This window comes from Pseudoalteromonas sp. NH0006-46, from assembly GCF_057547735.1.
Map to the genome: position 1 here is coordinate 1 of NZ_BAAJML010000007.1, position 57,671 is coordinate 57,671.

At 39.7% G+C, this 57,671-nt stretch carries 50 protein-coding genes (1 of these 50 running past the window's edge); 25 read left to right on the forward strand and 25 right to left on the reverse strand.

Translation table 11 applies throughout. The features are described 5' to 3' along the window. Positions 1-13 precede the first annotated feature (13 nt). Positions 14-286 (reverse strand): hypothetical protein, encoded by a 273-nt coding sequence (locus tag AC27I2_RS13540; protein ID WP_487204576.1) that lies wholly within the window; start codon positions 284-286, stop codon positions 14-16. 321 nt (positions 287-607) lie between these two features. On the opposite strand from AC27I2_RS13540, the gene AC27I2_RS13545 reads away from it, so the two are divergent. The 3 genes from AC27I2_RS13545 to AC27I2_RS13555 all read left to right on the forward strand — a co-directional run bounded on the left by AC27I2_RS13545 (position 608) and on the right by AC27I2_RS13555 (position 2,647). Next, positions 608-1,579 (forward strand): integron integrase, encoded by a 972-nt coding sequence (locus AC27I2_RS13545; RefSeq protein WP_219422419.1) that lies wholly within the window; start codon positions 608-610, stop codon positions 1,577-1,579. Between the two features lie 241 nt (positions 1,580-1,820). Then, positions 1,821-2,339, forward strand: a complete 519-nt coding sequence (gene dsbB / locus AC27I2_RS13550) for a disulfide bond formation protein DsbB (protein ID WP_487204577.1) — start codon at positions 1,821-1,823, stop codon at positions 2,337-2,339. 5 nt (positions 2,340-2,344) lie between these two features. Then, complete coding sequence (locus tag AC27I2_RS13555; RefSeq protein ID WP_058552266.1) at positions 2,345-2,647, forward strand: hypothetical protein; 303 nt, start codon at positions 2,345-2,347, stop codon at positions 2,645-2,647. 11 nt (positions 2,648-2,658) lie between these two features. Here AC27I2_RS13555 and AC27I2_RS13560 read toward each other — a convergent pair whose 3' ends face one another. After that, a complete protein-coding gene (locus AC27I2_RS13560; protein ID WP_487204578.1) occupies positions 2,659-2,955 on the reverse strand; it encodes a ComEA family DNA-binding protein in 297 nt (98 codons plus the stop codon). A 314-nt stretch (positions 2,956-3,269) separates the two neighbouring features. Here AC27I2_RS13560 and AC27I2_RS13565 point away from each other — a divergent pair, with 314 nt between their 5' ends. Further along, complete coding sequence (locus tag AC27I2_RS13565) at positions 3,270-3,587, forward strand: YebG family protein (protein WP_058405087.1); 318 nt, start codon at positions 3,270-3,272, stop codon at positions 3,585-3,587. Positions 3,588-3,658: 71 nt separating this feature from the next. Here the strand turns inward: AC27I2_RS13565 and putP are convergent, their stop codons facing one another. After that, entirely contained in the window at positions 3,659-5,137 is a 1,479-nt protein-coding gene (gene putP, locus AC27I2_RS13570; protein ID WP_487204579.1) for a sodium/proline symporter PutP, read from the reverse strand. A gap of 332 nt (positions 5,138-5,469) precedes the next feature. Between putP and AC27I2_RS13575 the strand changes: the two genes are divergently transcribed. Beyond that, positions 5,470-6,693, forward strand: a complete 1,224-nt coding sequence (locus tag AC27I2_RS13575) for an EAL and HDOD domain-containing protein (protein ID WP_487204580.1) — start codon at positions 5,470-5,472, stop codon at positions 6,691-6,693. 80 nt (positions 6,694-6,773) lie between these two features. Here the strand turns inward: AC27I2_RS13575 and AC27I2_RS13580 are convergent, their stop codons facing one another. From AC27I2_RS13580 to ccmA, 10 genes are read right to left on the reverse strand one after another with little or no spacing between them, the layout of a single operon-like run. Continuing rightward, positions 6,774-7,505: an MlaA family lipoprotein gene (locus AC27I2_RS13580; RefSeq protein ID WP_008127611.1), complete on the reverse strand. Its 732-nt coding sequence runs from the start codon at positions 7,503-7,505 to the stop codon at positions 6,774-6,776. Between the two features lie 9 nt (positions 7,506-7,514). Then, positions 7,515-8,765, reverse strand: coding sequence for a c-type cytochrome biogenesis protein CcmI (gene ccmI, locus AC27I2_RS13585; RefSeq protein ID WP_487204581.1), 1,251 nt, complete (start codon positions 8,763-8,765; stop codon positions 7,515-7,517). Then, positions 8,766-9,227: a cytochrome c-type biogenesis protein gene (locus AC27I2_RS13590; protein ID WP_058405083.1), complete on the reverse strand. Its 462-nt coding sequence runs from the start codon at positions 9,225-9,227 to the stop codon at positions 8,766-8,768. It abuts the gene before it with no gap. After that, entirely contained in the window at positions 9,227-9,796 is a 570-nt protein-coding gene (locus tag AC27I2_RS13595; protein ID WP_487204582.1) for a DsbE family thiol:disulfide interchange protein, read from the reverse strand. The genes AC27I2_RS13590 and AC27I2_RS13595 overlap by 1 nt, the downstream gene beginning before the upstream one ends. Then, positions 9,793-11,763, reverse strand: a complete 1,971-nt coding sequence (locus AC27I2_RS13600; protein ID WP_058405081.1) for a heme lyase CcmF/NrfE family subunit — start codon at positions 11,761-11,763, stop codon at positions 9,793-9,795. Before AC27I2_RS13600 ends, AC27I2_RS13595 begins: the two co-directional genes overlap by 4 nt. 2 nt (positions 11,764-11,765) lie before the next feature. Continuing rightward, positions 11,766-12,245 (reverse strand): cytochrome c maturation protein CcmE, encoded by a 480-nt coding sequence (gene ccmE / locus AC27I2_RS13605; protein WP_138527443.1) that lies wholly within the window; start codon positions 12,243-12,245, stop codon positions 11,766-11,768. Continuing rightward, on the reverse strand, positions 12,242-12,445 hold the full coding sequence (gene ccmD / locus AC27I2_RS13610; protein ID WP_138527444.1) for a heme exporter protein CcmD: 204 nt from the start codon (positions 12,443-12,445) through the stop codon (positions 12,242-12,244). Before ccmD ends, ccmE begins: the two co-directional genes overlap by 4 nt. A 2-nt stretch (positions 12,446-12,447) precedes the next feature. Continuing rightward, a complete protein-coding gene (locus AC27I2_RS13615) occupies positions 12,448-13,185 on the reverse strand; it encodes a heme ABC transporter permease (RefSeq protein ID WP_058405078.1) in 738 nt (245 codons plus the stop codon). Next, positions 13,185-13,871 carry a heme exporter protein CcmB gene (ccmB, locus tag AC27I2_RS13620; protein ID WP_058405077.1) on the reverse strand — a complete coding sequence of 229 codons (687 nt, stop codon included), beginning with the start codon at positions 13,869-13,871 and terminating at the stop codon, positions 13,185-13,187. Before ccmB ends, AC27I2_RS13615 begins: the two co-directional genes overlap by 1 nt. After that, positions 13,871-14,491 carry a cytochrome c biogenesis heme-transporting ATPase CcmA gene (gene ccmA / locus AC27I2_RS13625; RefSeq protein WP_138527445.1) on the reverse strand — a complete coding sequence of 207 codons (621 nt, stop codon included), beginning with the start codon at positions 14,489-14,491 and terminating at the stop codon, positions 13,871-13,873. Before ccmA ends, ccmB begins: the two co-directional genes overlap by 1 nt. Before the next feature lie 113 nt (positions 14,492-14,604). Between ccmA and fliK the strand changes: the two genes are divergently transcribed. After that, entirely contained in the window at positions 14,605-17,229 is a 2,625-nt protein-coding gene (fliK, locus tag AC27I2_RS13630; protein WP_487204583.1) for a flagellar hook-length control protein FliK, read from the forward strand. Positions 17,230-17,231: 2 nt separating this feature from the next. Then, on the forward strand, positions 17,232-17,540 hold the full coding sequence (locus AC27I2_RS13635) for an EscU/YscU/HrcU family type III secretion system export apparatus switch protein (protein ID WP_058405074.1): 309 nt from the start codon (positions 17,232-17,234) through the stop codon (positions 17,538-17,540). 31 nt (positions 17,541-17,571) lie between these two features. Here the strand turns inward: AC27I2_RS13635 and AC27I2_RS13640 are convergent, their stop codons facing one another. Continuing rightward, positions 17,572-18,108 carry a thioesterase family protein gene (locus AC27I2_RS13640; RefSeq protein WP_006791400.1) on the reverse strand — a complete coding sequence of 179 codons (537 nt, stop codon included), beginning with the start codon at positions 18,106-18,108 and terminating at the stop codon, positions 17,572-17,574. Positions 18,109-18,216: 108 nt separating this feature from the next. Between AC27I2_RS13640 and AC27I2_RS13645 the strand changes: the two genes are divergently transcribed. Then, entirely contained in the window at positions 18,217-18,711 is a 495-nt protein-coding gene (locus AC27I2_RS13645; protein ID WP_058405072.1) for a hypothetical protein, read from the forward strand. Positions 18,712-18,736: 25 nt separating this feature from the next. Here AC27I2_RS13645 and tyrR read toward each other — a convergent pair whose 3' ends face one another. From tyrR to bcsE, 4 genes are all read right to left on the reverse strand, one after another. Further along, a complete protein-coding gene (tyrR, locus tag AC27I2_RS13650; protein ID WP_006791402.1) occupies positions 18,737-20,293 on the reverse strand; it encodes a transcriptional regulator TyrR in 1,557 nt (518 codons plus the stop codon). Positions 20,294-20,465: 172 nt separating this feature from the next. After that, positions 20,466-22,046, reverse strand: coding sequence for a cellulose biosynthesis protein BcsG (gene bcsG, locus AC27I2_RS13655; RefSeq protein WP_487204584.1), 1,581 nt, complete (start codon positions 22,044-22,046; stop codon positions 20,466-20,468). Continuing rightward, the gene (locus tag AC27I2_RS13660) at positions 22,043-22,219 is read right to left on the reverse strand and encodes a hypothetical protein (RefSeq protein WP_201020874.1); all 177 of its coding nucleotides are present in this window, start codon (positions 22,217-22,219) and stop codon (positions 22,043-22,045) included. Before AC27I2_RS13660 ends, bcsG begins: the two co-directional genes overlap by 4 nt. 3 nt (positions 22,220-22,222) lie before the next feature. Beyond that, positions 22,223-23,839: a cellulose biosynthesis protein BcsE gene (gene bcsE / locus AC27I2_RS13665; protein ID WP_487204585.1), complete on the reverse strand. Its 1,617-nt coding sequence runs from the start codon at positions 23,837-23,839 to the stop codon at positions 22,223-22,225. 114 nt (positions 23,840-23,953) lie between these two features. On the opposite strand from bcsE, the gene bcsR reads away from it, so the two are divergent. The 12 genes from bcsR to AC27I2_RS13725 all read left to right on the forward strand — a co-directional run bounded on the left by bcsR (position 23,954) and on the right by AC27I2_RS13725 (position 43,962). Next, the gene (bcsR, locus tag AC27I2_RS13670) at positions 23,954-24,145 is read left to right on the forward strand and encodes a BcsR/BcsP family cellulose biosynthesis protein (protein ID WP_058405069.1); all 192 of its coding nucleotides are present in this window, start codon (positions 23,954-23,956) and stop codon (positions 24,143-24,145) included. An 18-nt stretch (positions 24,146-24,163) separates the two neighbouring features. Continuing rightward, positions 24,164-24,877: a cellulose biosynthesis protein BcsQ gene (gene bcsQ / locus AC27I2_RS13675; RefSeq protein WP_058405068.1), complete on the forward strand. Its 714-nt coding sequence runs from the start codon at positions 24,164-24,166 to the stop codon at positions 24,875-24,877. Between the two features lie 2 nt (positions 24,878-24,879). Continuing rightward, positions 24,880-27,555 (forward strand): UDP-forming cellulose synthase catalytic subunit, encoded by a 2,676-nt coding sequence (gene bcsA / locus AC27I2_RS13680; RefSeq protein ID WP_058405067.1) that lies wholly within the window; start codon positions 24,880-24,882, stop codon positions 27,553-27,555. Continuing rightward, on the forward strand, positions 27,548-29,794 hold the full coding sequence (gene bcsB / locus AC27I2_RS13685; RefSeq protein ID WP_487204586.1) for a cellulose biosynthesis cyclic di-GMP-binding regulatory protein BcsB: 2,247 nt from the start codon (positions 27,548-27,550) through the stop codon (positions 29,792-29,794). The genes bcsA and bcsB overlap by 8 nt, the downstream gene beginning before the upstream one ends. Then, the gene (gene bcsZ / locus AC27I2_RS13690) at positions 29,794-30,924 is read left to right on the forward strand and encodes a cellulose synthase complex periplasmic endoglucanase BcsZ (RefSeq protein ID WP_487204587.1); all 1,131 of its coding nucleotides are present in this window, start codon (positions 29,794-29,796) and stop codon (positions 30,922-30,924) included. Before bcsB ends, bcsZ begins: the two co-directional genes overlap by 1 nt. Beyond that, positions 30,915-34,733 (forward strand): cellulose synthase subunit BcsC-related outer membrane protein, encoded by a 3,819-nt coding sequence (locus AC27I2_RS13695; protein ID WP_487204588.1) that lies wholly within the window; start codon positions 30,915-30,917, stop codon positions 34,731-34,733. The genes bcsZ and AC27I2_RS13695 overlap by 10 nt, the downstream gene beginning before the upstream one ends. A 248-nt stretch (positions 34,734-34,981) precedes the next feature. Continuing rightward, a complete protein-coding gene (locus tag AC27I2_RS13700) occupies positions 34,982-36,466 on the forward strand; it encodes a peptide MFS transporter (RefSeq protein WP_138527455.1) in 1,485 nt (494 codons plus the stop codon). A 176-nt stretch (positions 36,467-36,642) separates the two neighbouring features. Beyond that, a complete protein-coding gene (locus AC27I2_RS13705) occupies positions 36,643-39,396 on the forward strand; it encodes a metallophosphoesterase (protein ID WP_487204589.1) in 2,754 nt (917 codons plus the stop codon). 305 nt (positions 39,397-39,701) lie between these two features. Continuing rightward, a complete protein-coding gene (gene hppD, locus AC27I2_RS13710) occupies positions 39,702-40,748 on the forward strand; it encodes a 4-hydroxyphenylpyruvate dioxygenase (RefSeq protein WP_138527457.1) in 1,047 nt (348 codons plus the stop codon). A 136-nt stretch (positions 40,749-40,884) separates the two neighbouring features. Next, complete coding sequence (fahA, locus tag AC27I2_RS13715) at positions 40,885-42,198, forward strand: fumarylacetoacetase (protein WP_138527458.1); 1,314 nt, start codon at positions 40,885-40,887, stop codon at positions 42,196-42,198. Positions 42,199-42,341: 143 nt separating this feature from the next. Next, entirely contained in the window at positions 42,342-43,502 is a 1,161-nt protein-coding gene (locus AC27I2_RS13720) for a M23 family metallopeptidase (RefSeq protein ID WP_138527460.1), read from the forward strand. Further along, entirely contained in the window at positions 43,492-43,962 is a 471-nt protein-coding gene (locus AC27I2_RS13725) for a bactofilin family protein (protein ID WP_058552244.1), read from the forward strand. Before AC27I2_RS13720 ends, AC27I2_RS13725 begins: the two co-directional genes overlap by 11 nt. A gap of 18 nt (positions 43,963-43,980) precedes the next feature. Here AC27I2_RS13725 and AC27I2_RS13730 read toward each other — a convergent pair whose 3' ends face one another. Then, the gene (locus AC27I2_RS13730) at positions 43,981-44,454 is read right to left on the reverse strand and encodes a hotdog fold domain-containing protein (protein ID WP_058405057.1); all 474 of its coding nucleotides are present in this window, start codon (positions 44,452-44,454) and stop codon (positions 43,981-43,983) included. Positions 44,455-44,636: 182 nt separating this feature from the next. On the opposite strand from AC27I2_RS13730, the gene AC27I2_RS13735 reads away from it, so the two are divergent. From AC27I2_RS13735 to AC27I2_RS13750, 4 genes are all read left to right on the forward strand, one after another. Beyond that, the gene (locus AC27I2_RS13735) at positions 44,637-45,812 is read left to right on the forward strand and encodes a multidrug effflux MFS transporter (RefSeq protein WP_487204590.1); all 1,176 of its coding nucleotides are present in this window, start codon (positions 44,637-44,639) and stop codon (positions 45,810-45,812) included. Between the two features lie 514 nt (positions 45,813-46,326). Continuing rightward, a complete protein-coding gene (locus AC27I2_RS13740; protein WP_487204591.1) occupies positions 46,327-48,171 on the forward strand; it encodes a S8 family serine peptidase in 1,845 nt (614 codons plus the stop codon). Positions 48,172-48,265: 94 nt separating this feature from the next. Beyond that, complete coding sequence (locus tag AC27I2_RS13745) at positions 48,266-48,898, forward strand: LysE family translocator (RefSeq protein ID WP_487204686.1); 633 nt, start codon at positions 48,266-48,268, stop codon at positions 48,896-48,898. A 65-nt stretch (positions 48,899-48,963) separates the two neighbouring features. Then, the gene (locus AC27I2_RS13750; protein ID WP_058552241.1) at positions 48,964-49,428 is read left to right on the forward strand and encodes a methylglyoxal synthase; all 465 of its coding nucleotides are present in this window, start codon (positions 48,964-48,966) and stop codon (positions 49,426-49,428) included. 11 nt (positions 49,429-49,439) lie between these two features. On the opposite strand, the gene yegD is transcribed toward AC27I2_RS13750, so the two are convergent. The 6 genes from yegD to AC27I2_RS13780 form a co-directional block, all read right to left on the reverse strand. Beyond that, a complete protein-coding gene (yegD, locus tag AC27I2_RS13755; RefSeq protein WP_487204592.1) occupies positions 49,440-50,804 on the reverse strand; it encodes a molecular chaperone in 1,365 nt (454 codons plus the stop codon). A 63-nt stretch (positions 50,805-50,867) separates the two neighbouring features. Continuing rightward, positions 50,868-51,710 (reverse strand): DNA ligase, encoded by an 843-nt coding sequence (locus AC27I2_RS13760; RefSeq protein ID WP_487204593.1) that lies wholly within the window; start codon positions 51,708-51,710, stop codon positions 50,868-50,870. Between the two features lie 33 nt (positions 51,711-51,743). Then, positions 51,744-52,400 (reverse strand): HAD family hydrolase, encoded by a 657-nt coding sequence (locus AC27I2_RS13765; protein WP_058405053.1) that lies wholly within the window; start codon positions 52,398-52,400, stop codon positions 51,744-51,746. A 63-nt stretch (positions 52,401-52,463) separates the two neighbouring features. Next, entirely contained in the window at positions 52,464-52,763 is a 300-nt protein-coding gene (locus AC27I2_RS13770; protein ID WP_058405052.1) for a hypothetical protein, read from the reverse strand. 114 nt (positions 52,764-52,877) lie between these two features. Beyond that, a complete protein-coding gene (locus AC27I2_RS13775) occupies positions 52,878-55,163 on the reverse strand; it encodes a TonB-dependent receptor (protein ID WP_058405051.1) in 2,286 nt (761 codons plus the stop codon). Between the two features lie 416 nt (positions 55,164-55,579). Then, positions 55,580-56,440, reverse strand: coding sequence for a mechanosensitive ion channel family protein (locus tag AC27I2_RS13780; protein WP_058405050.1), 861 nt, complete (start codon positions 56,438-56,440; stop codon positions 55,580-55,582). 320 nt (positions 56,441-56,760) lie between these two features. On the opposite strand from AC27I2_RS13780, the gene AC27I2_RS13785 reads away from it, so the two are divergent. Then, positions 56,761-57,671, forward strand: partial view of a M3 family metallopeptidase gene (locus AC27I2_RS13785; protein ID WP_058405049.1) — the beginning only. 1,231 nt of this gene lie beyond the right edge of the window; the window shows 911 of its 2,142 coding nt (coding positions 1-911); it begins with the start codon at positions 56,761-56,763; its stop codon lies off the right edge, out of view.

The window sequence follows — 57,671 nt, forward strand, 5'->3', positions numbered from 1 at the left end:
TACACCAAAACCACTAAAGCCATATGTTGCGAAGTGGAATCCCTTTTTTACAGAAAACCTTCAAAACAGAACTCTCGCTACTTAATTTCAAAGGTACATTAAATTGGTACCAACCACTGTTGTTTTCTAATTCAACTGAAAGTAATGTTTTCTCATTGGAAATTACTTTCGCAATCACTTTATTAGGAACACAGTTTTTAAATTTATTTAAGTTAATCCTATAACTAACCCCAGTATTGCTAGTTACATTTTCAACAATACCACCTTGTTCTGAAAAGTCAGCCAATGAAATCCCTACAGAATAGGTTGTTATAGAAGTCGCTTGACTGTTTAGACAAAAGACAATACTGATAAATGCTAGTAGATTCTTCATAGGTGTATAACATGTTTATAGCGAGCTAATCGCGCGTATTTCTACCAAAGCGTAGCTCGTTTTCTTATTGGTTTATTTTTAACAAACTTGTCAACTAATTGCCAGTGTTATTAAAATTCATCAGTGCTCGTTTTTCCTCTCAGTATAAAACGAGCGACTGGGTCGTTTTCTTGACTATGCGAGCGACTGAGCTATAACTGTACATAAATACAGTTAAAATTCGACGGATTGAAAATGAAAACTCGCTCTGCGTATTTAAATTACATTGCGGACTATATGCTCACTCGACAATATTCATTAAGAACTATTAATGCTTATTTGAGTTGGATCGCAAATTTTATTCACTTTCACAACAAACGCCACCCAAGCTCAATGGGAGATTCAGAAGTCGAAGCGTTTTTAGACCATATTGTATTAAAACGTAACATGTCAGCTAAAACACAATGTGCAGCTTTAAATGCGTTAGCTTTTTTATATAAACATATTGTCAAAAATGAACTTTCGTTAAACTTGAACTTTGCACGAAGTAAGCGACAGCCCAAATTGCCTGTTGTGATGACCCCTGATGAGGTCAAACAATTGATGGTTCATCTATCTAAGCGATATTACTTAATCGTGGGGTTAATGTATGGTAGTGGCTTGCGAGTGATGGAGGCTGTGCAACTGCGAGTAAAAGACATTGATTTTGATTATAAATGCATTCAAATTTGGAACGGGAAAGGCAATAAGCATCGTATCGTTACACTTGCAACTGAGTTGCTCCCGTTACTTAGAAATCAAATTATGCAAGTTGAAGAATATTTGCGATTAGATTTACAAAACGAACAATACGCAGGCGTATGGATGCCAAACGCTTTAGCTCGTAAATATCCGTCAGCTAACAAATCACTCGCGTGGCAGTACTTATTTCCTTCCTACAAATTAAGTAGTGATCTAGAAACCGGCGAGATACGGCGTCATCACTTTCATCCAACATGTGTTAGAAAAGCGGTTAAAAAGGCATTAAAGCAAACCAATATTACAAAGATTGTTACGCCTCATACCTTTCGCCATTCTTTTGCAACACACTTGTTACAAAGTGGAGCAGATATAAGAACGGTGCAAGCTCAGTTAGGTCATACAGATGTTAAAACCACGCAGATTTACACTCATGTTTTACAGCAAGGAGCAAACGGTGTTGTTAGCCCGTTAAGCAAAATTTTCTAGAATTAGGCCTACTATGAGGCAAACAAATGGGCAAAGCACATATTTTCCAGTAGTAAAAATGTAAATCCATCAATACCACAATATGCATAAAAACATATCACAGAGTATTTTAACATGGCCTTTTAGAGTACTGGAACATTTTTTGGAGGATAGCTATAAAACTTTTTTATCTCACTCTTTTTGTTGCCGCTTACTTTTTCGTGCGTCATAATCTAACGCCTTATTTATTAGCGGACTTTTTATGAACTGGCTTGCGCAATTACCAACTCAACGAACACCTTGGCTTTTATTTTCTGCGATTGTTTTTATGCTAGAAGTAACCGCATTGTTTTTTCAATACAATATGGGGTTAGCGCCTTGCATTATGTGCATTTATCAACGAACCGCGGTATTAGGATTACTTGGCGCGGGTATTGTTGGGTCAATTAATCCACAAAGCAAAATAATGCGTATTGTTGCTTATATTGCTTGGGGAGTATCGAGCATTTGGGGGTATTTAATTGCCCGTGAGCACATAGATATGCAAACAACCACCGATCCATTTGCGTTTAGCTGTGAATTTGAGCCTAATTTTCCATCGTTTATGCCGTTGCATGAATGGATACCAAGCTTTTTTGAAGCCACTGGCGATTGCGGTAACATAGATTGGGAGTTTTTATCGCTTAGCATGCCTGCTTGGATGGAAGTTATTTTTGCACTTTTTGCACTGGCATTTTTTATTGTATTGGGTAGTCGATTAATACTAAAAAGAACGGTTTAATAATTATGTTTACATTTTTTTCTAGCCAACTTAAACAGTTGCAGCATTTAAAAATACGCGAGAGGCAGCTTGTTATAGCACGGTCTTTATCAATGTTGTCGCCAACAGACCGTGTATTACTCCGTATTATCAAAATATTGCTATTAAGCCCATTATTTTTAATATTTACCCTTTTTGAAGGTTGGTTAATTATTCCCTTTTTACTATTGGGTGGACTTTTTTATCCGTTATTAACCGCCCCTGTTGATATTAATTTTGCACGAAGAAACCTAGACGAGGCACTCCTACAACATGAAAAGGGCGCTTAGCGCCCTTTTTTTTAAAGTTTGACTTTACCTTCTAACTTGCTCATTACTTTTTTACCTATCCCCTTCACCTTGGCTATATCCTCAAGGCTTGTAAATACACCATTTTCATCTCGGTAATTTACTATTGCTTGTGCTTTTTTCTTACCAATTCCAGGCAGTTTGGCTAACATTTTAGCATCTGCACTATTAATGCTTACCGCCTCGATTTGAGCCATAGAGTTGCTTACTTCAGGTAATTGCGCGTAAGAGATAGTAACGGGCAGGATACTTAATAGGCTTGCCATAAGTAAAATTTTAAACGTTTTCATTTTATCGTCCTTATTGTCCATTTTAGAACATATTTATTTTAATTATTAGGAACCCAAAAATGACAAACGCGAGGCTAGCCACTTTGGAAGTACCTAAATGCATTATCACTTTTCTCCGAAATCCTTAAAATGCAGCTGGTACAACCAAGTGATATATTAAATAAAGTTAAGTTACCGTTTTTTGTCAAATTTAAGACACTCAAAAATTACAACTCTGTGCTTGCATATTTACTAGCAAACCTTTACTGTATATAAAAACAGTAATCTTATGGTTTTTATAAACCACAGTGCCAAGCAAGTTTGCAGGAGAAATCATGGCTGTTGTTGTTAAATATGTTGTAGAACGAAACGGAGTCGAACGTATGACGTTTACTACTAAAAAAGAAGCTGATGCCTATGACAAAATGCTAGACATAGCAGAATCACTTGAGCTGATGCTAGAAAAAGTAGACGTGCCATTAAGTGAGCAACAAATAGAATCGCTTGCGTTAGAAATAGCAAAAAGCAAAGACGACTTTATGTCGGTACTTAAAGGTGCCAAAGAACCTGCTACTGCTAAAGCGGTAAGTAAAAATAAAAAGTCAGATAACGTTGCATCGATAGACGATAACAACGCCAAACAAGCAAGCTAAATATTTTGCAAAAAGAAAGGGAGCAACTTAGTTGCTCCCTTTTTTATCGCTTTTATAAAAACGAATATTATTTAAAGCTCTTTCTCTACTTCATCAAATAACGTTGTTATATCTGAATTAGGCTCATTGGTTGCTAAACTTACAACTACAATAGCAATACTCGCGAGTATAAAGCCCGGGACAATTTCGTACATTACGCTACTTAAACTTTCACCATTAATTGTGAACGGACCGTAAATCCATAGTAAAACGGTAACCGCACCCACAACCATCCCCGAAAGCGCGCCAGCAAAGTTCATACGTTTCCAGTAAAGGCTAAACAATACAAGCGGCCCAAATGCAGCACCAAAGCCTGCCCACGCATTACTTACTAAATCTAAAATAGAGCTGTCTCTATCGTACGCTAGGTAAATAGCGAGTATTGCAACAATAGACACGCTAATGCGCCCTACCAGTACAAGCTCTGCGTCACTGGCTTCTTTACGTAAAAATGTTTTGTAAAAATCTTCAGTTAGTGAGCTTGAACTTACTAATAGCTGAGATGAAATTGTGCTCATAATTGCAGCTAATATTGCAGCAAGTAAAAAGCCAGCAATAAGTGGGTGAAACAAGAGCTCAGAAAGGATCAGGAATATAGTTTCAGGATCATCCACTACTATATTATTTTCGTACGTATAAGCCGCACCAAAAATACCTGTACCTACAGCGCCTATTGCAGCAACAATCATCCAAGACATACCAATACGACGCGCTGTTGGCATATCTTTAACACTGCGCACCGACATAAAACGCACAATAATATGTGGTTGCCCAAAGTAACCCAGACCCCACGCCATTGCTGAAATAATACCTAGCGCAGACCCCGCACCTATCCAACTAAGCATGTCTGGGTTAACGCTGTTTAAGGTTGACTGCAATGGTTGCTCTAATAATGAATAAGCAACAGCGGGCACTAAAATAAGTGCAATAAACATAATACAGCCTTGCACGAAGTCAGTTAAGCTAACCGCTAAAAAGCCACCAAAGAGTGTATACAAAACAACAACACCCGTTGTGATATACAGTCCCATTTCGTAGCTTAAGCCAAATGAGCTTTCAAATAGTTTACCACCGGCAACAACACCTGAAGAGGTATACAGTGTAAAGAACACAATAATTACAACTGCCGATACAACACGTAGTAAATTTGATTTATCGTTAAATCGGTTAGAAAAGTAATCAGGGATGGTAATAGAGTCATTCGCTTTTTCAGTGTAAACCCTTAAACGCGGTGCAACTAAAAAGTAGTTTAACCATGCACCGGCAATTAAGCCAAATGCAATCCATGTGCTACTTAAGCCAGTAATAAACATGGCGCCAGGTAAACCCATTAAAATCCAGCCACTCATATCTGAAGCACCCGCTGAAAGTGCTGCAACACTTGGTGACAAGTTTCTACCACCCAGCATATAACCAGAAACATCACTTGTTGACTGCTTATAGGCATATAAACCAATACCTAGCATAACAACAAAATATAGTGACAATGAAATGATCATTCCTGTTTCCAAATTCGCCTCCATAAAACAATTAAAAGTAGCAGGCTTTTGATCCGAATATTGACTCTTAAAATTTTATAATAAAGTCACTATTAGGATAAAAGCATTCCTTCGGACTATATCATGCCTGTCATAAAAATCTCTATTTGTTGTATTTTCTTAGTTTAAAAATAATCATGTTGAAAACGATTGCTAAAAAAAGCGTTTTAGCATGTAAAAAATAGCTAAACGTATTTATTTAATAATGCTATTTCATTATTTAACAAAATATACAGCATGCTATTTTGTATGTTTTCTAATATATTATTACAATAGCGACTGACTTGACTGACACGGATTTTTTTATGTATTTTTATGCTGCGCGCCAACCTATTTTAAATCGTGATAAAGAGCTTATTGGCTACGAGCTTTTGTTTCGTGATGGCGTGGATAATGTATTTCCCAATATAGATGGTGACGAAGCAACTACGCGCTTAATTGAAGGCAGTCAGTTTAACTTTGGTTTAGAAGACTTAACCGATAACAAGCCTGCTTATATTAACTTTACACTAGAAACCTTACTTAAGGGTTACCCTACCCTATTGGGTAAAGACACCATTGTTGTAGAAATACTTGAAACAATTCAACCCGGTAAACGCTTACTTGCTATTGTTAAAGACCTAAAAGACAAGGGCTATACCATCGCGCTCGATGATTACATTCACCAGCCGGTATGGCGCCACTTTTATCCGTTTATCGATATTATTAAAATCGACTTTTTAACGTGTGATTTAGCAACAATAAAAACCATTATAAAAGAGCTAAAGGCACAACCGCATATAAAGCTTTTAGCAGAAAAAGTAGAAACATATGAAGCATACAGCTTAGCGTTAGAGCTTGGCTTTGATTACTTTCAAGGGTTTTTCTTTTCAAAACCAGAAATGGTTCAAAGCAAAGCGCTACCGCCATCAGAAATGGCCCTTGCAGAATTACTCTACCAAACGTCAAGTGTAGAGATGGATCTTAAAAAAATCACCGATGTATTTGAACGTGATGTAAACCTGTCTTACAAACTACTTAGATACTCAAACTCAGCAGCTTTTACACGACGAGCTGAAATAAGCACAATAAAACAAGCGCTTATTGTTTTAGGTGCTCAAGAAATTAAAAAACTGCTCTCTTTGTTATTTGCTGCACAAGTCTCGGCTGATAAACCGGTAGAGTTAATTAGGCTATCACTCACGCGCGCTCGCTTTTGTGAACTATTAGCTATTTCACATGGGCAAATGAAAGATACAGGCATGGCGTTTTTAACCGGTATGATGTCGCTAATGGATGCCATTTTAGATGAAAGTATGCAAAGTGTGATGCAAAAGCTTCCTTTATCTAACGACATTAAAGCGGCATTGTTAGATAACGAAGGGTTATTAGCGCAATACTTAAACCTTGTTAAGCATTACGAAAAAGCAGATTGGTCACAAGCAAACGACATTTCTAAGGCACTTAATATTGCCGACCAAGTTCCTGATGCTTATCATGAAGCATTAAGCTGGGTTAACGAGCAAATGAGTTTGATGGTTAATACCTAAATATAACGTAGGGCACTTAATAAACCTTATTTTATAACAAAAACGCCAGCATTTAGCTGGCGTTTTTACGTTTGATTCACTTATAAACTTTCTAGAAAGTCTTCATCAAAGTCGGCTGGCTCTTCTTTAATTGGCGGGTTGCCATCGTAAAGCTCAAATAATTGACGTTGAAAATAAATATCTTTTACAAATAAGTAGGGGTCAAGTGAGTCATTTAAAAGCCCTTCTTGCGCCATTAAAGACGCGCGTGCTTCTACTGCTTTTAAAGCAAAAACTAACACCGTTTGTGGCGTAGTTAGGGCTATTTCTGGTAATACAAAGTTATCTACTACGTCACCGGTTAGGTTTCTTGCTGTTGTTGGCCCCATTGCTGGTAGCATTAAGTATGCACCATCACCAATGCCCCACACGCCCATTGTTTGACCAAAATCTTCATCTACTCGATTTAAACCAAGAGAACTAGCGACATCAAAAATCCCAAAAATACCCACGGTAGAATTCACTAAAAAGCGCGCAAGGCTAACACTTGCATTACCCGGTTTACCCTGTAGGCCCGCGTTTACCATGTCGACAGGTGCCGTAAGGTTATCGGTAAAGTGAACAATACTTTGACGAACAGGCACAGGAGTCACAGCAACATAACCCACTGCTGCTGGGCGAAGTATGTAAGCGTCTAAAACATCCATATTAAAGTCATACAGCGGACGGTTAATACTTTGCAATGGATCTCTTTCATCGACTTTACTTTCTGGTACTTGCGCACAACCGGCAAGTATCAAAAAGCTTAAAAAAGCTAAACTTTGTCTTAACATGTGTCGTCCTTAAGGTATTAATGTATCTATTTTAAGTTGGTATTCACTTACGCTTTCACGCTTTAGTGAAGAAGAATGCCCTTCTAATTCACCTGAACTTGGCATAACAGAGTCATCTAACGAAACACGCGCCGATATAATAATATCTTCTGCGCTAGATAAGTTCATACCTTCAACCATGGCAGTGCTGTCGTTTAATTCAACTGTAATAGGGAATGAATACGAAGTGAGTTTTACAGCAGCAAGTGGCATTGGCGAACCGCTCGCGGCTTTTGCAAATACAAACAAAGTCCCTTCTTGCGGCAATTTACTAATAAGCTCACTGGCAACATTAACGGTAACAGCAATGCTATTGACTTTAGTTACTGGCATTACAGAACCTTCGCTTTGCATTTGCAGTTCAATATCTGCAATACGCTGAGATATTAAGCCATAACGAGAATCATTTTTTTCCATACTGGCTAGTAATACTTCAAATGCGGCTTTGGCTTGAGGCCAGTCCTTTCGCTCGTAAGCAATCAGCGCTAATAACGAAATAGCATCTAAATTAGTGGGCTCTGCATTTAATACTTTTGACAACATACCCGCAGCACGTGTCATGTTGGCTTCGCTGCCTTCAAGGAGTAATATTTGGCTGTAACTTATTAATACCTGTTTGTTATCAGGGTTCATGCGCAGTGCTTTGTCAAATGATTGCTGAGCCATATCAAACTCATTCAGTGACATCGCAACACGACCGAGTAACATCCACGCCATTTCGTCATCGCCTGATCGACTCAACTTAGTGCGCAGTGCCAGTGCAAATGCTTGTAGCTCATTTTGAGTAAGCTGCTCGCCTTTTTGCATCACTGCGCGCTCACCGTATTCAGTCAGATTATCCATGGCATCGTGCCATGCTGATATTTGTTGTTGGCTACCCGTTAAACTATAAAAAATACCGCTTAGTGCAATAACAAATGCACCCCCTGTCAGGGCAAAAATACGGTTATTACCTTTACTAATCAATGATTTTTCTGGTGACAGCTCATTAAGTAAGCGGCGTTTTAGTTCAACAATCGATTCAGAGTAGTTAACATCATCAATACGTTGGTTATCTAAATCAGTCTTTAAATCGACTAAACGCTGTTCATAAATACTTATAAGCTCTGCATTTGCGTTATGAGTAATTGTTTTAACACGCTCTTTTTGCAAAAAAGGCAGCATAACAAACGCCAGTGCAATCAGTGTGAGTAAAGCAAAACACGCCCACATTAAAATCATTTAACTTTGCTCCTGACGTTTATTTTGTTCAATTAGCTTATTTAAAAGTACTTCATCTTGGTTGCTCCAGGTCTGCTTTACAGACGCTTTACGCTGACGAATTACAATAAAACCAAATCCAACAATAACAATGAGTACCGGCAATACCCAAAGTACCAGTGTTGCAGGTGTCACAGGTGGGTCGTAATGAACAAAATAACCATAGCGGTCAATCATGTAGTCAATTACTTCGTCTTTTGTGTTGCCTTCTTTAACTAGCTCTACCACTCTTTCACGAAGGTCTTTGGCAACAATAGCGTCTGAATCTGCAATATTTTGGTTTTGACACTTAGGACAACGAAGTTCTTTTGTAAGCTCTTCAAAACGAACCGCTTGCTCGTCGGTATCAAATACGTAGCGATCAGCTTGTGCTAATGCGCTTGTCGTTAGTAAAAGGCTGAGTGAAAACAATAGCCACTTCATTATTTCAGCTCCTGCATCATAGGTGCAAATTTAGAACGCCATACTCGTGGATTAATATCACCGGTATGGTGTAGCAAAATGGTGCCGTTTTTATCGATTAAAAATGTTTCTGGCGCACCCGATACGCCCAAATCTAACGACAGCGTGCGGTGTAAATCCAAAATATTAAACTGATAAGGATTACCCGCACGCTCAAGCATGTCTTGTACTTCAGTACGTAGTGCTTGCATGTCAAAAGGACCATCAAAGTCTGCGTCGTAACCTTGCACATAATACAAGCCAATAATTTTAACGCCTTGCTCTCGCAACTTTGTTAAGTAACCCAGCTCTGCTAAACAGGTTGGGCACCACGTGCCCCACACATTCAATAAATAAACCTCGCCTTTTAACACTTCGTTGGTCCATTGCTTGTTGTCTTGCATTAAATCAGGAAGGGTAAAAGCCGGCGTTTCATGGCCAATTCGCCCTGTTTGTATTTCACGTGGGTTTGCAAACAGCCCTTGGTACAAAAATATACAAATAAAAGCAAAGGCTAAAAGAGGCGCTATGGCTAACAATTTACGGTTCATAGCACGCTCTCCGCCGCAGCTTTTCGAGCTGTTTTTGCAGATGTACGGTAACGTTTATCAAACAAAATCATAAACCCTGCAAGTGAAATTAATACACCACCAATCCATAACCAACGCACAAACGGCTTATGGTATATGCGAAGCGACCAAGCTCCTTGGCTTAATTGCTCGCCTAGAGCAAGGTATAAATCACGAGTAAAACCAGCATCAATGGCAGCTTCTGTCATGAATTGCATGCCAATGTCGTATTTACGTTTTTCAGCGTACAAACGAGTCACTACGTCATCGTTTTTTAGCACCGTAACAACACCAGCATGGCCACTGTAATTAGGCCCACGAATTGTTTTAACACCTTCAAAACGGTAGTTATATTGGTTTAGCTGCACTGTATCGCCCTGCTTCATTGATACGTCGCGCTCAACCGAGTACGCAGAGGTTAGCGCAACACCCGCAATAACAAATGCCATACCAATGTGGCCCAACACCATGGCCCAATAACTAACACCTAAGCGTTTTAACCCTTCTTTTAATGTGCCATGCACTGCAGCTTTAGTCACAATGTCAATCAAGGTTGAAATGGCAACCCACACACCCAGCGTTGTTGCTAATAGCGTAAGCGGTGTGACTTCATCGTAAGCTGAAAATAACCATACACAAGTAATTGCCACACTGGCCAAAACACCTACCGCGATTTTATTTTGTAAAAACGCCCATTTGTTTTGCTTCCAGCGTAAAAAAGGACCAATACCCATTAAAATAGCAAATGGCACCAGTAGTATTGCAAACATCTTATTAAAAAATGGTTCGCCTATGGAAATACTGCCTAAGCCCATTTCTTTATGCACCATAGGCAATAAAGTACCTAGTAGTACAATTAAGGTTGCCACAACTAAAAAGATATTGTTTAGCCATAATGCCACTTCGCGCGATACAAACTTGTATCGACCTTCGCTGTGAACCTGCGATACCCTAAGTGCATAAAGCGCTAAACCACCCCCAACAACTATTCCCAAAAAGGCAAGTATAAACAAACCTCTGTCTGGATCTGTTGCAAACGCATGAACAGATACAATAATGCCTGAACGCACGATAAACGTGCCTAGCAAGCTTAACGAAAATGCAGCAATTGCCAGTAAAACGGTCCACGATTTAAAAATACCGCGCTTTTCTGTCACGCTCAACGAATGAAGCAAAGCGGTTGCAACAAGCCATGGCATTAGCGACGCGTTTTCTACTGGATCCCAAAACCACCAGCCACCCCAGCCAAGTTCTGCATAAGCCCACCAACTGCCAATTGTGATACCTAGGCTTAAAAAGCCCCACGCGGTCATTGTCCACGGGCGTGACCATTTAGCCCATGTATTGTCGAGTTTTCCAGTTAAAAGTGCTGCAATTGCAAACGAAAATGCAACCGATAAGCCAACATAGCCCATGTAAAGTAATGGCGGGTGAATAATCATACCGGGATCTTGTAAAAGCGGATTTAAATCTCGTCCTTCTACCGGAAAGTAAGGAAGTAAACGTTCAAATGGGCTTGATAGAAGTAAGGTATACATCATGAAGCCGACTCCTAAGAAGCCAAGTACACCTAAAACACGGGCACGTAAAACCCAAGGTAATGACTTTGAGCGAGCAGCTACGACAGCAGTCCATCCAGCTTGCATCACTAACCAAAGTAATATCGCTCCTTCATGGCCGCCCCAAGTCGATGTTATTTTGTAATACCAAGGCAGTGTGCTACTTGAATGATAAGCCACATATGACACGGTAAAATCATCAGTTAAACTTGCGTATATAAGCGCAGCAAACGAAATTAATACAAACGCAAACTGACCAATAGCTAAAGAGGGGGCTGCACGCATTAAGCGAAGATTACCTGTATGTGCGCCCCAAAGTGGAAAAATACATAATAAAACGCTCAGCACCATGGCGAGAGTTAAAGAAAAGTAACCAATTTCTGGGATCATAGCTAATTACCACTATCTAGGTTGTATTTTGGTTTTTCGTGCTTAATGCCTTTAACCGCCTCAGCAACTTCTGCCGGCATGTATTCTTCATCATGCTTGGCCAGTACTTCAAACGCTTCAATGACATTAGGTTCAATTAAAACACCTTGCGCAACAATGCCCTGCCCCTCGCGAAACAGATCAGGTAATATACCTTGGTACTTCACGGTAACTAATGGACCTGTATCAATTAATTTAAAGCTTACTTCTAAGCTTTTCTCGTTTCTATCAACAGATCCTGGGACGACCATGCCACCAATACGCAGTTTTTGGCCGATAAATGGTTTTTCTTTATTCGGGCCTTTGCCGTCAATCAATTCACTTGGGGTATAAAATAAGTTTATGTTTTCTTGTAAAGCGTAAAGCACTAAACCTATGGCAGAACCCAAGCCAAATAAAATAGCAACAATGACTAATAAGCGTTTTTTACGTCTGGGATTCATGATGCTTGCTCCTGCTTGGCTTGCTTAATACGCTCTTCGCGCACAATTTGTTGCTCTACTGAAGCCATAATACGTTTAGTATCTCTTAAAGAGCTCACTAAAATACCCAGTAAAATAACTGCACATGTACCAAATGAAAGCCATACATAAAACCCATAGCCTCCCATTGCAATAAAATCAGAAAAAGAGTCAAACTGCATAATTACCCCCTATTAAGCAACTGGCGCACCCATGGGCGATGCTTTTCTCGTTGCAAAATTTCATTTTTAAGACGAATTAAAGTGACTGTGCCAACAAACGCTGCAAAGGCTAAAATATTTACCATTAATGGCCAAAACATGCTTGGGTCAACTGCATTGGTATTGAATTTAGTAATGCTTGCTCCTTGATGAAGGGTATTCCACCATTCAACCGAAAAGTGAATTATTGGTAAGTTAATCACCCCTACAATAGCCAAGATTGAAGCCGCGCGACCAGCCGCTTTTTTATCTTCAAAAGCGTGGTATAACGAAATGACGCCCAAATATAAAAATAATAAAATAAGCTCCGATGTAAGTCGTGCATCCCACACCCACCAAGCGCCCCACATAGGTTTACCCCATGCAGCCCCGGTTATCAGTGCTATTGCCGTCATACATGCGCCAACAGGGGCTATTGCAATTACGGCAAGTTCTGCATTTCTGAGCTGCCATACAAGTGCAACAATAGCTGCAATGGCCATAGAGGAATATGCCCCCATTGATAAAATGGCAGAAGGAACATGAATAAAAATGATACGGTAGCTGTCTTTTTGTTGGTAATCGGCAGGTGCAAAACCAAGCCCCCACACCCAACCAACGAGCATACTAACAACCGTAACTACGGCAAAATAAGGCAAGAACGTATTGCATAACTGGTATGCACGCTCTGCTTTAGCATAGGGATGTAACCACTTCCACATTAACTTATACTCACTTTTAAAGCTGACGATATGGCGATTGGTGCGCTAATAATAGCGATGACTAACATAGCACCAAGGATGGCAAGTTGTCCGCTATAATCCAGCGACATAACACTGGTATCGATAGCCGACGTTGCAAAAATTAGAACAGGAATGTACAAAGGCAGTACGAGTAAACTCATCAAAATACCCCCTTTTTGTAGCCCAACAGTCAGCCCAGCCCCTATTGCACCAATAAAGCTTAATAACGGTGTACCCAGTAATAACGTTAAAACAGTGGCCACCAGCGCATTACTGTCTAAGTTAAGTAACAACGCAAACAGTGGTGTCATGAGTACTAGGGGCAATCCCGTTACCACCCAATGGGCTGCTACTTTCGCAAGCACTGTGAGTGACAAAGGGTACGATGAAGCAATTAACTGCTCAAGAGATCCATCATTAAAATCATCTCTAAACAATTTATCTAAACCCAACATGGTAGAGAGTAAAGCGGCAACCCAAATAATACCGGGCGCCATTCTAGCAAGCAGACCGGGCTCAGGACCTATTGCTAACGGAAACAAAGAAATAACAATTAAAAAAAACAATATTGGGTTTACAATTTCAGCTCGCTGGCGAAAAGCAAGCTTCACATCTTTAATAAAAACCGCGCTAAATAGTAACCAATAAGAGTGTTGACGAGTCATCAGTGACGATACTCCAATGTGACTGTTTGTAAATCACTAAAATGAGCGGTTAAATCTTGGTGAGTAGTTAATAATATGGCGCCATTATTATTTAGATGTTGAGTAAATCGCTGCTGCAAAAATGCAACACCGCTTTTATCGAGTGCGGTAAATGGTTCGTCTAATACCCATAACTTTGCGTCGCTTAGCCACAGCCTAACTAATGCAACTCGTCGTTGCTGGCCTGCCGACAGCATTCTAACAGGCACATCTTCAAGGCCTACCAGACCTAGCTTTGCCAAGATCGGATATAGGTCGGGCTCATTTGAATAGCCGTTGATGCGTAACCAAAAGCGTACATTTTCAACAGCGCTCAACTGTATGTTAACACCCGTTTTATGGCCTATAAAAAGTAAGTCATGAGCAAACTCTTCATAGTATTTATTTATTGAGCGTTCTTGATACAAAACCTCGCCTTCATCAGGCGCAGAAAAACCGGCGATGATACGCAATAGCGATGTTTTACCAGCCCCGTTAGGACCCGCTAATTGCATGATTTGACCGCTTTTAAGGCTAAAATTAAGGTCCGCAAACAAACAACGTTCTTGCTTGATGCAGGAGACGGACTTAATGTGTAACAAGATGACGATTCTCTCTGCCAAAAATTAGGCGTTAGTCTACCATAATGATAGGGTAATACGAATATTGCTTTAAAATCGATTCACTTAAAATAGAGAAAACTTGATTTAAAATAATGAATACGCCAACGCAAATAACATTATCTAATTCATTGGTTATCAATTCATCAACTAATAACCAAACCAATGAGTTACCACAATTACCAGGTGAAGTACTTGCGGCTAAAAACATTCAATTTTCTAAAGACTCCATTACCCTTGACGTACTCGTTAATAAGCATTGGCAAACTCTCAGGCTAGGTACAACCCATGCGCCTCAATCTTTAGACAAAATAGCCAGCGCTAATATTCAATTAAGTGCAGATGGTAAACAGCTTGCTATTTTACCCAATGTAACAACACTCACAATTAATAAACCCGCACAATTACAACGCTTACTCAATTTTATTAGTACAGGTGCCGAGGTTGAAAGCAAACCACTTGCCGTTCAGGTTGCTTTAACGCCGGCACCAAAATTAATTATTGATAAGTTCAATGCCAGTATTGCCATTAATAAAGACGTGGCACAATTGCTCAGCACAGAGCAACCCTTAAAGCTCGTTATGAGCACCAGCAGTAAAGGGGCGCAAATTAATGTTATTAATCGCTTTGCTGATACCGTTCATACACAGCCGCTAAGCCAAACGAAGCTGGTTAAAATGCTAACAAGCTTGTTACCTAATGCACAACTACACGCAACGCCAAAATTAGCCATTTTAACGCACCCTCAAAAATCAGGTTCTTTTACTACACAAGTATCGAACGCGCAGCTAGCTGAACTTCCTCGTTCGCCAGTAAAAGTAAGTCTAACAAATCAAGCAGACAAGCTAGTAATAAAAACACAAGCCGAAAACGCAAAAGTGATGCTAAGTAACTCTTTTTCCAAGCCCTTTAATGAATTACTGACTGCGCAACACGCCAATTTATCAACCTCACCCACACACAATAATAGCAGCATTAAAGTAAGCCCATTGGTGAGTACTCATAGCCCTATAAAATCGTGGCTTCAAACAAGTTTTAGTGATTTAAAAACACGAATTAATGATGCTGTTAGTTATTTTGAAAACAAATCGTTTGCAAACGAAAATAAAGCTCAATTCTCGCCATTACCCACTTTAAACAAGCAGTTAACAGCCGCCCCCCCCTTAACAAATAAAATTAATGTAATTGAGCATGCAGGTATACAAGTTGCTACTAATGCGCAAAAGCCCAGTGGTGATCGTGCTAATATTTTACCTAAGCATTTCTCTCAACTGCCGCCTATTGTGCAGTTAACGCAGTTAATAAAAGCAAATGTCGCTGTTTGGCAATCTCCTAACGACAAAGTTGTGAGTAGTCATTTGCAAATACCTGATGCAAAAACAACAAATACATCAGAAAATAAGCTGCCACAAATCGAAAAAACCACTCAGCAAGGTAAAACAGTGCTAGGTACACAATCAGTTGCACCGTTAAGCACTCAAATAAAAGCAGAACACGCAGCCAAAAATACAGAGCAAGTATTAAAAAGCTCAACAGCCCAAGTTCAAACTACCTTGAATAACGAACCGCAAAAACAAACTAGAGTTAAAGAGCTAAATTCTCTGCCTCTTACAAAAGTGGGGCTTAGTCATGTTCAACAAGCTAACACAGATAATAAACTGGCCACGCTGCCTATCCCCAAGCCTAATAGCCAAACAGCTCAGCAAACACACGTTGTATCTTTAACACCAGCAAATAATAACCTTTTAAGTACAGTTTTTAATAACACAGCGACTATTGCTTCACAAAGCCAAATGCTTCAACCTATTGAAGCTAAAATATTAACACCGCTTTTAAAACTGCCACCATCGCATGACTCAACTCAAAAAATCTCAGAAGAAAAACCCCCATTGAGCAGTCAAATAGCCGATATTCAAGTTAAAGCCACTAAACAAACACCTGACCTAAATGCATTGGTTAATCAGGCTTTTAATCGGATGGTATCAAGCAGCAACGTCAGCCCGACTGCTGTGCAAAGAGAAATACTGGCGACATTGCAACCTCATAGCTTAACGCATGACACCCTGCAAAGTAGCTTCACCAAAGGGCTTGAGCAGCTAGCCGTCAGTATTTTGGCCGCCCCTATTATTAACCAATCTGTAACCCCTATTACTTTTGAGTCAAAAACAGGTATTGATGCATTACTACAGGTGCTTATGCCTACGTTTAAAACTGGCAAAGCAAGTTCAAAAATACTCGAGCAACTGCAACAATCACAAGTTCAAGCGCTTGCTGGAGAGCTTGTTCAGGTTAAAAACACGCTCACACAAGTTAATGTTTCAACACCTAACCAGCAACCTGAGAGTAACCCGCTGGCACAATTTTTATTGCCGATGAAATTACCGCCAGAAGCAGCCCAAACAGAAATAGCTCTTGGGCAATATAAAAAGCCATCGGCAGATAAACTAGAGCCGAAAAACGTATGGTTTGTTAGATTAAATTTTGATTATGCCGAGCTTGGACAACTGCAAATTACAGCCGAGCTAATGGACAAATCACTCGACTGTCAGTTACTCGCGTCAAGCCAAGAAGTGAGTGCTATTGCGCACCCTCACCTTGATAACTTGCGCTCAAAACTTGCTAAACATGGCTTACAAGTTGCCGAGCTAAACCTAAAACGAGGCGAAGCAACCCATGCTGCTTTTTATAAATCTCATGCAATTATTAATATTAAGGTGTAGTTATGAGTGCTCCCCCTAAAAGCAAATCGGCAATTGGCCTTTTATACGAAACCGGAAGCGCCCCCACGGTAAGCGCTAAAGGCTTTGGCGAATTAGCTGAAGAAATCATTGCAGCAGCAAAACAGAAAGGGATCATGATCCACGAAGACCCTGACTTAGCAAAAACCTTATCGCACCTCGAATTAGGTGAGGAAATTCCAAAAGAGCTTTATTTTGTGATTGCAGAACTGATTGCGTTTTCGTATGTATTACGTGGGCAATTTCCACCAGGATGGCAGGACTTTCAGGGTAAGTTGAATATAAAAGCTTAACATTAGGAAAGGCGCTAAGCGCCTTTAACGTTTACTTTGGTAAATTAGTCATTTTTTTCTGCTCAAGCATTTCTTTCCAATGCATTACTTCGCTTGGCAAAATAGGCGTTTTACCTTCAAAGCCAGCCACTTCAAGCATTTCTTCAATACTAATAACGCCTTTTTTGCTTTTAAATACACCACGCACGTAAGCTATAGCATGCAAACCTCGGTCAGAGTGGAATTTTTGCTCTATATAAAAATACTTATGATCCCACCCTACTAACTTAGTGCTAATGGTGTATTTTTGCATCGGTTTTATATCACGAATATAAGTGATTGCTGTTGCATTAACGATAGGAAACCATCGGCGTTTCATTATTTGCTTAAGTAAACCAACACGCTCGGTCATCCACGTTCGCGACAAGTCCATCATTGCCAAATAACGCGAATTAGTTAAATGCAGATTAATATCACAGTCAGTCGGGAGTGCTTTGTAGTCAATATCTACGGTATCAAGTAAATCTTGATAGTGTTTATTACGCTTAATTTTAAAAAATAATAATAGGAGTCGAATATATAAGTTCACAACAAAGGTCTTACCAGTAAAATTTAATTGAGTGTATCACAAGCACTTGCGAAGACGAATGTTCTCCCTTACTCTTAATTCACTCATATATATAAAAATAAAACGCTTATGAAACCTCTACTACATATAATTACGTTTATTGGATTACTTCTACCAAGCTATTCGGCGCTAGCTGATTTTTCACTGCCAGGAAAAGGGACCATTACCTACTCCACTGGAATACAAAAAAACTTTGAATTTGGTTTTGCATGGCAGCAAAAAGCTGAACAATTTAAAATTGGCGCTAAAAGCTACGCTATGCAAAGCATTCCAAGCTCATACTCAGTGGCTATTACACTATCAAAAGATGAAAGCCAGGTATGGGTGCAAGAGTTTAACAATGGTTTTATTGAAGGGTTTAATTGGCAAATTGGCGAGCATACTGTGTCACTGAAAAAGCAAATGTTTAGTGACCGAGTAAAAGGCGATTACGTTATAGAGTTAAATAACCGTAGTTACTTTTTTACCCGTAACAATGCCAGTATTGTTATAAACTTTAATGAAGACGGTATTGAAACTATTGCTATTGATGGTGTTACAAAAAATATGGGCACTAAAAACTAGTCCCATATTTCTGTTTTAGAAAAATCTAAACCTTAACGGTTTTTCTATTAATACCGTAGTCGCGTAGCTTATTTGCCACTGCGGTATGACTAAGCCCTAAACGTTTAGCGAGCTGCCTTGAACTTGGGTAGGCTGGATAAAGCTTACGTAATAATGTGGCTTCAAAACGTTTTACTGCTTGATCAAGCGATCCCTCAAAGTCTGACTCCAAATACCCTAATTCATGGGTAAACGTAGGCAGTTGTAAATGCTCTAAACGTAACTCGCTGTCATCTAACAAGGACACTGCACGGTAAATCGCATTTTCAAGTTGGCGTACATTACCCGGCCATGGGTATTCTTGTAAAAAGCTTAAGCACTCTTGTGATAATAAAGGAATGGCGTGGCCATTTTGCTGTGCGTATTTTTGAATAAAGTGCTCTGCGAGAGGCCCTACATCAGCTTTACGATCTCTTAATGGCGCAATTTCGAGTGTTAATACATTAATTCGGTAGTATAAATCTTCTCTAAAAACACCTTCTTGTACCATTGCGGGTAAATCTTTTTGAGTAGCAGCAACAATACGAACATTTACCTTTACTTCGTTCTCATCGCCTACTTTTCTGAAAGTCCCGTCTTGTAAAAAGCGCAAAAGTTTAGTTTGCAATTGGGTCGACATTTCACCCACTTCATCTAAAAATACAGTACCGCCATCGGCTTGTTCTAGTACACCGCGTTTAGGAGCCGCATTTTCTTCATAGCCGGCATAACCAAATAATTCAGACTCCGCTACATCGTCAGGTAACGACGCGCACGAAAGCGCAATAAACGGCTTAACTGATCGATTAGATGCATAATGACACGCTCGCGCAAGTAACTCTTTACCTGTGCCCGTTTCACCCGTAATGAGTATTGGGGCTTCTAGTTGCGCCATTTTTCGAGCTTCACGAACAACACGGCGCATTGCTGTACTAAAGTTATGAATGGTTGCAAAGCTCTCTTGTCCGTAGCGTCTAAATGCACTTACTTGCTGCCCTAAACGACTTTGCGACTTAATATTAATAACGGCACCAGCTAACACATCGCCTTCACTGCCTTGCGGCACGGCAATAGGCAAAATATCAGCAATAAAGTCTTCTCCAGCGACTTCAACCCGAGTGGTTTGGCCTAACACTTCTTTGCCTTCCAACCAACGAGTAAAGTTAAAGCCTTTGAGTAAGTTATTAATATTGGCACCAATCACTTCTTTTTCGCTTAACTGCAGGTCTTTACATGCAGCGTCATTACACAAACGCACCCAGCCCTTAGCGTCAATAGAAATAACCCCATCAGGTAATGCACGTAACAAAGTATTTAATTCGTTATGCTCTCGTTCAGAAGGAAGAAATGCGGTAGTGCGTACATCATGCACACCATCAATAAGACGAATCGAAGGCATGATTTTTTGAAACTGTTCAAACTCAATTTCGGGAAAGCTCACATACATACGGCAATTAACAGAATCAACCTCAATACCTTTTAAATCAACACTGTAGTTAACTAAAATATTAAGGATTTCTTGGGCTATACCGATTCTATCAGCACAGTGAATATCTAGACGCATACATCCTCAAAGCAGGAAAAACTAAATTAGCCGAATAATACGCTAAGTCGCTTTGAGAAGGTAGCTTATTGTAAACATTTTTGGACAAACTTGCATTTTAATTAAGGCATAGGAATAACAGCCTAAATACGCTACGCAGCAGTGCTAGCCTACTGCATAGCTAAATTGTTTTTTAACCTTGAGGATAGGCAGACCATTCTTCGCCATCAAGTTGTATGTAAGGGCGTTTATTAACGTACATCATAATTGTACCCGCATTTTCGGCTACTTTTGATGCTTTAGGTAGGTTTTCTACTAAATTTGCAATGCTGTTGTTGCCACCAAAAACATTTGTTTCAAGTGTTTTAGCAACAATTTCAGACAAGGCAAAGTAGCTAGTCGATTCGTTAATCATAATTTGCGAATAACTTTGAACATCCGGACCAATAAATTTAATAGCCGCCGGCACAGATACAATGCTAGGGCTGGGTATTTCACGAAGGCCAGCAAATTGAACTTTGTCACCCTTTAATGCTGCGCCATGCTCAGGCACTATCATTAACATGACGTTACGACCACGCTTTTCAAGGTTTTTAATAAAGCGGTTAATATCAGACAGTAAATTAGCGTGCCTGATTGGGTAACTTTCAAGGCTATTCATACGTTTTTGATTAGCTAGCTGGTTACCATCGTGCAAACTTGTTGTGTTGTAGTACATTGCACATGGCTTACAATCGTCTGCCTCATTTTCAAGCCAGTTGTTCAATACTGCCCCGTCAGAGTATATAGGACTATCGTCAAATCCATATTGGGCCACCGGCATTGAGCTGATATTAAGTGGTTTATTATTCAAACCACCAAATTGATCAATTAAACCTTTAAAGTTATCAAAATGCCCATCATGGTTCATTACCACGCTACTTTGATACCCTAGCTTTTCTAAGTTTTTAAATAAATAGCACTGCTCTGGTGCATCGTTAAATAAAGCGGTTTGACTGGTTTGCCCACAACTTGCTCGAAGCAACCTAATTGCGGCAGGCCCACTGTACGATGTAGCCGAATTAAAGTCTGAAAACAGCACATCGAAGTCACTAAACATATCTTCAACACTGACACCAATGGCATTTAAATCATCAATTGCCATAGAGCAAATATTTAACACAATGACATCAAATAACTCACCATTTACCTGCGAAGGAAAGTGACTCACTAGGTGGCTTTGTTGCTGGTAAAAATCAGTGAGTTTTTGATCAGGTGTTTGAGTGGCGCGAGTAATAACCTGTGTTTGTTGCTCAGGTTGATTATATAGGGTGGTATTCGCTGAGTTGTTACCAGCAACAGTTGACGATTGTTCGCTGTCTCCCTGCCAGCCAATAATGAGTAACCCCACAATGGTGATCGTTGTAAAGCGTAACCACTGCGATGTGTACCAAAAGCAGACTGTGATAACAAATAATGCTAGTAACATATCAACACTAATTACGCGTGCTAAAAGCTCAATAAAATAGCCGAAGCTAAAATCTTGAACATTACCTGCTTGTTTTGTCAGTCTATTTAAAGGCGGTAACCACGAGTCTTGATACAATATAATAATTGCCAAAAAGCCGCCAAATACGTGCTTTGCTTTTTCGATTATTGCTTTTTTAAACTTGATTGCTAAAAGAGCAGCAAGTGCAGCATTGGTCAATACATTAAAATCAATTGCACCGTAGTAAAATAGGGCAAATTTAGCCAGAAAATAAAGGTTCCAAGCTCCTAAACCTGATAATTTCACTGCTCATCCTTTTTTTTGTTATTTGGTGTGTAAGGTTCAAGTACTTCATGTTTAAAAGTAAGCTTGTAATAATATTTTTTTACTCTGGCTAGTATGTAAGTTGCTGACATGCATAGCATAATACCGACGAGCATAGCCAAAATAGCGGTAATAAAAAGCTGATCAATACTCATGGGTTAGGCCTTTAATCTCATCACAAATGATACCGCATCAGGGCGCGCATCATTTGTAAACTCGGGCGTTTCTAATGCCTCTGTAATATTTTTTGACACACTGGGTTCAAATTTATAGCTGTCATTTTCGGTTAACTGCTTAGAATAATCAACAACGGGCTTACCGGCATAAAATCGTCTAAGTTGCTTACACTCTTGCTGTATATGAAAATGGTCTGAAATAACATTTTGCTGAACAAAAAAATCATTGGTTTGTAATTTAAACAAATGCTTAATTGCATTATTTACATCATTTTCTCTACACGCATGCAAGTACAAATATACTGTGTTATCCGCAAGGCTAAAAACATCTCCTTCACGCTTAATATGGAACAAGTGTAAAGGATGAATTGGATCTATACGTGGCAGTAACTCAAGCTTAACTAACACACCGCTTACCCCTAAATTAACCGCAGAGTCACTATGAACTTCAACCTGGCGTGTAAACTCATCAAAAGGGAGATAGCCTTTTGAGAAGGTGTTTTCAGTAAACTTTAAAACATGTTCAACAGATGGAGGTAATGGCCTCGAAAATTGAAAGCCTTGAATAGACTGGATTTGAGACAATAACCGCGAAGGCTCAGAAAAACTATACAAAATAAGATTTACGCCTAACGTTAAAAATAAGCATTCATCTTGATGACGTATTACGCCATCTACATTTTGTATAACTAATTTTAACCAACGACCACAGCTTTTTCTGAGCTCAAAGCACTGTTTACCTAATTGCGCTAAATCAGTGTAGCGAGTAACAGCAAAAACAAGTGTTGCGGCTTTTAATTTTGGGCCTTTATCGAATAACTCATTATTGTCTTTAGCGGTATAATAGTGTGTGGGTAATTTTGTGCCTATAGGCACCGCACTTTGCACTAACCATACGTCATCTTCATCGGGAAAATGACTGCCGTTTGGCATTTTTTGCTCGTTAATATTAGTCTCTGAAACAGCAAACTGATTGTTTTCAATTGCAAGCTGGAATTGTTTTTCAGCAAACACGCCCGTGCTATGCAACCAGTAATCATAATCTAAAACACGTGTGGCAGAGTCATTATCAACAAAAATTAAGCCATCAAAAATAGTATTTAAGCGCCTCATTAAAAATCGGTAATGCGTGACTTCTGGACCCGATATCAAAAACAACAAGGTCACCCCTGCTTTTTTAGCAAACTCACTGTAATCACTCAGAATTACACCTATATTTGCTTCGCTCGTAGCACTGAGTAATTCAGTACTCAGGTGAATAAACACAAGGGCATTTTTTAAATTTTTATAGGCGCTAATTTCTTTTATTATACCTTTATTTGTGCGCTCTATTGAGTAGTGTTGGGTTTCAGATGAAAATGAAAACGGGTGAACCTTATTGCGTTTATAAGCGTTGTTAAGTGCAGCCGAATAGGGCGATTCAAAAAATGATTCAACTTCTTGAGAAACAATATAGATATCATTTGAGAGACTTTGGTTAACTGCATGTAAAGCAAGTTCAACAACAAAATTGTCTAAAGGCGCCAAAACAGCATAACTTGAAGCCGATTTTAACTCCTTTGCAGCTGGCTCTAATCCCGGTATGTTAAAGTTATGCACTTAAAAAGTCCTTAAAAAAAATACTTTTTTACTAGTTTTGGTCGCTATTCTATATATAATAGCCAAATATTGTCCACTTTTAATAAAATAAAAATTACGCTTACAAAGGTTGTGATGAACAATTTAGCTACAAAAAGCTCACAAATACTCACATCAAGTGACATAGAAAACCTAGCTCGCCGTTTTGGTGGGAAAAGCGATGACTACATTGAAATTATGAATACACAAAAAAACCAAAAAACAATAAACAAATACGCGCTATTAAAAGAAATTGATGACGCAATAAAAACAACCAATAATAAATAATATAAAGGTAGCGTTCCATTGCAACGGATTTTTGTAAAAGGTATTAAAGGAGGAATTGGCAGCACATCGGTCGTTGCCAATCTTGCGTGCGTCTTAAAAAAATCGGATGTAGATGTTATTGCCATAGACTTAGATGCTAAAAGCGACCTTGGGTTGCATTTTGGTTTAAAGTGGACGAGCACTAAAGGCTGGAGTAACGAAAGTAATTTCGAAGATGCACTACTGCACTTTCGTAAAGACAGCGACGGCGTACTTTTTTTACCCTTTGGTGATAATGAGGTAACGCTAGAAGACATAGTCTCAACCGTTAATCATTGTAAAAAACTGGATTATAACGCATCAAGCTGGTTACTATTTGACTGCCCTGCTCATATTAATATTTCTCACTACCCGTTGAAAGAAGACGATATTGTGATTGAGCTTGTCACCTGCGATGCTATTTGCCATAGCCTTATATATAAACGCCTACAAACGTTAAAAACAGCCGAATCAACTTGGAAGCATTTTTTTGTAGTAAACCGCTACAACTCAGCCTCAGTGTTAGAATTTGATCTATTTTCTCTTTGGCAATCTACATTGCCATTTATGGCGCCGTTTTTCATCAACAGCGATGAAGTTATTAAAGAAGCCACAGCAAACCGAAATGTTGCACTTAATTGTGCACCATACAGCGTTGCTAATGATGACTTTGAAACACTTGCCGGGTGGCTTGTAAGTAAAGCGGCGTTGTAACAATGAGCTTTTCTCTTTTTTACAAAAGACCCATACACAGTACTCTGTATTTACTACTGAGCATATTGTTTACTGATAAGCTTGTTCGCTATATTTTATTTAAATTTCATAGTTACTTTAATCAACACAAAGTTAATGTAATTGAAGCTTTTTTTATGCCTTTTATTACTTTGTTTAGCTCTTTATTTATAAATATAAGCAAAAACAGAGAGCGCTTTGAATTAACCTTATATAATTATTATCCGCACTTAAGGCTTCCTTACAGGACCTACATATACTCTAATATTGTGCGCTTTATAATTCAGACTATTTTTTTATTGTTTACCGTCAACAAACCTAAAAATAAATCTGTATCAATCAAAAAGCATGCAACAAATTATTTTTATGATTCGGTGAGCTACAGCCTAAGACAACTTCGCTGGTACGATCTTAAATTAGGTCGGTTAATAAGGCGCTTTTTTTCTAAAAACAGCAGCAGGCCTAAAAAAAGTGCTTTTAAAACAATGGCTGACGCTCGAATTTGGCAAAATAAGTTAATTAAGTACATTGTAGTTGCGCTTATATTATTTTTGCTCGCAATCTTTGTAACCATTCCATTTAGCCTTGAAGCGCAAGCCGTTTTTATTAGCTTTATATTACTGGTTGCTTACGCGCTCAAACGGGTAAAAGGTCATATGGCCACCATTGTTATGGTCACGCTTTCTGTCACTACATCATCTCGTTACTTATGGTGGCGCTATACCGAAACACTTAACTGGGATGATCCACTCGCATTAACATTGGGTGCAGGTTTATTACTTGCAGAAACATATGCGTGGATGGTGCTTATTTTAGGTTTCTTTCAAACAATTAATCCACTTGAAAGAAAACCCGTGATGCTGCCAAAAAATACTGACTTATGGCCTACGGTAGATATTTACATTCCTACTTACAATGAACCATTAAGTGTTGTAAGGCCCACTACACTTGCTGCGTTAAGTATTGATTGGCCGGCAGATAAATTAAACGTATATATTTTAGATGATGGTAAACGCCCTGAATTTGGTGAATTTGCCAAACAAGTGGGTGCAGGTTATTTAACAAGGCCAGATAATAACCATGCAAAAGCGGGTAACATGAATAGTGCTATGCGCTATACCAACGGTGATTATATCGCTATTTTTGACTGTGATCACGTACCTGCTCGATCATTTTTGCAAATGACCATGGGGCAATTTTTAAAAGACAGTAAAGTATGTTTGGTGCAAACACCTCATCACTTTTTCTCAGCAGATCCATTTGAAAGAAACTTAAATAATCACAGTCAAATTCCAAACGAAAACATGCTGTTTTACGGGCTTATTCAAGACGGTAACGATATGTGGGATGCCACGTTCTTTTGTGGTTCGTGTGCGGTACTAAAAAGAGAAGCGCTTGACGAAATTGGTGGGTTTGCTTTTGAAACCGTAACCGAGGATGCACACACTGCGCTGAGAATGCAACGCGCAGGTTACAAAACGGCTTATATAAATATTCCACAAGCGGCAGGTCTTGCCACTGATAGTTTATCGGCTCATATCGGCCAGCGAATTCGTTGGGCCCGTGGTATGGCGCAAATATTTAGGCTCGATAACCCGCTTTTAGGTAAAGGCTTAAACATTCCTCAGCGACTTTGTTACTTAAACGCTATGCTGCATTTTTTATCAGGTATTCCACGCATTGTGTTTTTAACCGCACCTCTGGCACTCATCTACTTTAATGCGTACATTATTTATGCGCCATTTTTAGCTATTTTTATCTATGTTGTACCGACACTTATTCAAATAAAAGCAACCAACTCGCGAATACAAGGTAAGTATCGCTATTCGTTTTGGGGCGAAGTTTACGAATCTGTGCTTGCTTGGTACATATTAAAGCCAACAACGGTTGCTTTATTTAACCCAAATAAGGGGAAATTTAACGTTACCGAAAAAGGCGGCTTAAACGACGAAGAGCATTATGACTGGGGAATTTCTAAGCCCTACCTTGTTTTACTCGCCATTAATTTATTAGGCATGTTGGTCGGTATTTTGCGCCTGTTTTTTGGCGACCCTACACAGGTTGGTGTGTTACTAATTAGTATGGGGTGGGCGCTTTATAATATTATTATTTTAGGGGCTGCCGTTGCGGTAGCTGCAGAGGCACGCCAAGTTAGGCACTCTCACCGTGTTAAAGCAAATTTTCCAGCGGGCGTTCGTTTAGCAAATGGACATACGTTAAAAGTAAAAATTACAGATTACTCAGACAACGGCGTGGGTATAGAAACCGAGCATGCGCATTCTTGTCGCGTAAACGATAAAATAGAATTATTAATGAGCCGCGGTAATAAGCAGTTTTCCTTCGCTACCCATGTTTGTAACACTCGGGGTAACCAAATTGGCTTAACCATTAAAGATTTGTCTCTTGAAAAACAGCGTGCGTTTATACAATGTACATTTTCACGCGCAGATGCGTGGCTTGACTGGCAAAATAACTTTAGACATGATCGCCCATCATACAGTTTTAAAGAAGTGCAAAAAACGAGCCTTAGAGGCTTTAGTAACCTGCTCTTCCACGCGCCAAGAGCGCTTCAACCTACTATTCAGTTCATAACTAATATAGTTGTGTACGTAAACTCATTTACCCCAAAAAGACCAATAGTGCATAATAATTATGATTAAAAAGTTGCTAAATACACTCCTAACATTGTCACTTATTTGTAGTGTGCATATTGCACACGCGGTTGAGCCATTACAAAATAAATCAATGTTTATTAATGGCTATCCTGAAAGTGCTCAGGTATCGAGTTTACGCTTAGAGTTTGAAGCTTTAGGTTTTACTGGCTTTAAGCTCAACGGGGTAAATAACAATTCCCGCGTTGACTTCACAAACCGAATAGATAAATTAAGCACTAATTTAAAGTTGAATTTTTCGTATACAAACTCGCCTTCGTTAATCGCAAATGTATCGCATTTAAAAGTTTACTTTAATGATAATTTAGTGACTGTTTTGCCCATTAATGAGCAGCTAAGTATTGTGAAAAACACAGTGCAACATAGCCTCGATCTAAATGCTAAATATATCCAAGATTACAACCAAGTACGCTTTGAGTTAGTTGGTTATTATGACCTTCGTTGTCAAGATTATTTCAGCCGCACCATTTGGACTGAAATTAATAGATCAAGCAACATTATGCTCGACCAAAAGCAGCTTGCTATTGATAGCCGTTTAGAATACCTTCCTGAACCGTTTTTTGATGAAAAAGATTACAATAAACTTAACCTACCCTTTGTATTTGCTAAAACACCCAACACCCAAGCAATTGAAGCAGCAGCAACGCTATCTAGCTGGTTTGGCGCACAAGCAGACTGGCGCGGCTTTAATTTTCCGGTAACGCTAAATAAAGCGCCAAACAAACATAGCGTGGTGTTTATTACTAATGATTCGAAGCCTGATTTTTTAAAAGATTACCCAGATGTTGAAAAACCAACGATTGAAATCATTTCAAATCCATTTAATCGTTATTACAAGCTACTGCTAATACTCGGTCGTGATGAGGCTGATTTAAAAACTGCAGTGACGGGTCTTGCATTTGGCCACAAAGTAATGACAGGCAGAAGTGCAAGTATTGAAGCCATTGATAAATTACCGCTGCGTAAAGCCTATGATGCTCCGCGCTGGCTTAGAAGCGATCGCCCTGTGCATTTTGACGAACTTATTGACTACCCTACGCAATTACAGGCGCAAGGCCTTAATAATGGCCCTGTAAAACTAAACATTCGTTTTGCACCTGATTTGTTTACATGGCGTGAAAGAGGGATACCTATTACCCTACAATATCGTAGCACTCCAGAATCGGAAGCTATCGACTCTCGTTTAAATATGTTAATAAACCAAGAATTCATAAGCGGCTTTTTGTTAGACGAGAACAACGATTTATTACAAACAACACAAGCATTACTGCCGCTAGTAGCCAATACCGATACAACCCAAAGCACTGAAGGGTTTTCTGTGAACGGGATTAATTTAGCGAACAGAAATGAACTTAACTTTGATTTTAGATTTGGGGTTCTCAAAAAAGGGGAATGTGCTGTTGCACCTCCTGGCGGTGAATTTGGTGTTATTGATGGCGACTCAAGTATTGATGTAAGCGGTTTTGACCATTACATTGCTCTGCCAGACTTAAATGTATTTGCTAATAGTGGATTCCCATTCACCAAATACGCTGATTTACAACAAACTCTTGTATTAATTGATAACAACCCAACACCTAGTGCACTTACCGTTTTGTTTAATTTAACTGGCGAATTTGGTGCAATTACTGGTTACCCGGCTCACAGAATGAGTGTGGCTCATTTAAATGAGGACGCTGATTTAGATGATAAAGACATACTTGTAATCGCAAAACCAAACAGTATTGCTAACGACTTAGACGAAGATGCACAAACAAACATTTTGCTTAATAATAATCAACGAGCAATAAAACAAGCTATTTATAATGGCGCTTATGATGAGCAAACTACCGAAAAAGTAGAAGTAAGCATTAAAAGTAGTGGTGACATGGCTGTAATCACGGGGTTTCAATCACCACTTGATTCAAACCGTTCAATTGTATCGTTAAGTGCGACAACTAATAATGCATTTACTCTGCTTGATGACGCATTGATGAACTCAGAAAAACGTGCCCTAATTAATGGCAGTGCAGCCGTTATTAATTCACAAGGTATTAAAACAATACAGGTAGATGAACAATATTATGTGGGGCATATTCCGGTCCATACTTTAGTGTGGTTCCACTTATCTGATCATCCATTTATATTGGCGTTACTGTCTATATTAACGCTGTTACTGATCTCATTTATTTTATGGCGATTATTACAAGCACTTACTTACAAGCGTTTAGCTGAAGGAGATAAATAATGAAATCACTCATTAATGTATTTTTTACTGTGATTGCACTATTTGCTTTTAATGCAAACGCACAAGCTGAACAATGTGCACCATGGCAGTCGTGGCAGGTATTTAAAAATCACTTTGTAAGCCAAGACGGACGTGTTATTGACTTAGGCAGTGAGGGAAGTATCACAACCTCTGAAGGTCAATCATATGCACTATTTTTTGCACTTATCGCCAACGATAAAGCCGCGTTTGACTCTGTTTTAAATTGGACTCAAGAGCACTTATCAGAAGGCGATTTAAGTACTCGTTTACCTGCATGGAAATGGGGCCTAAATAAAAACCGTGTAGGGGGTATTTTAGACTCAAACCCTGCGTCTGATTCTGATTTATGGATTGCATACAGCTTATCGCAAGCCGCTATTTTATGGGACGAGCGTCGCTATAGTATTTTAGCCGCTGTGCTTGCTCAGCGTATAATCAGAGAAGAAACAGCTTATATAACAGGCCTTGGTTTATCTTTATTGCCGGCACCTGCAGGCTTTGAGTTTGATAATGAGCGTTATAAGCTAAACCCTAGCTACTCGCCGCTATTTATTTATCAACAATTTAAAAAGCTTTACCCACATTCACCATGGCATCAACTTCATGAAGGCTCAGCAAAGCTTATTTTAGATACTGCTAAGCAAGGCGTAAGCCCTGATTGGGTTATGTTTGATTCAAACCGTGGATTTTACTTTGACAAAAAAACCACTGACATAGGCAACTATAACGCTATTCGGGTTTACCTTTGGGCCAGTATGATGGCAAACGACGCACCTTATAAACAAGAGCTGCTTACTCAATTTGCACCATTTATAGAGTCGATTAAAGAACGTGGCTATGTTCCTCTAAATACATATTCTCAATCAGGTAAATCTGATAAACGAGGCCCATTAGGATTTAACGCTGCATTACTCCCTTTATTAGCTGAGCAAGGTAACGATGAGTTAGTAATGGCTATTCAACAAAAATTGATGATTGATAAATCTTTTACACAAACACGTTATTACGACAGTGTATTAAATTTATTTGGTGAAAGTGCTGTAAATAAGCGCTTTAAAATCACGGCTGATGGAACGCTACAACCTACTTGGAGCACTGAATGTCGTTAAGGTTAGCCTTAGCTTGTACATTAGCACTAAGCGCTAGTTTAAACGCCAAAACCATAAATGATATTGATACACAATCTGTTGATTGGTTATTAAGTCAAATTAGTATTGGCGAAGCACAGCAAAACAAAAAGCTAGTTGAAGACAGCCTACAAAAGTTGGTTGCTATTGCCCCTTCTCGAATAGAAACACAATGTGCTTTGGCCCATTATGACTATACAAATGGCAATGTAAATCAAGCAAACTTACTATTAAGCAAGCTTGATAACCAACTAATGCAACAAACACCTTGCGTAAAAAAACTCAAGGTGATGTCTCGTATACAAGGGCAAGATAAGGCTAGCGTTCAAGAAGCCAAGCTCCTTGCTCGTGCTGGCAGGTATGAACAAGCACGTCAGATTTATAATAAAATTTTTAATAACATTTATCCGACCTTAAATTTTGAACTTGAGCATTTAAGCTGGTATGCCCAAGACACCGGCCAATGGCAAGGCGTTAAAAATAGATATAAGCAACTGTTAAAGCGCTATGACAATATTGGCCAGGTAGAAGTTGCTTATGCAAGGCACTTACTCAGACGTAACCCACGTGATAAAACAGCTATGCGTATTTTGGGTAAGTATGGCTCAACATCTGGTTTTAGTGATGAAGTAGAAGGTATTTGGTTATCTGCATTAAGAAACATGCCGATAAACAGTAATACAGATAAACAGTTTCAGCAGTATTTTACGCTCTACCCTTTTAGTAACAAGGGTGAATTACAATACCAAGATTTTAAAAAGCAATTAAAAGCGCGACGAAAGTTGTTAGCCGATCCTGCTTATCAGCTTTGGTTAAAAGGCGAAAAGTTCCTTGAACAAGGAAAGCTAAAATCAGCAGAGCCCCACCTTTTAAACGCATTAAAAGGCCGCCCTACTGACGGTGCTATTATGAATAGCTTAGGCATACTTTACCTTCAACTAGGTGAAAATGGTAAAGCCTACAATTACTTTACACGTGCACAAAAATACACTGCCGACTTTGCAGAGCGAAATACCCTCAAAAGCATGGCCAAAACGGCTAAGTTTTGGTTTTATATTCGCCAAGCAAGAGACGCTATAGACAGCAGTGAATTTAGAGTTGCCAAATTAAAACTCGATTTAGCCGCCGCATTAGAAGAAGAACCGAATACTGTGTTAGCAAATCGTGGCACCTTACAATTTGCCCAAGGGTTATATTCACAGGCAGCACTTACCTATCAAGTTGTGCTTAAAAGCGAACCTTTAAACGAAGGCGCCCTATTTGGCTTATTTGAGATTGCAGAACTTGAGCAAAATGAAAAAAACCTGACATCTTTTTTTAATCGACTTTCTTTTTCACAAAAAGAAATTTTAAAAGCGTCATATTTAAGTTCAATAAGTAGCGTGTATAGAGCTAAGGCAACAAAGCTTACTGAAGCAGGTGAATTAGAAGAGGCTGAAAAAATATTAAAAGAGGCTATTCAAGCAACACCTGAAGAGCCTTGGTTATATTACGACTTAGCATTTATATACCAACAAAAAGGGCTCACCGACAAAGCTCGCTCATTATTTAATAATGTATTGTGGCAATTTCCGCTAAATTCACAGCTTAGGTATAGCCATGCACTATTTTTGCGCGCGTTAGACGATTATCAAGGCGCGCTTGCTACACTTAAGTATATTCCTTTTAAATCTCGCGACGCTGATATTGTATCTCTTGAACAACAGTTGCAACTTAATGAGTCTTTAGCACAAAGCGAACGTTTTATTAATTCTCAAAATAAAGCGGCAGCTATTTATCACTTAAGTGCGTTAGAGGCGCAAAATTTAACGCCAGCAATGAAAGCTGAATTAGCACGAAGCTGGTTTAGCATAGATGAACAAAATCATGCCTTAAAACTAATGCGCAACGCGTTAGTTGAAGACCCCTCATTATCTGCCTATTGGCATATGTTGTACGGCGAATGGCTTTTAGCACAAGACAATAAAGCACCGACTGTTGATTGGTTTAATCGTTATAGGCTTCCTGAAAATGCCTCTGAGAGTGAAATAAATCAGTTCGTGCAATTACAAAATGCTTATTATTCTGAGTATTTTAATGGCAGTGACCTTATTGCCAAGCTAAATCAGCTTGATCAAAAATACCCCAGCTCACCGGCTACAACGACTGCACTAATAAATGCAAACTTAGCACTTGAACAAAACCAATCAGCCATTATTTTGTATGAACAAAAAGTAAAAAATAATCAGCTAATTGAACCCCAAGCTTTAATGGCAATATCTAAAGCCTACAGAGCACTTGGGGATGATTTCCAAGCGAAAGAAGTCATACAACTCGCCATTAAACAAAGCACAACGCAAGAAAGTTATTTTCAGCGTCAAATTATGGAATCGTTAAACGATTTTAACTACGCAGGTGATGCCCTTTACTTAGCTGAACAACTTATTCAAAAAGCACCTAATGATTTAGAGCTTCGTTATTTAGGCGCGCAAGTTGCTGCTAATTTTAATGAAACAGAGCAAGCACAAACGTGGTACGCACAAACGCTTTCACCTAATCGTCAACTAAATGAAAAAGAACTCTACGCATCACTTTCGCGCATTAATGAAAACGACCAGTGGTATATAAATGGTGCAAAAAGAGAACTACTTAATCAGCAAAACAAAAACCAAGCCTACATTGCTGTTGGTGTTAATTTTAGTGGACAAGTAAGCACTGAAAGTGAAGCCACATTGGGCGCTGGTTTAGTCCCTATTGAAGCGTACTTTCCGCTTTGGCAAGGGCAAGGTTTTGTAAAAATAGACCCAACAAGCATTAGCGCTCAAACAACACGATTTGACGAACAATTTGCTGGCAGCCGATACGGACAAGGCGCTTTGTGTATATTTACCTGTGGTATTGACGAAGTAAGTCCTGAGCAAGATGGCGTTGATATTGGCATTGGTTGGCAAAACGAAAACTGGCGCGTAGATATTGGTACAACACCACTGGGCTTTTTTATTGAAGACATTGTATGGGGTGTTAATTACTCGGACGATTTTGGTGACTTTGGTTATAGCCTTGAGTTAGAAAAACGACCAGTAACTAGCTCAGTACTCGCCTATGCAGGTCTTGAAGACGTTAATACCGGTAAAATTTGGGGTGGTGTTCGTTCAACAGGTTTAACCGCTAATGTTTCCCACGATTTAGGCGGCGATTGGGGGTTTTGGTCTAGTGCTGACTTTACATTATATAAAGGTCAAAACGTAAAAGATAACCAACGCTACCGCTTGATGGGCGGCACCTATTATCGTGTAATAAGCAATCAAGAACGCGAATTTACAGTGGGTGCAAGTTTATTGCATTGGGCGTATAAGTTTAATTTAAGTGAGGAAACGTGGGGGCATGGCGGCTACTATAGCCCACAAAACTATATTGCGTTATCGGTTCCCTTAACTTACGATGCACGTTGGGGTGATGACTTTGTGTACCGCGTAAAAACGGGCGTGTCGTATTCGCAAACTAAAACGCAAGCCATCGACTTTTTCCCTAATGATCCTGACCTTCAAGCAGAAGCCTTTGCGCGCCAACTTGAAACCGGTGTAGACCCTGCCTTTGACTCAGATACCAGTGCAGGCGTATCGTACAATTTAGAAGGCAGTTTTGAATACAGAATAACGCCACATTGGTTCTTTGGTGGTTATTTAGCTATTGACCGCTCGGATTTTTACGAACCTAATTTTGGCCAGCTTTATATCCGCTATTACTTCAATCCCGTTTACGGAACACTCGAATTTCCGGGTACACCTATTATCCCTTATGCTGAGTTCTAACTTGGCATAAGGTGATACACCGCTCAGTACTTCCCCTCGCCTTGAGGTATATGTATACTTGAGCGCAATTGTAGCTAGGATAAGGGTGTGTCTCTTACCTTATGGTGTTATAGCCATACAGCAAATCATTATCTTAGCTACAAATAATATACTGATGGTCGAGCACTTTAACCTTATAAACGGGCTAACTTAGCTAAAGCAAAAAATTATAAGGCCATCACAACAATTCTTTAAGTTAGGAAGTAAATATGAGTTCAGCTCCAGATAGTGGCTGGTTTGGCCACCCTAAAGGACTTTCGACATTGTTCTTCACTGAAATGTGGGAACGAATGAGTTATTACGGTATGCGAGCTATGCTCGTATTATTCATGACAGCAAGCTTACAACAAGAAGGCCTTGGCTTTACTGTTGCATCAGCTGCTGCAATTTATGGTTTGTACACAGGTGCGGTATACTTTTTAGGTTTGCCAGGTGGCTGGCTTGCAGATAGATTATTCGGTGGCCAAAAAGCGGTTTGGTACGGCGGTATTATCATTATGTGTGGCCACATTATTTTGGCCGTCCCGCATGAATATTCGTTTTTTATTGGTTTAATTTTTGTTGCTACAGGTACGGGCTTACTCAAGCCAAATATCAGTGCAATGGTAGGCCAACTATATAGCGATGCTGATGAGCGTCGTGATGGCGGTTACGCTATTTATTACATGGGTATCAACATGGGTTCTTTAATAGGTTACTACGTATGTGGTTACTTTATGGAGAACGTAGGCTGGCACTGGGCATTTGGTGCAGCAGCTGTTGGTATGGCCATTGGTTTAGTGCAATACAAAATTACACTTAATAACTTACCAGAGCACAGCGCTTTACCTGCTAACCCATTAAGCGCTAAAGGCACTTCACGTACATGGGGCGCTATCGCGCTGTTTGTGGCTGTTGTTGCGGGCGTTACCATAGCCGCTATGACGGGTGCCATTACTATAAACCCTTCGGTTGTAGCCGGTTATACAGCTGTTGCATTTACTATTATATTCTTTGTGTACTTTGGTCTTATTTATTTTAAAGGCAAATTAACTGGCGAAGAAAAACAAAGAATGTGGGCACTATTTTTAGTGTGTGTTGCGTCTGCGTGTTTTTGGTCTGGTTTTGAACAAGCCGGTTCTTCATTAAACCTATTTGCTCGTGATTACACCGACCGACTTATTGGTACTTTTGAAATTCCAACTACGTGGTTTCAATCTTTAAATTCACTATTTATTATTGTTTTATCGCCATTTTTTGCTGCGCTTTGGATAAACCTATCTAAAAAAATGATATCGCCTACTTACAGCGTAAAATGTGCATTTGGCTTGATCATCATGGCCTCAGGCTTTTTAGTCATGTTTATGGCAGCACATTATGCAGCTGAGGGCTTAAAAGTAGCGCCTTACTGGTTGGTTACTACGTACTTTTTACACACAGTGGGTGAGCTTTGTTTAAGCCCTGTTGCATTAAGTGCAGTAAGCAAGTTATCGCCTCGTCGCTATACGGGTCAAATGATGGGTGTGTTTGTTTTAACTTACTCTATTGGTAACATTATCGCAGGTTTACTTGCTGGTAACTTTGATCCAAATAACGTTCAAGAAATTCCTACCCTATACTTACAAATTGCATTATTTAGCATTGGTGTAGGTATTGTTTTAGTGCTTATGAGCTTTAAAGCGAAAATATGGGAAAAACAAGGATTAGAAACCTAATTCGGTTAATCCTTTTGTACTAATAATTATTTACTACATATTCTAAATGTAGTAACAAATAAAAAATGCCCCCATAATTGTTTATGGGGGCATTTTTATACAGCTATGCTCCCATACTTTTAACTGATATTATGTATTAATAAATTGTTAAATTAGATACCCGAGGACTGCTGTATATGTTATTGGATAAGTTATTAAAAATAGCTGCAATACCATTTTTGCTCTTTGTATTAAGTGCATGTGGAGGTGCGAGTGATGCAGTAACAGTTAATCCAAATGATCCTGTTGAGCCCGAGCCTACCCTACTTTCTTTAACTGCTGCTAACGGCTTAAACTCAACGCTAGATAACGGGGGGGTTGAATTAATTATCCCTGCTAATACAGCTTCATCGAATAGCGAAATCACTTACGAAAAAACGACGTTGGATGACGCTAACGCACAGCTAAACATTATCTCTGATTTACATACTCTTATACCCGTTCCTGACATTACATTTTCAGATTCTATTACTATTAGAATAAAAATACCTGAAGACTACGTACTAGGTGGGCAATTATTTATAGCCAGACAGTTAGGCCTTAATAGTTGGGAAACGATTACTAACTCAACCGTAAGCGATGATTACGTCAGTGCACAAGTGAATCAAGTAGGCACTTATGCAATTCAAATGCAGCGTAAAGAAGCATTCGCCGATATTGGCCCAACATGTGAGGCGAGCGCAACAGCACAATCGGTACGGTTTGTTCATGTAGCAGACTTACATGCCCGTTTTGGGTATGAGGAACAATACTTTAGCCGTATTAAAGCCTATTACAATCAAGTTGCCAACCAAACACCACATACCCTATTTACCAACGGTGGTGACGATTATGAAAAAGGCACGGTAGCAGAGCAACTTTCACAAGGTACAGCAACCGAAGAAGCCATTAAAGCGATGCAGTTTGACATCCGCGTTGTGGGAAACCACGACTATGCATGGGGCCCTGAAAAACTGCTGAGTTATTCGCAAGATGATAAAGCGATTGTGCTTGCAAGTAACACTCGCTATGAAGGGGAGCAACTTCAAGACTTTGCCGCTGTAAGCTTTGCAAAAGTGCAAGTTGGCTGTATTACTCTAGGTGTATTTGGCATGACGTCGGTGCCATGGAATGAATTAGATGAGCCACTTCAAGACGATCCAATTCCTGATTTTATCAAACAATTTAAAATGAGCTGGGAATGGCAACAAGTCGCACAAAGCATTGTAAGCCAATACCGTGATGATATTGATTACATGGTAATGCTAAGCCATTTAGGCGTAGGCCTAGATACCGATATGGCAACTGACGTTGAAGGCATTGATTTAGTATTGGGGGGCCATACTCATGGCGGCGAAAGCTTTGATACACTAGAAAATGGCGCCATTGTTATTCAACCTGACTTTTATGCAAAAGGGATAACCGATTTAACGCTGGAGTTTAATTTAGCTGATAAAACATCCCCTGTTGTGAACTATCAAACAATTGCCACCAAAACAATTACAGAACTTGATGACCCGACAAAGCAAGCCATTGACGAAATTATGGGGCGTTACGCACCCGATGCGCAAACCGAAATAGCTATTTCAGAAAACTACCCAAGTGCAATTGAGTTAGCTGAAATAACAGCATTAGCCGCGCAGCACGCAAGCTCAATCACAGCTGCACTGTTAAACCCTGAACTGGTTCAAAAACGGTGGACACCCGGCACGCTTACCCAAGAAGATTTCCACGAAGCATTTTATGTAGAAAGGCAACCTTCGAATACACCTGGCTTTAACGCCATATATCAAGTGACAGTTACGGGCACAGATTTAACATCTATGTATGCAAGCCAACCAGACTGGTTTTCACTCACACCCGATAACGTTCAAGCCACCAGCAATTATGATGTTGCCTTATTTAAAGGTGCAGCGCTTAATCCTGAGTTGTTTTTTAATGGCGTAACATTTTCAAACGTAGAACCCATTGCTGAAGCATGGTGGTTACTAGATCAGTACGCCCGATTTAGAACAAGCCAGTGCTTATACCTCGATACTAACAATCAACTGTTTTCATGTACAAACGAAGAAAACATAACGGTATGGAATTTTGATAATACAGCAAGCCCACTCACAGCAGACTTTGGACCTTCAGTGCTCAGCTACTTTGATCCTGAAGAAAAAGACTGGGGCCCAGAAGAAACTCAATATAAAACCACTACCGAACTCGGCATTAGCGATTTGAGTGACGGGCCGTCAGGTGTAATGGCATTTTCTAGGCATGCACCAACCGAAGGCCTACATATTAACTTAAGCACCCCCGCTAACGGCGATTATGCCGCTGATGGCATGGTTTCAGACTATACACTTGTAATGGATTTATACTGGCCCGCAGAAGGCCAAGATATTTACCGTGCGGTTGTTCAAGCGGATACCGTTAACTACTTAACCGACGACGCCGACATATTTATAGACCCAAGTGGTGGTTATGGTAAATCAACCAGCGACAGTGGCTATTTTGGTAATACACAACCAGACTCTTGGCACCGTGTCGCTTTAGTATTTTATACGGCACCTACCAATGGCGTATTTGAAGTATACATAGATGGCGAACTTGTAGGTGTAAAGGAAGATGGAGAAATAAACAATCGTTGGGCGCTCAAAAACGCCGTACTGTTATTTAACGATGACAATTTCGAAACAGAACCAGGCTACTTAAATGCCATGCTTTATGCCGGACGTGCGATGAGCCGCGACGAAATAAAAAGCTTAGGTAATGCGCAGCAAAAACTGACTTACGAGCAAGCAACACGCGTACTTAATCAAACTATTGAACGCCATTACCAAGCTGCCCCTGCAATAAAGCCTAATTTATGGTTACAACAGCGTAGCAAGTTTTTTGGTGAACACACCAAAAACGTAAACAATTAATTACACTTACCGCTATTTTATACCACTTCAAAAAAGAGAGTTTAACCACTTAAACTCTCTTTTTTATTAATTTAAATCATTAACTTAACTAAAAACCAGTAACGTTAACCGCTTATTTTTACAGCGTAAATGTTCTCCTCTGTATGCACTAAAAGCAAGTTCACCTTAAACGTCCTATAAAATTTACACACAGCCTAAATACTAAATACAGCGCAACGCTTCCCCTAAACCTAATTCTAGTTAATTATCTTGCCATTAACACAACAACAAATAATCACAGTGCTTACATTGTGGGAGTAATTAAAATGAGTGAAGTAACTAACTATTTAGGTTTAGTCGGTATTGAATTTACTGAATACGCCACGCCTGATGCAGATTACATGGACAAAGTATTTACTGACTTTGGCTTTTCAAAGCTTAAAAAGTTTAAAGGTAAAGACATTGTTTATTACAATCAAAATGACATTCACTTTTTACTGAACAACGAGCGTGAAGGCTTCTCAGCTGAATTTGCTAAAAGCCATGGCCCAGCAATTTGTTCAATGGGTTGGCGTGTTGAAGATGCCCAAAAAGCATTTGAAACTGCAGTAGAGCGCGGTGCAAAACCTGCAACCGATTCTACACACAAAAATCTTCCTTACCCTGCAATTTACGGTATTGGCGATAGCCTAATTTACTTTATTGACCAATTTGGCGATAAAGGCACCATTTACGAAAGTGACTTTGAAGATTTAGCAACGCAAACCATTGTTGAAGACAAAGGCTTTAAGCGTATCGATCACCTCACTAATAATGTTTATAAAGGCACTATGGAAACATGGGCAAACTTTTATAAAGATGTGTTTGGTTTTACAGAAGTACGTTACTTTGACATTAAAGGTCAAAAAACGGCGCTAATTTCATATGCGCTTAAATCTCCATGTGGCACCTTCTCAATTCCAATCAACGAAGGTAAAGGTAACGACAACAACCAAATTGACGAATACTTAGGTGAATACAATGGCCCAGGCGTTCAGCATTTAGCATTTTTAACTGACGATTTAGTTAGCTCACTAGACAAACTAGATAAATCAACGATTGCTACGCTTGATATTATCCCTGAGTACTACGACACCATTTTTGACCGTGTACCGTGGGTTAAAGAAGACAAAGACAAAATTCGCGAACACCAAATACTGGTAGATAGCCAAAGCGAAAATTGTTACCTACTACAAATTTTCTCTAAAAACTTATTTGGCCCAATTTTTATTGAAATGATTCAACGTGTTGATGATGGCGGTTTTGGTGAAGGTAATTTCCAAGCGTTATTTGAATCAATTGAACGCGATCAAGAGCGCCGCGGCGTTTTATAACCTTTTTTGAATAAATTAAAAGCAGCGACCTTCGCTGCTTTTTGTCGTTTTAATATTTAAAATGTATGGCTTAAAGTGCAAGTATGCTTAAATAAATACTCCATTGTTGCCATACAGTTAAACCAAAGGAAATGTAATGAGCCTAATTAACGAAACCCATGATATCAATTTAACAAGCTGGGTAGAGTCAGCAAATGTTGCCAATTGCGACTTTCCTATTCAAAACTTGCCATTTGCCGAGTTTCGTCGCAAAGGTACTAACGAAGAATTTCGTGGCGGTGTAGCGATAGGTGATCAGGTTATCGATCTTGCAAAACTAAGTGAGCTTAATGTATTTACAGGCGATGCTAAAACAGCACTCGATGCAGCTAGCGAGTCAACACTAAATGCATTTATGGGTTTGGGTCAGCAATTTTGGTCAGCACTTCGTATGGCTCTTTCTAAATCACTACGCGAAGGCGCTGATTGTCAAAAAGACATTGCAAACACATTAATAGCACAAGCTGATATTGAATTTGCATTGCCATGTCGTATTGGTGACTACACCGACTTTTACACTTCTATTTATCATGCAACAGCAGTCGGTAGTTTATTTCGCCCTGATAACCCACTATTACCAAACTATAAATGGGTACCAATTGGTTACCATGGCCGTTCTTCATCTATTGATGTGTCTGGGCAAACATTTCACCGCCCTAAAGGACAAACTAAAGCACCTGATGCTGAAGTACCATCATTCGGCCCATGTAAACGCCTTGATTACGAGCTAGAGCTTGGCATTTACTTAGGTAAAGGAAATGCGCTTGGCGATGCAATTGCAATCGAAAATGCAGAAAATCATGTATTTGGTTTTTGTGTGTTTAACGACTGGTCGGCCCGTGACTTACAAGCTTGGGAATATCAACCATTAGGTCCATTTTTAGCGAAAAACTTTGCATCAACAGTGTCGCCTTGGATTGTTACAACAGAAGCACTCGCACCGTACAGAACAAGTTGGACGCGTGATGAAAATGACCCACAACCAATGGAATACCTAGAGTCTGCAGCTAATCGCGAGCAAGGTGCATTTGACATTCAAATGGATGTAAAAATTCAAACCGAAAAAATGCGTAGCGAAGGACACTCTCCTACCCGCGTATCTACCTCTAGCTTTAAGCATTCGTACTGGACTGTAGCTCAAATGGTCACTCACCATACGGTTAACGGGTGTAACTTTATGCCGGGTGACATGTTGGGTTCGGGTACGCAATCGGGGCCTACACATGAAGAAGCGGGCTCTTTACTGGAGCTATCTCGTGGCGGTAAAGAAAAAATAACGCTAAGCAATGGCGAGCAACGCAGCTTTTTAGAAGATGGCGATAACGTTATTATGCGTGGCTGGTGTGAAAAAGAAGGCTTTGCACGTATTGGTTTTGGCTCAGTTGAGAGTACGGTTTTGGCCGCAAAATAATCCCAATCAAGCATAACCAAATGAAGAGGGTTGCTTTTAAAAGCAGCCCTTTTTTATTAATTTTTGAACAGTTACAATTTTTTTCTGGCTTTTTAAGCTCAGATTGATACATTATTCCGGTTAGTAGCCAGTGTTTATATGCCATGTCAGTATTTATAAAGTCTTACAAAAAACTTTTTCCAGCTCGCCAACTTCTTATTCGTCAAAATGGCGAGGTTAAGCATGTTGTTTTAGCGTCTTGGTTACAACTTTTCGCAATAATGCTTATTTTAGCAACAATTGCGTGGGTGAGCATTTCGAGCTTTCGTGTTTATACGCAAACTAATCACATCTCTGACATAGAAAAAAACCAGCTAAACAAACAAGCACTTTGGGAACAAAAAGTTACCGAGCAGCAACGTCTTCACGAACAGCAACTTAAGCAGCTTGTAACGCTTGAGCAAAAACAAGCGCTACTTCAAAGCATGATCGAATCTTTACCTGCTTCAATTAGTCAAGACGTTATTCAGTTAGGTGAAGAGCTTGAGTCCCCTATTAATGAAAATAAAAACGAATTCCATGAACCTTTAGTTGATGAAGATCCAAATGCTAAGCAAGTTAATTTAGGTCAACCTATTAGTTTTGAGGCGCGGTTGGCGCGTTTAAATGACCAATACGAACAAAGCTTTAACTACCTAGACACAAAAATAAACGAGCGACACAATGCCATTTTAGCCATGCTCAAAGGCGCAGGGCTTGATACAGCTTTAGAAAGCCACTTAGCAATTAACGCTTTGCACATTGCTCAAGGTGGGCCATTTGATGTGTTTGACGAAACAAATATACCCAGTCATTTTTTGGCTATAGTCGACAAATTAGTTGCGTTAAACAATCTAGAAAATTTATTAACTGAATTACCTAATACCCTACCTTTACCCGCCGCTAAATATTACATTTCAAGTAGCTTTGGTTTACGTAAAGACCCAATGAATAATCGTCGTGCATTTCACAAAGGCGTAGACTTAGCAGGTTGGCACAAAACCGAAATTTTTGCTCCTGCAGACGCTGTGGTTCTTCGTGCAGGGCGTAATGGCGGATACGGTAACTTTATTGAACTCGAACACAAAAATGGCTTAGTTACTCGCTTTGGCCACTTAAATAAAATAAAAGTAAAAAAAGGCCAGCATATTGCTAAGCACGATGTGATTGGTTTAATGGGGAGCACTGGAAGAAGTACCAGCACTCATTTACACTACGAAGTATTGGTTAATGGCGAACAAGTCAATCCTCTAAAAATAACAAAGGCGCTCTCTCGTGTTCGGTAAAAAAAAATCAGCAAGTACTAACCTAAGAAAGGTTAATCACACCCCCTCTATAATTTCTGAAGATGTGCGCCTTACTGGCACTTTAATAAGCCAAGGCGAAGTTCAACTTGATGGACGAATAGATGGTGACATAAAAGCCGAACAATTAGTCATTGGCTCCTCCGGTGTTGTTGAGGGAATTGTTGAGGCCGTGGGTATTGTTGTTAAAGGCACGGTTATTGGCTCTATCAATGCAAGCGAAGTAAAAATACAAAGTGGTGCCCATGTACATGGCGATGTGTTTCATGACTCATTGAGTATTGATGCGGGCGCTGTAATTGAAGGCAACTTAAAGCAACGCACTGAAAAAGAAACAGTAGAATTAACTGCTGAACCAATTGAAACAGAAGTAAAAACACTGATTGAAGAAGATGACAGCGGCTTGTCGTTTGTAAATAAACAAGCCACCGATAAAAGCTAGCGCTACACTAGCGGTAGGCTATTTTTTCTCAGTAATATACATTGTAATATCTGCAGTGAACACGAGTTCGTTGCGGGTATTATAAAGCTTCACGGGTACAACCAAGTCTTCTTTATCTATCCACTGGCGTGGTAAATCAATCTCAGCAATGGCCGTAACGTCTGTATCAACCTTTGCCAAATATTGTACGGTCATCCCCTTTGGGATCCAACGGTGGGTTTTTACCGGTACAGTCGCATCAACCATCACACCTGCACACAACTCAGCTAGGTTACACTGCGCAATTGCATGAATGGTTCCAATGTGGTTATGAACACTTCGGCGGTTTTTAACAACAGCACTGCAGTGCCCTTCTCGCAGGTCTAATACGTAAGGTTTCATAGAGCCAAAGTAAGGGGCTTTAAAACAAACCGCCTTAGTAAAAAGCCAATTACCAAGGGGTAAGTTTTTAAATTTATGCCACGTTTTTACAAGTGGTGATTGATTTGCCATTATAGTTTTCCAGTTACAGTTACTTTATTAACGCTAACACATCAGACCAGTTTAAAAAAGCCGTTTTAATCGCTGCTTTTACCACATGTTTAATAAAAAATACGAATGACGACGTATGCATAGGCCAAAAGCCCTTTCTTTTTTATGAGTGCCCCCCTAAAATACGCGAAAAAGGAGACTCAATGCATACACAGCCCGCAAAACCTAATCTAACTTTATTACTTATCTTAGCGTTGCTCGTTATTTTTTGCCCTATGGCTATTGATATTTATCTGCCCGCCTTCCCTACCATAGCAGAGCAATTTTTGGTAACTGAGCAACAAGTGCAGCAAACCGTTGCCATTTTTATGTTAACTGTTGGATTAGGTCAATTAATAGCAGGGCCTTTAGCTGATAGATTTGGCCGAAAGCCTGTCGCATTAGTGGGTATTAGCTTATATGCAGGCTCTGCGCTACTTGCTTACTACGCCCCTTCGTTTGAAGTATTACTTTCTGCGCGTGCATTACAAGGGTTAGGCGCATGCGCCACATTTGTTGTTGCTTTTGCGATTGTAAGAGATAAATTTGGTAGCGAGCGCAGCGGCCAAATTATTACCTACTTAAATGGCATTGTGTGCTTTATTCCTGCGTTGGCGCCCATTTTAGGTGCTTGGTTAACGGTTAAGTTTGGCTGGGAAATGAACTTCTTATTTTTAACTGGGTTTGCATTAGTAGGCTTTATTGTAACGCTGTTCTTTTTTAGAGAAACACGACCAGCCGATAGCGTGTATCAGGGGCATATTCTCGACTTAAGACGCTTTATACCCATTATTTCTACGCCACTATTTTTATTTAATAGCTTACTTTGTATGGTCACAATGTCGGTTATTTTAGTATTTGTCACTTTAGCGCCAGGGTGGATCATTACTGAACTTGGCGGCAGCGTGGCTAACTTTACATTTTGGTTTTCACTTAATGCTGTTTTAAGCATTATTGCCAGCTTTGTTATGCCGCTATACATAAAGCGCCACCCCAAACGTGCTTTGAAAATAGGGTTACTCCTATTGGTTAGCTCTGGTTTATTGATGCTCGTGTTTAGCCAATATAAATCGGCACTCGCGTTAATGATCCCCATGTTTGTTGCTGCATTTGGCTTTGCACTTACCCTTGGCTCTGCAGCAGGAAGAGCATTAAGCCTCTTTCCTAAGCAAGCAGGAACAGCTTCAGCGCTGCTTGGTGCAATGCAAATGAGTGGAGCAAGTTTGCTGGTGTTCATTACTCAATTTTTACAATTATCGACCCCGATATTAATTGGCGTCCACTTTTTATTATTGGTGCCTTTTAGCTATTTGTTGTTTCGCAAAGCACAGTTTTCATAACCTACTTAACAAAAATTAATCATTAGTGGGTAAGTTACTTATATTTACCCACTGTTAACTGGGATCTGTTGACCTTTCAAAGTCAAATTTTCAGCAGCCTATGTAGTGTGGTTATTACCCATAAATTGGCGATAACGCAGCATTAATGCCAAACAAGCGTTGCCCAAGGGGGTCTTCCTAGAGGCTATCTACTCTTTGTTGCCTACATGGATGTAGGTAAGGGGCGTGAGTAGGATGCGGAAGCTTTACTCAGTAAAGCTTATTCTTACAAGGATGTAAGCCAGTTGAATAACGCAGGAACGGTTATCGACTGCCCACCAGGTTACAAACCTCATGCCGCGATTAAATATTCCCTAGTTTAAAAAACTTTAATCCGCAAAGATCAACAGACCCTAATAACCCAATCAATATTATTTCATTTTTATTAACAATCTACCATTGCAATCTAGGTACAACTCCTCTATCGTTAATTTAAGTTAACAAAGGGTTAACAATATAATTCTAGGATGTAAAAATGAAAAAAAATAAACTTGCCTTAGCATTAATTTTATCTGGTTTATGTGCTGCAGGTAATGCAAGTGCACAAAACGATCGTTTCATAATTCAAGTCGATAACAACAAAAAAGGTGTCGTAAAAGCGCTTACTAAAAAGCTCGGTGGTGATATAAAAGTTGACGGTAACGGGTTTATTGCCGCTGAATTTACCGGCCACGATTTAACAAGCTTAAAAGGTTTACTGAATAACCCTCACATAAACCTTATTGAAGAAGACCAAAAACGTGTTCCTTTATCATTATTTAATGATGACGCTGGCAACGCAATGCAACAACAAATTACACCGTATGCTGTTTATCAATCTCAAGCTGACCAGGTAACATTTGACGCTAATGCGGGTATGAAAGTATGTGTTATTGATTCTGGCTTGGACAGCTCAAACCCTGATTTTATTTGGGCAAACATCACAGGTGATAACGACAGCGGCACAGGTAACTGGTTCGATAATGGTGGGCCACATGGGACTCATGTTGCGGGTACCATAGGTGCAGCTGATAACAACTCAGGTGTTGTAGGTATGGCACCGGGTGTTGCTATGCACATAATAAAAGTATTTAACGAATCTGGCTGGGGTTATTCATCAGACCTAGCACAAGCTGCTAATTTATGTTCTCAGGCAGGTGCAAATATTATCAGCATGAGCTTAGGCGGCGGTGGCTCAAACAGCACTGAATCGAATGCTTTTGCTAACTTTACTAATTCTGGAGGCCTCGTAGTTGCTGCAGCCGGTAACGATGGCAACAACGTTCGTTCATACCCAGCTGGCTACCCATCAGTTATGATGGTGGGCGCAAATGATGCAGATAATCAAATTGCTGACTTTTCACAATTTCCGAGTTGCTCATCAGGTAAGGGCAGACGTGTTACAACTGACGAAACAGTATGTGTTGAAGTGACTGCGGGTGGTGTAGATACGCTTTCAACCTACCCTGCTGGCATGGCATCCGCTGCAAATATGTCTGCTGACGGCACACCATACGCATCATCTGCAATGGAAAATACTGGTCAAGCATCAGCATCTGCGTACTTTATGGGAACTGCGGAAAATATTGACAATGGTGCTGCTGGGAAAGTGTGTTTAATCGACCGTGGTGTAGTTTCTTTTTATGACAAAGTGGCCAATTGTGAAAATTCAGGTGGAATAGGCGCTGTTATCATTAACAACGAAGCGGGTATGCTTTACGCAACACTTGGCGATACTAACAATACAACAATCCCGGCTGTGGGTGCCGCATTTGAAGATCGCACTGCACTGCTTGGTAGTACAACTGTAACCATAGATATTGGCGCATCTGACTATGGGTTCATGAGTGGTACATCAATGGCAACGCCAGCGGTATCGGGTATTGCTGCACTTGTATGGTCAAACCATAGTGAATGTACAGGTACGGAGATTCGTGACGCTCTAAAAGCAACTGCACAAGATCAAGGCGCAACAGGTCGCGATGATTACTTTGGGTACGGCATTGTAAAAGCAGCCGACGCCGATGCCTATCTAACAGCCAATGGCTGTGCGGGTGGCGATAATGGTGGCGGTGGTACTGACCCAGAACCTGTGAGTGACATAACGCTTTCTGCATCAGGTTATAAATCAAAGGGCACTAAGTATGTTGACCTTAATTGGGCTGGTGCAACAACAAGCCAAGTGGATGTTTACCGTAACGGTAGCAAAGTAACAAGTACAGCTAATACTAATAGCTTCACTGATAGAATATCGACCAAAGGTGGCGGCACATACACTTACCAAGTATGTGAAGCACAAAGCACATCCGCGTGCTCTAACAACTCAACCGTTACTTTTTAATAAAAACGTAACCTACAAAAGCGGGCAAAAGCCCGCTTTTTATTTACTTAGTTGCTTGGTAAACTCACCCATCCTTTAGTAACCAGTTCTAATGATGATTAACCCCGATTTTCTTTTCTCATTTTCAATTGCTAGTTTTTTAATGGCAGTTGCTCCTGGCCCTTCGAATGCATTTTTAATGGCACAAACATTTGCAAATGGCCGCACCGCAGGTATGCAAAGTGCATTTGGTTTTGCATTAGGTGGTGTTGTGCATACCTTTTTTGCCGTAATAGGTTTAAGTGCTATTTTAAAAGCATCCCCTACGGCCTATAGTGCTGTTCAATATGCTGGTGCCGCTTATTTGTGTTATTTGGGCTTTATGATGATAAAAAGCACGACAGCTGCCACACAACCCCAAAGTGAAGATAAGCCACACATAAGCACAGCTAAAAAGTCTAATGTGATGTTTCAAGCCATGATGACCGAAGTGCTTAACCCCAAAGTCGCTTTATTTTTTATTGCTTTTATTCCACAGTTTGTAGACCCCAACTTATCATCAGCCACTTTTCAACTCGCATTTTTTGGCCTGCTATACCCTATTTTTGCTTTTCCAATAGACTGCACGTATATTTATTTTGGCGACAAAATCGCTCAGTTTTTTAGGCAGCATCCAAATAGTCAACTTTGGATTGATAGAGTAACGGGAATAATATTTATTGCCCTAGCTATTAATCTACTATTATAACTTTCCTAATTTTGCTAACAGTTGGTGTAACTATGAGCATTTAGGCACAAATAAAAAGAATTAATATGGAACAAAAAACACAATCGCTTCCTGCAAAAAAAAATATTGCCCTTGTTGCTCATGATGGCAAAAAAGCCGCGCTAAAGCTGTGGTGTGACAAACATAAAAGCACACTGAGTAAACACACCTTATATGGCACAGGTACAACGGGGCATTTAATTCAAAAAAGTACAGGGCTTGATGTTGTTCAGCTTTTAAGTGGCCCAATGGGTGGCGACCAGCAATTAGGCGCAAAAATAGCGGAACATGAAATTCATGTTTTAATATTTTTTTGGGACCCTTTAGCCTCACAGCCTCATGATCCTGATGTAAAAGCATTACTGCGTTTAGCCGCTGTTTGGAATATTCCCGTGGCGTGTAATGAGGTAAGTGCTGATATGCTACTAAGCTCTCCTTTAATGGACACCGAGCTTGAGCGCACTTTGCCAGATTACGAAAAATACCTCGCAACCCGACAAATAAGTCTATAAAGCCTTATAAGCTACTTATAAAGCATGCTGGCCCATTTAGTCAGGCCAGCAGTTACGCTACCAAAGTGGTCACCATTAACCATATTAATATTACCTAAGTGCTCGCTAAGTGCTGCTTTAATTAGTGGAGATTGCGCACTGCCCCCCGTTAAATAAATAACGTCTGGAGTTGTTTGCGCGTCACTTATTGCTTGTTTTGCCAACGTGACTATTTGGCTAATACTACTTTCTACAGCTAACGATAAGTCATGAACTGATAAACTTTTACTAAGTTCGGTATCTAAAAAGCGCAAGTCACAGTTAAAATCATTTGTTGACGATAGTGCTATTTTTGCGGCTTCACCTTGCTGAACAAGTTGATGCCCTTGCTTATTTTGCTGTAAATGAATTAAGCGCTTATAAAGCGCTGGTGCACTTACATCGCGTAATTGTGCATTAAGCTCTCGCGCCTGACTTTCACTGTAAAATTGGCTTTGTAAATTAACATCGTTAATTTTACAGGCTTGCCAAAACGGCTGGTTTGGCAAGGGCAATCCTGATTTAAATGTACTACCCAGCCCCAATAAAGGCATTAAACCATGAAAGCTCAATGCAATATCTAAATCGTTTCCACCAACACGCTTACCACTGTGAGCTAAAAAGTCGTTATCACGCTGACTATTTCCTCTAAAACTGGGGCCCATTTGCACAAATGAACAGTCACTGGTGCCTCCACCAATATCTATAACCAACACTTTCTGATCGTGTGTTAAATCACTTTCATAGTCGATACCGGCTGCAAGCGGCTCATATAAAAAATCAACGTCTTTAAAACCAGCTCGTTTTGCTGCTCGCTCTAAAATACCAATAGCTTGCTGGTTAGACTGCTCACCACCCACCGCCTGAAAATTTACAGGGCGGCCAATAACAGTTTGAGTAAGTTCTTTTTCTAAAGATTGCTCTGCACGTTGTTTTATTTTTAAAATCATTGCCGTTGCAATGTCTTCAAAAAAGTTGATCTGCCCTTGCTTTAAACCGGTTGCGCCAAAAAACGATTTGGGTGACTTAACAAAGTACCCTTCTTCAGGGAATTGAACGTATTCACTAATTGCTTCTCGGCCAATAAATAAGGTCTCATCTGAAGGTTGTAAATCAAGGTCTGATTTAATCCGAGGCAATGAATTTAAGAGGGTTTGGCGCTGAGAATTAAAATCTTGCTCGTGTGCGGTGGCTTTTAAATGCTTAGCCACAAAATCAACTACCAAAGCACTATGATACGTATAAAGTGTAGAAGGTAAGTAATGTTTGCCATGCTCTAAAGGCACTAACTGAACATTATTATCGTTCATTACACCCATAGCACAATTAGAACTACCGTAATCAAAACCTACAAACATATACCACCACACATTACCAAAAAGGCCGCGCAATTTAGCATACTTAAGATTACTTTTAAATTGCTATATGCTTTCTCTTACTCTCAAAAAACTAGCAAAGCGTGGAAGACCATTCTTAGTTAACCCGTGAAAACGATAGGTTACTGTGCTACCAATGGCCGGTGGGTTTTGCCGTTGGGCATCACTAAACCCTGTACCAATTGAAAACAACTGCCCAGAGGCTGACTTAACGCGCAGCGCACCAAGCATCCCCGTGTATTTACCTTTACCCGGCAAATGAGCAATAACAACCGCCTCAGCATCAAGGTAAGGCTTTAGCTTTAACAAAGCACCACTTCGCCCACTTTTATGTTTTGCATCAGCTAGGTGCAGCATAACGCCTTCTGCACCCTGTGCCGTTATGCTATTGAAGTAATCAGAGAGCTGTTTGTTATCTTTAAATTGAACCTGCTTAACTGCTTGGATATGGGGCTGATTAATATGTATAACAAGTTGAGAGTAATTTTTATAACGCTCACTGAAAGGTAGGGTTTTATCTGGCATATCAAATATTTTGTAAGTGACAGTTTGCCAGTCTTGGTTATTTGGTATTTTAGTTCTTACTATACCGCTTAATGCAGCAAAATGTGCCCGTTCAGTCCAAAGCTCGCCGTCTAACCATATGTTAGGCAGTGATGCGCTAAACCAAGGTGGTGCATTAATCACATTACCTTTGCGAGTAACAAACTGTGTGCCGGTCCATATGGCTCTTACACCGTCAAATTTCTCGCTGACTAAGTAGGCGCTAATATCGTCGTGCTTTTCTTCATCATACACTTTGGCTAATAATACAGAAGGCTGAGAAGTATAAGCCGAGCAGCTAAACAAAATAACCGTAATTAATAACATCCATTTTAGAGCAATCATTAGCGCATCCAAGCTAGGTAATAGTGACTTAAACTATAGTTGAGATTGCACCCATTGCCAAAACTCCTCAAGGTTACCCATGCAATAGGTCGCTTTGCTAAAGTCATGCTCTTTGGTGTGGCTATTTGCAATAGCAACCACTCTTAAGCTCGCATTATTTGCAGCGCTTACGCCTGTAAACGTATCTTCTACAGCTATCGCATTTTCTGCCTTTATGTTTATTTGCTTTAAAGCGAGTAAATATGGGTCGCCTGCAGGTTTGGGGTTAATCACATCATCTTTGGTAACAACGCTATCAAACAGCTCATAAAACCCCAACCCTTTTAGAATTGGCATCGCTTCACTTGTTGCACTTCCTGTTACGAGTGCCATTTTTAAGCCGCTATTTTTAACCGCTTTTAATGTTTGCACCACAAAAGGCATAAGAGGCGGTAAATTCGTTTTTACGTATTCACCAAATAATCGGTATTTCTCTGCGGCTAAAAACTCAGCACCGACTGATAAGTTATTCTCACTTTTAATTTCAATTGCCGCTTCAAGTGTAGGGCGCCCTGAAAATCGCTGACAAAATTCATCTTCTAAATAACTTACTCCAAATGGCGCTAACAGTCTGCTCCAACATACAAAGTGCATTGCTTCTGAATCGACTAGCGTGCCATCCATATCAAATAAAACGGCCTGTAAACTCATGATTTCTCCTTAAATTATAGTGCTAAAAAAAGGTGCTTCAGCACCTTTTTTGTTATTACATGATTATTGCGTTAAACCAGCAGGCGGCTCACCAAAAGCCTCTTCACCAGTTTCAATATCAACTAACTCATAGCCACGCGCTTTACGAACCACCTTAAGTACAGGTTTTTCAAAAGCGGTTTTTAAGCGCGCCGAGTCATCTTTTAATTCATCAAGCGTTGTACCGAACGGTGCTGCACCTGTTTCAGACCAATTAGTTACTTTACCATTAAGGTTATATTCTACTTCGTGTATTTGATATTGCGCTGCTTCATCTTTTGTTGCTTCACAAAAAATTACACGGTAATTCCAAAATCCAGCCATTCTATTTCTCTATCAATAAACCAATTATGCGCTACTTTAACAGCTCTAAAAGGGATCACAAAATAAAAAGCCTGCACATGGCAGGCTTTTAAATGCATATTTCTAATCTATTTATTAGAAAAATTTAACTTTAAATTCAGCACCAACATAACGCTCTTCATTAACAATACCCGTGTTATTGTTAAAGTCGATTGCGCCTATTGCTTGTTGCTCATCAAATAAGTTACGAACAAAACCAGCAACTTCGTATTCGTAGTCACCTTGTGCCCATCTGTAACCTGCACGAAGACCAACTTCAGTTAAAGGCTTGCCTTCAAACTCTACAGATTCATATAAGAACATGTTGATTTTGCTGCGGTAAGAAATGTCACCATTTGCAAAGAAATCACCATCTTCAAGCTCTTTAGTGTAACGAAGTGTAAAGTTAGAAATCCACTCTGGTGCATGCGGTAAGCTGTTACCGTCTAAAATTGCACGAGCTTCAGGACCAAAAGGACCTGCAACTTGGAAAGTTGGATCTGTCACAGTACACTGGCCACACACAGCTACAGCTAGGTCATTATCTTTAAGCTCAGTTTTGTTATAGCTTAAGTTAAATGTTGCATTAAGCTCATCGCTTAATACCCACTCAGTGTCTAACTCAAAACCGTAGCCCGTCGTTTTATCTGCATTGATTAAGCGGTTAAAGTTTGCACCACCACCTACAGCAGTCAATTGCTGATCGCTCATTGTGTAGTAGAACACAGTTGCGTTTACGCGACCTTGTCCGTCTAACACGTCTGATTTAATACCTGTTTCAAATGAAGTTACGGTTTCAGAATCAGCTGTTGTTACTTCATCACCAAATAAAATACGACCTTGCAAGCTTGGTGCGCGGAATGTATTAGCTACGCGGCTGTACCAGTTTACGTCTTCGTTTACTTTGTAGTTTGCAGATAAATCCCAGCTTACATGGCTATCGCTAACATCTTGCTCGATAAATAAAGCACCACCGCCAACAGGGCTAAGTGTACGATCTGCAGAGAAATCTTTTTCATCATCAGAGTAACGAAGACCCGCTGTTACTTTTAAATCATCAGATACAACATAATCAACAGAGCCAAATACTGCCCATGCTGTTGTGTCTTGCTGCTGTTTTACATACCCGTTTAAGGCGCCAGCATTTGGTGATGAAAATGTGTCATAGCTAAAGTTTTCAATTGTTAGTTCTTCATCAAAGTAAAAAACGCCCACTTGATAATTTAAGTCGCCGTCAAAGTTACTTGATAAACGAAGTTCTTGAGTAATTTGATCTTGCTCAGGAATACCATCGGCACTTTCTGAAGGGAATGGAATAAAGCCAGGGCCCATGTAATCAGGAAGGAAAACAGCACCGTAACCACCGTCAATATCACCACGAGAGTAAATTTCAGCGCTTTCCCATGCAGAGATAGACGTTATAGTGTGGTTTTTAAGTTCCCACTCAAGTCTTAGGCTCATACCTTCAGATTCTACTTGTTGAGTAGAACGAGCACCGGCATCTTGGTAAACAACATCATGCTCGTAGTTATCAACCAATTCGTTAGAGCCAGATTCAATTACGTTTGCACGAAACGCAATAGGCGAACCATCTAAATCACGTGTGTGATAGTTTAAAAGCGCAGAAAAATCATCGCCTTCATATAAAAACTGAATACGTGCAGCTTTTTCAGTATAACCGCCCTGTTGATCTTTAGCTTCAAAATTAGGTGCTTGGTTATCAATGTAATCATCTTTATCTTGCCATAATAATGAAACGCGAGCAGATAAACGATCTGTTAGCGCACCACCTACAGCACCTTCAGTGTCTACTGCGCCACGGCTACCGTATGAAACCGCACCGTAACCGTCAAACTCTTGGCTAGGTTTAACTGAATCAAACTTAACAAGGCCTGCAGGCGTATTACGGCCAAATAAAGTACCTTGCGGACCACGTAATACTTCTACGCGCTCAATATCAAATACTGGAAAGCCTTTTAAAATCGCATTTTCTTGAACAACTTCATCAACAACTAACGATACAGGTTGAGACGCATTCAAATCGAAATCGGTGTTTCCTAAACCACGTACGTAAAAACGAGGGAAAGAACGGCCAAATGAAGATTCGATAGACAAGCTTGGAATTTTCGCATTCATAAAACGAATGTCCATACCCGCAGAGCTGTAGGCATCAAGGTTATCACCTTGCAATGCAGATACAGCTACAGGCACCTCTTGAGCATTTTCTACACGTTTACGTGCAGTAACTTGGATAACTTCTAGTTGATTACTTTTTTTAGCCGTTTCTTCTTCAGCAGCAAATGAAGAAACAGAAGTGCCAGCAGCAGAGAGTAGTGCGGCATTGATGATTGTCGCTATTGCAGATTTTTTAATTGCTTTCATGTCGGGTATTAACCTTTTGTATGCACTCTTGTTCAACGGTTTTTTGTGTTGCGCAATGTATTCATTGCGGGTTCGTACAATTTTTCGCGACTTGGCTATATGCGCGCGGACCTTATTATCGAGAGTACAAAAACGAAATAATGAGGCTGAACGAACGAGTGAGATTATACCACTGTGTGATAAATTTACTGCATAAAATCTTTGTAATTTTGAAACTTTTTTGCAACATTTAACCACAAGATAGCGGCTTTTTATTACTTTTTAGATGTAAAAACCCAATTATAAGGACATATGTCCTTATCAATAAAACTGCAAATAAAGTAGCAATTTTAAAGTTTTAACTTAAAAACCTAACTTAGGTACGCTTTTTGCTAGCGAAGAAAAAACCGCACAAGGCGGTTTTTTTCAATGTTTTATCATGTTCGCTTTATGGCTATTTCACCATCGATATGAATGTCTCGTTGAGGGAACGCAATCACCACATTATGTTGCTCAAATATGTCATACAGACTAAAGCGAATATCACTGCGCACAGTTCTAAGCATGGTTTCAGATTCAGCACATACCCAAAAAACAGCGTTAAAAACTAGCGAGCTATCGGCAAAGTCATCAAACAACACTGCCGATTTTGGTGTTTTTAAAATTGCGTCATGTTCATCTAACACCTGCTGAATGAGCTTTTTAACTAATACCACATCTGATCCATACGCCACCCCAACACTCACCGATGAACGTGCATTACCATCTATTAGCGTCCAGTTGGTTACTGTGTTCTCTAATAATTGACTGTTGGGTATTAGCATATGCACCCCGTCATTTCGACGTATACGCGTTGAACGAGTATTTATAGTTTCGACGACACCTTTGGCACTGCCTACTTCTAAAAAGTCACCTATTCGAATGGGGCGTTCCCACATTAATATCCAACCGCTTATAAAGTTATTAATTATATTTTGCGCACCAAACCCCACGCCTATTGCAATGGCGCCAGATACAAATGCAAAAGCCGTTAATGGGATGTTTAATACTTCCAGCGAGGTGAAAACTAAAATGGCGATACTTAAAATAAAATAAATACGCGTAAATAAATGAACAGCATCTTGGCTTATTTTTTTGGCAAGTAAGGTTCTTTTTATTAACTTACCAATGTGGGTTACCACAAACCACATTGCAATCAAAATAAGCGGCACCTGAATTATTTTTGCCACTGTAAGTTGGATGTCGTTGTAACTAAATACAACAAAAGAAAGGATTTCGTTTATTTGTTCTAAATTCATTTATTTTCCAATCAGGGAGTCTTTAACTTTATTATAAGGTGAATGTGTTTTAATTAACTAACCTTAGCACGCCACAATGCAATTTAACTGACTTTAAAAATTGCGTTTTGTTATTTTATAGCACTTATGACTCCAAAAAGGGCATCAAAATAAACAGCTCAAGCTACTTTTACCTACCTAATCTCCTATTTTTAGCTAATTTGCGTTTAAATCCAGCTTAATCTCGATAAACTTTATTGTATATAAATCAAAATTTGGTAAGTTAAGTGGGTTTTTCGACTCGAAAAGCCTATTCCGGCTAATCTTTCTATGGAGTTATTATGCGTAAAACCCTAATCGCCACTACAATTGCTAGTGCATTATTACTATCTGCCTGTTCAGAAAATAAATCAGAAACACAAACAATGGCAAAAGAAAGCGCAGCACAAGTGCAAGACGTAAACGCAAGCAATGTGTTATTCAAACCAAGTCCTTTACAATACATGGCACCTGAGTTTGATAAATTTGGTACTAAAGATTACGAAGCCGTATTTGATGCAGGTATTGCAGAGCATACAGCTCAAATACAAGCAATTGCTAATAACCCAGAGCCAGCAACATTTAAAAATACATTAGTTGAAATGGAACTATCTGGAGAATTATTGAACCGTGTATCTACGGCATTTTATAACTTATCGGGCCTAATCTCAGATGATGAATACCAGCGCATTAGTAAAAAAATGGCGCCAGTATTATCGGCTCACTCTGATGACATTTATTTAAACGGCGCTTTATTTGAGCGCGTTCAAACAATATACGACAACCAAGCAACACTAAGCGCTGAAGACCAACGCCTTGTTGATTTTTACTACAAGCAATTTGTAAAAGCCGGCGCTAAATTAAGCGACGAAGAAAAAGCAAAAATGCGTGAAATTAACGCACAGCTTGCTAACTTATCTACTGCGTTTTCGCAAAACGTTTTAAAATCGTTTAAAGAAGATGTCATTGTTGTTACTGACAAAGCTAAACTTGCTGGCCTTTCTGAAGGTGAAATTGCAGGCCTTGCCGCTGCAGCTAAAAAAGCAGGTAAAGATGGCTACATGATCACGCTTGTGAACACCACGCAACAGCCTATTTTATCAAGCCTTGAAAACCGCGAGTTACGTGAGCAAATTTTTACTGCATCAGCAAACCGTGCAGCACAAACAAATGGCCCTATCATCATTGAAGAAACTAACTTACGTGCACAAAA

Coding starts and splice junctions, on each gene's coding strand:
- AC27I2_RS13545 (WP_219422419.1), top strand. CDS start 608: ATGAAAACTCGCTCTGCGTATTTAAATTACATTGCGGACTATATGCTC.
- dsbB (WP_487204577.1), top strand. CDS start 1,821: ATGAACTGGCTTGCGCAATTACCAACTCAACGAACACCTTGGCTTTTA.
- AC27I2_RS13555 (WP_058552266.1), top strand. CDS start 2,345: ATGTTTACATTTTTTTCTAGCCAACTTAAACAGTTGCAGCATTTAAAA.
- AC27I2_RS13560 (WP_487204578.1), bottom strand. CDS start 2,955: ATGAAAACGTTTAAAATTTTACTTATGGCAAGCCTATTAAGTATCCTG.
- AC27I2_RS13565 (WP_058405087.1), top strand. CDS start 3,270: ATGGCTGTTGTTGTTAAATATGTTGTAGAACGAAACGGAGTCGAACGT.
- AC27I2_RS13575 (WP_487204580.1), top strand. CDS start 5,470: ATGTATTTTTATGCTGCGCGCCAACCTATTTTAAATCGTGATAAAGAG.
- AC27I2_RS13580 (WP_008127611.1), bottom strand. CDS start 7,505: ATGTTAAGACAAAGTTTAGCTTTTTTAAGCTTTTTGATACTTGCCGGT.
- ccmI (WP_487204581.1), bottom strand. CDS start 8,765: ATGATTTTAATGTGGGCGTGTTTTGCTTTACTCACACTGATTGCACTG.
- AC27I2_RS13590 (WP_058405083.1), bottom strand. CDS start 9,227: ATGAAGTGGCTATTGTTTTCACTCAGCCTTTTACTAACGACAAGCGCA.
- AC27I2_RS13595 (WP_487204582.1), bottom strand. CDS start 9,796: ATGAACCGTAAATTGTTAGCCATAGCGCCTCTTTTAGCCTTTGCTTTT.
- AC27I2_RS13600 (WP_058405081.1), bottom strand. CDS start 11,763: ATGATCCCAGAAATTGGTTACTTTTCTTTAACTCTCGCCATGGTGCTG.
- ccmE (WP_138527443.1), bottom strand. CDS start 12,245: ATGAATCCCAGACGTAAAAAACGCTTATTAGTCATTGTTGCTATTTTA.
- ccmD (WP_138527444.1), bottom strand. CDS start 12,445: ATGCAGTTTGACTCTTTTTCTGATTTTATTGCAATGGGAGGCTATGGG.
- AC27I2_RS13615 (WP_058405078.1), bottom strand. CDS start 13,185: ATGTGGAAGTGGTTACATCCCTATGCTAAAGCAGAGCGTGCATACCAG.
- ccmB (WP_058405077.1), bottom strand. CDS start 13,871: ATGACTCGTCAACACTCTTATTGGTTACTATTTAGCGCGGTTTTTATT.
- fliK (WP_487204583.1), top strand. CDS start 14,605: ATGAATACGCCAACGCAAATAACATTATCTAATTCATTGGTTATCAAT.
- AC27I2_RS13635 (WP_058405074.1), top strand. CDS start 17,232: ATGAGTGCTCCCCCTAAAAGCAAATCGGCAATTGGCCTTTTATACGAA.
- AC27I2_RS13645 (WP_058405072.1), top strand. CDS start 18,217: ATGAAACCTCTACTACATATAATTACGTTTATTGGATTACTTCTACCA.
- tyrR (WP_006791402.1), bottom strand. CDS start 20,293: ATGCGTCTAGATATTCACTGTGCTGATAGAATCGGTATAGCCCAAGAA.
- AC27I2_RS13660 (WP_201020874.1), bottom strand. CDS start 22,219: ATGAGTATTGATCAGCTTTTTATTACCGCTATTTTGGCTATGCTCGTC.
- bcsR (WP_058405069.1), top strand. CDS start 23,954: ATGAACAATTTAGCTACAAAAAGCTCACAAATACTCACATCAAGTGAC.
- bcsA (WP_058405067.1), top strand. CDS start 24,880: ATGAGCTTTTCTCTTTTTTACAAAAGACCCATACACAGTACTCTGTAT.
- bcsB (WP_487204586.1), top strand. CDS start 27,548: ATGATTAAAAAGTTGCTAAATACACTCCTAACATTGTCACTTATTTGT.
- bcsZ (WP_487204587.1), top strand. CDS start 29,794: ATGAAATCACTCATTAATGTATTTTTTACTGTGATTGCACTATTTGCT.
- AC27I2_RS13695 (WP_487204588.1), top strand. CDS start 30,915: ATGTCGTTAAGGTTAGCCTTAGCTTGTACATTAGCACTAAGCGCTAGT.
- AC27I2_RS13700 (WP_138527455.1), top strand. CDS start 34,982: ATGAGTTCAGCTCCAGATAGTGGCTGGTTTGGCCACCCTAAAGGACTT.
- AC27I2_RS13705 (WP_487204589.1), top strand. CDS start 36,643: ATGTTATTGGATAAGTTATTAAAAATAGCTGCAATACCATTTTTGCTC.
- hppD (WP_138527457.1), top strand. CDS start 39,702: ATGAGTGAAGTAACTAACTATTTAGGTTTAGTCGGTATTGAATTTACT.
- fahA (WP_138527458.1), top strand. CDS start 40,885: ATGAGCCTAATTAACGAAACCCATGATATCAATTTAACAAGCTGGGTA.
- AC27I2_RS13720 (WP_138527460.1), top strand. CDS start 42,342: ATGTCAGTATTTATAAAGTCTTACAAAAAACTTTTTCCAGCTCGCCAA.
- AC27I2_RS13730 (WP_058405057.1), bottom strand. CDS start 44,454: ATGGCAAATCAATCACCACTTGTAAAAACGTGGCATAAATTTAAAAAC.
- AC27I2_RS13735 (WP_487204590.1), top strand. CDS start 44,637: ATGCATACACAGCCCGCAAAACCTAATCTAACTTTATTACTTATCTTA.
- AC27I2_RS13740 (WP_487204591.1), top strand. CDS start 46,327: ATGAAAAAAAATAAACTTGCCTTAGCATTAATTTTATCTGGTTTATGT.
- AC27I2_RS13745 (WP_487204686.1), top strand. CDS start 48,266: ATGATTAACCCCGATTTTCTTTTCTCATTTTCAATTGCTAGTTTTTTA.
- AC27I2_RS13750 (WP_058552241.1), top strand. CDS start 48,964: ATGGAACAAAAAACACAATCGCTTCCTGCAAAAAAAAATATTGCCCTT.
- yegD (WP_487204592.1), bottom strand. CDS start 50,804: ATGTTTGTAGGTTTTGATTACGGTAGTTCTAATTGTGCTATGGGTGTA.
- AC27I2_RS13760 (WP_487204593.1), bottom strand. CDS start 51,710: ATGATTGCTCTAAAATGGATGTTATTAATTACGGTTATTTTGTTTAGC.
- AC27I2_RS13765 (WP_058405053.1), bottom strand. CDS start 52,400: ATGAGTTTACAGGCCGTTTTATTTGATATGGATGGCACGCTAGTCGAT.
- AC27I2_RS13770 (WP_058405052.1), bottom strand. CDS start 52,763: ATGGCTGGATTTTGGAATTACCGTGTAATTTTTTGTGAAGCAACAAAA.
- AC27I2_RS13775 (WP_058405051.1), bottom strand. CDS start 55,163: ATGAAAGCAATTAAAAAATCTGCAATAGCGACAATCATCAATGCCGCA.
- AC27I2_RS13780 (WP_058405050.1), bottom strand. CDS start 56,440: ATGAATTTAGAACAAATAAACGAAATCCTTTCTTTTGTTGTATTTAGT.